Raw genomic sequence first — 54,431 nt, 5'->3', positions numbered from 1 at the left:
GGTCGGCCTGCTGGTTGTCGCGGTCCGTCATCGTCATCACCCTTCCTTCGAACAGGTGTGCCAGTACCCCGATCATCGGTGGTTCATGCCCCCGACCCCGCCGCCTACGATCATCGGATGACGGTGGACCGGTCGGGTGTGGTGGTGGTCGGGGCGGGCATCGCCGGGGTGGCCTGCGCGGTGGAACTGGTTCGCGCGGGGGTGCCGGTCCAGGTCCGGGAGCGGGGGCACGTCTGCGGTGGCCGGATGGCCAGCAAACGCTTCGGCGGGCGGCCCGCCGACATCGGCGCCGCGTACTTCACCGCCAACGACCCGGACTTCACCGCCGTGGTCGAGCAGTGGCGCGCCGCCGGGCTGGTCCGCGAGTGGACCGACACCTTCCAGTCGTACGACCGCGACGGGCGTCGGGACGTGCCCGGGCCGATGCGCTTCGCCGCCCCTCGTGGGCTGCGCTCGTTGGTCGAGGACCTGGCCGGCGCGGTGCCGGTGACCGTCGACCGGCTGGTGCTCACCGTGGAACCCGGACCGGTCGTCGACGGGCAGTCGTGCGCGGCGGTCGCCCTGGCCATGCCCGGCCCGCAGGCCGCCCTGCTGCTCGACCCCGCCCTGGCCGACGCCACCCGGGTCGTGCAGGCGCAACGCTGGTCACCGTCGCTGGCCGCGGTGCTGCGCTTTCCGACCCGGCGCTGGCCGGACTTCCGGGGCGCGTTCGTCAACGACCATCCGGTGCTCAGCCTCGTCTGCGACGACGGCGACCGGCGCGGTGACGGCGCTCCGGTGCTGGTCGCGCACACCGTGCCGGAGTTCGCGGCCGGGCACCTGGCCCGACCCACCGGGGCCGGCCCGTCGATCGAGCAGGCCGTCCGGGATCTGCTCGGGTTGCCCGAGCCGGCCGTCGACGTGCACGTGCACCGCTGGACGTACGCGAAGCCGACCAGCCACGCCGGCGGCGCCACCCACCACCTCGACGCCGACGGGATCGGCCTGGCCGGCGACGCGTTCGGCAAGCCCCGGGTGCAGAGCGCCTGGCGCTCCGGCCGGGACCTCGGCCGCGCGCTGGCCGACCGCCTGGCCTGAGACGCGCGAGCCCGGCTGCGCTGAGACGCGCGCTCAGGCGTGCCCGGCCGCCGCGACGGGCCGGGCGTCGGTGTCCCGCTCGGCCGGGTCGGAGGTCCGCTCGCCCTCCCGGTCCAGCAGTTGCATCACCGGAGTCGCCGTGATGCCGTGCACCACCACGGACACGAGCACCACCAACCCGACGGTCGCCCAGAGCAGCTCGGCCTGCGGGAAGTCGGCCTTCGTGGTGGCGTACGCGAGGTAGTAGAACGAGCCGACGCCACGGATGCCGAACGACGAGATGACCCAGTGCTCGGCCGGCCGTCCCGGTGCCCCGCGCAGCGACAACCAGCCGACCAGCGGCCGGATCAGGAACACCAGCGCCAGCCCGACGGCGGCCGCCGACCAGGTCAGCGGGATCAGCAGGCCACCCACGATCGCGCCGCCGAGCAGCAGCAACAGCACCAGGGTGAGCAGCCGTTCGACCTGCTCGGCGAAGTCGTGCAGCACCGAGTGGAACTCGTGGGTCCGCTCGGCGGCCCGGATCGCGCGGGCGGCCACGAACACCGCCAGGAAGCCGTACCCGCCGACCACCTCCACCAGCCCGTACGCCAGGAACGTGGCGGCCAGTGCCAGGAAACCCTCGGCGTGCCGGGCCAGCCGCAGCGTGCTGGGCGCGCGGAAGAACAACTTGCCCAGCAGCCAGCCGATGAGAAGGCCACCGCCGACCCCGACACCCACCTTCCACAACACGTCCACGGTGAACCACTCGACGAACCACTCGCGCGGGGCGAGGCTGGTCGAGGCGATGGCGATGGCGGCGTAGACGAACGGGAACGCCAACCCGTCGTTGAGTCCGGCCTCGGAGGTCAACGCGAAGCGGACCTCGTCCTCGGAGTCCTCCACGTCGGTCGGCTCGCCGACCTGCACGTCGGCGGCGAGCACCGGATCGGTCGGGGCCAGCGCGGCGCCCAACAACAGGGCGGCGGCCGGCACCAACCCCGCCCACCACCAGCCGAGCAGTGCCACCGCCGCGATACACAGGGGCATCGCGATCGCCAGCAGCCGCCAGGTGGACGACCACCGCCGCCAACTCAACGGCCGGTCGATCTTGAGCCCGGCACCCATCAGCGCGACGATCACCCCGATCTCGGTGAGATGGGTGGCCAGCTCCGGGTGGGCCAGCGGGTCCGGTGTCGGTAGCCCCACCGGGAGCAGGAACACCACCATGCCGAGGGCGAGGAAGGCGATCGGCATGGACAGCGGACGGTGCTCCAGGACCCGCGGCAGGATGCCCGCGAGCAGAGCGCCCACCCCGACCAGCGCGAACGCCACATCTACCGGCTCCACGGCACCACCTTTCCGCCGCACCCGCGAGGCGCGGGCAGGTGGTGACAGACCTTGCCCCGCAGGGCCTCCCGCTATGCGCGAACCGGAGTGAAACTCACCCTCGGGGCCGGGTGAGCGGTGAGTCCGCCAATTCGCCCAGCAGCGCGGCCGGGTCGTCGTACACCGCCACCGCGCCGGCCCCGGCCAACTCGCCTCGGCTGGTGCCGCCGCAGGTCAGCCCCACGCAGGGGATGTCCAACGTGCCGGCCGCGACGACGTCCCACACCGAGTCGCCGACGAAGACCACCCGCTCGGCGGCCAACCCGGACTGCTCCAACGCCGCGACCAGGATGTCCGGGGCCGGCTTGCTCTGCTCCGCGTCCGCCGAGGAGGTGATCGTGTCGATCACGTCGTCGGCGGCCAGCGCCCGGCGCAACGCGCCGACCTCCGGTTCCGACGCGGAGGTGGCGAGCACGACTCGCAACCCTCGCTCGGCGCAGGCGCGCAGCAGGTCGGCCGCCCGGGGCAGCGGCGTGAGCCGTTCCCAGTACTCGGCGTACAGGGTGTCGTGCGCGTCGCGCAGCTTGGAGTCGGCGTCGCGATCCCGTTCGGGGCCGAGCAGGTGGTCCAGGAGCTTGTCCGAACCCATCCCGATCGAGCGGTGCACCACCGCCATCGGCACCGGCTGGTCGCTCTGGCGCAACGCCTCCCACCAGCTCACGGTGTGCAGGTAGGTGGTGTCGACCAGCGTGCCGTCGACGTCGAAGAGGACTCCGGAGGGTTTGTCGGTACGCATGGGCGTCCTCCTACCCGTTCGGGCGGTTTTCAGGCGGCGCTCGGGTTCGGGGTGCGGATCTCGAACCAGACCGTGGAGCCGCGGACCGACGGGTCGGTGCCCCAGGCGTCGCTGAGCTCCTCGATCAGGCCGAGACCGCGCCCGCGACTGCTCAACGTGTCGGTGCGAGCCCGGGTCACGGTGCCCCGGGTGCCGGAATCGGCGACCGAGACCAGCAGCCGCTCGGGGCTGAGGTCGATCTCCACCCGGGCGGCCGTGCCGGCGTGCAGCAACGCGTTGGTCGTCAGCTCGCTGGTGCACAGCACCGCCGCCCCGATCACCGACTCGGCCACCTGCCACTCGGTGAGCTGGCCGGTCATCCAGTGCCGGACCCGGCTCGGCGCGGTCGGCTCCGCGGGCATCTCCATGCTCGCCGACCGGCTCGGCTGGAGGGCGTGCTCGACCGCCAGCACGGCCACGTCGTCCTCGGTGCTGCCCGGTACCGCGGCGGTGGCCACCGCGCACAGTGCGCGCGGGTCACCGCTGCCGGCCTTGGCGACGGCGTCGCCGAGGATGGTCAGCCCGGCGGTGAGGCTGTGCCGGCGACGTTCCACCACCCCGTCGCTGAACAGCAGAAGGGTGTCACCGGGGCGGAACGGGACCGTCGTGGTGCCCGGTCGGCCGCCCAGACCCAGCGGAGGGCCTGCCGGGACGTCGAGGTATTCGGCGTGCGAGCGGCCCTCCGGGTCGCCGCGACGGATCAGCGGCGCGGGGTGCCCGGCGCTGGCCAGGGTCAGCTCCCGCCGCCCCGCGTCGATCACCCCGAACACCACGGTGACGAAGAGTTCGTGTGTGCCGGCCTCCACGCCCAGGCTGGTCACCAACCGGTCCAGCCCGGCCAGCACGGCGTCCGGCGCGGGGTCGGCCAGAGCCAGCGCGCGCAGCGCGGCCCGAACCTGGCCCATCCGTGCGGCGGCCTGCACGTCGTGACCGGCGACGTCGCCCAGCACCACGCCCAGCGCGCCGCTGGGCAACAGGAAGGCGTCGTAGAAGTCGCCGCCGGCGGCGTTGCCGTCGACCCCCGGGTCGTAACGGGCCGCGATCCGCAGCCGGGGCAGGTCCGGCAGGTGCTCCGGCAGCATGCTGCGCTGCAACAACTGGGCGGTGCCGTGCTGGGTCTCGAAGCGGCGGGCCCGCTCGGCGGCCTGACCGATCAGCTCGGCCGAGGCGGCCAGCAGCGCCCGCTCGGCCGGCGACCAGGTGTGCGGAATCTGGTAGCCGACCGCCAGCCCGCCGCGCACCACCGAGGTGCCCAGCGGCAGGGCCGCCATCGAGCGGACCTTCTGGTCGTGGCGGTCCACCGCGGTGTCCCGCAGCGGTTGCCCGTCACTGACGAACGACGGGCCACCGGCGCGGGCCGCCCGCACCACAGGCGTCGACCAGTCCGCTGGCGCGCGCCGCCAGAGCGGGGGGAGTCGCTCGTCGGCCTCGTCCAGCAACTCGCCCCGGACCCGGCGCACCATGCGCCAACCGCCGCCGCCCTCGTCCACGACGAACGAGGCCTGGTCGGGGTCGAACGTGGTGGTCGCGTACCGCAGCGCCACCCGGGCCACGTCGTCCAGGGTGAGCGTGCCGGCGAGCGCCGCGGCCACCTCGCTGAGACTCTGCAACTGCTCGGTGACGTGGGTGGTCTCGGCCGCGACCGTCAGCACGCCGACGATCTGCCCGACGCTGTCGCGCACCGGCGAGTAGGCCCGGGTGAAGACCGCCTGCTCCGCGGTCGGGGAGTGCCCACGGACCAGGGGCAGCGTCGACTCCTTCTCCAGGAACGGCACCCCCTGCCGGTAGCAGCGCTCGATCACCGCACCGACGCCCGGGAGCGCCCAGATCTCCGCGAACACCTCGGCGGCCGGTCGGCCGAGGGCGCCCGGGTGTTTGGTGCCCAGCAACTCGGCGTAGCCGCCGTTGTAGAGCAGCACGAGGTGGTCGCCGTACGCCAGGGCCATCGGCATCGGCGAGGCGAGGATCAGCTCGACCACCGCTCGGACCGCCACGTCCCAGCCCTCCGCTGGGCCCAGCGGGGTGCCGGCCCAGTCGTGGGCGAACCCGGCAGCGACCGCACCGGACCCGGATGACGCGCCCGGGCCGGGAGTTGCTGGCGTGGGGACCCGCCCGACCGTTCCTGGCATGTCCGCAGCCTAGTCGGCCGGTCGGAAAAGGCATCCGATCATGGCCGTGGGCTGTCGCCGATCCCGGGAGCGGTGGACGTTCGGGCAGTTCAGGGCCCCTGTCCGGCGGCTTGTCGCAAAAATGGCGGCGCTCCGCGCGGACTGCCACACCTGTTGCCGGGTATGCGCCCGGCGCAGTCCATGCGACAGGAGGGACATCATGCTGAAAACCCTCGCGGTCCGGCAGGCCGACATCGGCGATGCCATCGCCGACACCTGGAGGTCAGTGCTGCTCTTCATCCCGAAGGCAGTGGCCTTCATCGTCATCCTCGTGGTCGGCTGGCTCATCGCCAGAGCCGTCCTCAAGATCGTGGATACGGTGCTGGAACGGGTGCGCTTCGACCAAGCGGTCGAACGCGGCGGTATCAAACGGGCCCTGGAGAGAACGAAGTACGACGCCAGCGACATCCTGGCCAGACTTGCTTACTACGCCGTACTGCTGTTCACGCTCCAGTTCGCCTTCGGAGTCTGGGGACCCAACGCGATCAGTGACCTGATCAGCGGCGTGGTGGCCTGGCTGCCGCGTGCGTTCATCGCGATCGTCATCGTGGTGGTGGCGGCCGCGATCGCCAACGCCGTCCGAGATCTGGTCACCGGCGCGCTGGGAGGGCTCTCGTACGGCAAGGTCCTGGCCGACCTGACGGCGATCTTCATCATCGCTCTCGGCGTGATCGCCGCGCTGAACCAGGTGGGTATCGCCACCACGGTGACGACCCCGGTGCTGATCGCGGTGCTCGCCACGGTCGCCGGCATCCTGATCGTCGGTGTGGGTGGTGGTCTGGTGAAGCCGATGCAGAACCGTTGGGACGGCTGGCTGCGTCGGGCGGCCGAGGAGGCTCGGGCGGTGCAGCAGCAGCGCCAGGCCACGACGGCCGGGCGGAGCGACGTGGAGCGGCAGATGGCCGACCGCGGTGGCGACCGCACCCAGGCCATGCCTCGGGTGGACGAAGCCCAGCAGTACCGCTCGTAACACGCGGAACAGGCACGGCTGGTGGGGAGGGTGTTCCGCGTCCGACGCGGGACGCCCTCCTCGCGGGTCAGGCCCGGTCGAGCGAGCGGGCCAGCGCGCAGACGGCGAGCAGTCGGGTGAGCAGCCAATCCGGGCGACTCCAGTCGACCGGACCACCCGGTGGACTCCAGCCGTGCTCCAGGGCAGCCGCGCGGACCCCCTCGGCGTAGCCGGCGAGCATCGCCGCGCTCAGCGGTTGGCGGTCCCCGTCGAGGCTGTCCCGGACGGCTGCCGCGTGCTGGTCGACGAGGGCCAGCAGCCCCGGTCGCGCCGCGGCGGCGGCCAGCCCGATGGTGCCGACGGAGACGGTGAGGGCGGCCAGGGTGGACCACGCCGAGTCGACGGCGGTACGGGGGGCGACCCGGGTGAACGGCACACGCATGGTGACCGAGGCTAACCGACCGGTGACCGTGTCGACCTCGGCCGCTCGGCGGATGTCGGCTGCGCCACTGGGCGACCAGTGCTGACCGCAGGGGTTGATCCGGCACAGACGGCAGCAGGAGAACCACCCGCGGATGGCGGCACACGGCACGGAGGCACGGATGGGACAGCAGGCGGACGGACCGGACGAGCAGCACCGGCGGCCCGCCGGCGTGAGCGACGCGACGGTCGCCGCGCTCGGCAAGCTCAGCGAGGCGTTGGAGTGTGTGGAGCGGGCGCGGGGGCACCTGTACTCGATGCACCAGCTGATCGGGCACGCCGACCTGATGCTCGACGACGCGGTGGAGCAGTTCCGCGCCGCCGGGCAGCCGCGGCTCGCCGAGCGGATCGCCACCGAGTTGCGGGGCCGCAACGTCATCGCCGGGCGGTGGACGTTCCAGATCGTCGAGGACTTCGACGACGGTTACCACGCGCTGTTCCGGGAGGTGGACCAGCAGGCCCGGGACGAGTTGGTGGGCGGGCGACGCCACCTCTACGAGGCGGAGATGAAGGAACGTCGCCGCAGTCGGGGCCGGCCGGGGCACGAAGCCCGGCCGGGCAACGAGGGCTAGTCGCCTGTGGCGTTCGCGGGGCGTCGCCGCGCCGCGTCGTCGGCGATGATCACGGTGGCCACCATCAGCGCGACACAGAGGCTGAACAGCCACGACTCGTCGGCGACGAGCCAGGCGGACACGGGCGCCTGCAGCGCGGCGAGCAGGAAGCCGAGCCAGGCCAGCCGGCGCTGACGGGTCGAGAGGATCCCAGAGCCTTGATGCATCCCGAAATTCTTGCGCGAACATGCCGGATTGCCGTCCTCCGATCGGCCGATTCTGGATGAGCTGTCCGTTTTCTCAACCGTACGGACACGACTTCTTTGCGCCGCGAGCGATCCGCCGGCGACGACACTAGGGTGCCCCTGCGGCAGGATGGTGCCTCGTGTCCACCACGCCCGCGCGCCCCCGCGCCTCGCTGCTCCTGCTGGCCTACCTCGCGTTCGTCAGTCTCGGCCTGCCCGACGGGCTGCTCGGCGTCAGCTGGCCCTCGACGCGGAGCGACTTCGGCGTGCCGACCGAGGCGGTCGGGTGGGTGCTCACCGCCGGCACCGTCGGTTATCTCGCCTCCAGCGTGCTGGCCGGCTTCACGCTGGCCCGGGTCGGCGTGGGCGCGCTGCTCGCCGGCAGCACCCTGCTGGCCAGCCTGGCGCTGATCGGCTACTCGGTGAGCCCGGTGCTGGCCGTGCTGGTGGGCTGCGCGCTGCTACTCGGGCTCGGCTCCGGCGCGATCGACTCCGGGCTCAACGCGTACGCCGCCGGGGCCTTCGGGCCGCGCGAGATGAACTGGTTGCACGCCTTCTTCGGCCTGGGTGTGGCCATCGGCCCGCTGATCATGACCGGGGTGCTCAGCGCCGGGCTCGCCTGGCGGTGGGGTTACGGCATCGTGGCCGCCGCCCAGCTCGTCCTCGCCGCCGCGTTCGTGCTCACCGTGCGGGCCTGGCATCGGGGCGTCCCGGCCCACACCGCAATCGCCGACGCCGCCGGAACGGAACCCACCGGGACGGCGCCCACCGGAACGGAACCCGCCGGGACGGCGCCCGCCGCGTCGGCGGTCGTGCGGATCCCGGTCCGGGAGACGCTGCTGCTGCCGGCGGTGTGGTCGGGGGCGCTCGCCTTCGCGCTGTACGTGGCCATCGAGGTGTCCGCCGGCCTCTGGGCGTTCCTGCTGCTCACCGAGGGGCGCGGGGTGAGCGCGGCGGTGGCCGGCGGCTGTGTGTCCGCGTACTGGGGCAGCCTCTTCGTCGGTCGGGTCGTGCAGGGGGTGGTCGCCGAGCGGTTGGGGGCCAGCCTGGTGCTGCGGGCCAGCCTGGCCGGAATGGCCGTGGGCGCGGCGCTGATCGCCGTCCCCGGGCCGGCCGCGCTGGCGGTGCTCGGCCTGGTCGTGGTCGGTTTCGCCGCCGCGCCGGTGTTCCCGCTGCTCACACTCACCACCGCCGACCGGGTCGGTACGGCGCACGCGGACCGGGCCATCGGACTGCAGATCGGCGCGTCCGGCGTCGGCGCCGCGCTCGTCCCGGGCGGGCTCGGCGTGCTGATCGGCAACACGTCGGTGCAGGTGCTGGGATCGGCCCTGGTGGTGCTCGCGCTGGGGCTGATCGCGCTGTACGAGTGGGGTGCGCGCCGACCTGCCGCCGGGCCGCCCGCGCCGGTGGTGCCCGCCCAGCCCGACGGGGAGGATCAGACGTCCGGTCCGGTCCGGCCGGTGGTGGACGGGCGGTAGGCGCGCTCCGGGTCGGTGGCTTCCCGCGTGTTGCCCTGAGCCTGCCCCTCGCGGTCCGACGCTGCCGGCCCGTGCCCGAACGTGGCCTCTTCGCCCGCGTCGTTGCCGGTCACGTCGTCGGCCTGCCCGTCGAGGCTGGAGCCCGATACGGCACGTTCCAGCTCTTCCAACGGAAGTCGTTCCTCGTCCCGCCACACCCTGATGTTGTCGTCGGTCATGCCCTCAGCCGTACCCGGGCGCGATGATCGCAAACTGTGTCGCGCGGGCGGGCTCGGACACGGCGATGGCCGCCGGAGAGCCGGCGGCCATCGGTGAAGCTGCGCAGGGTCACGGCTGCGGGCGGTCCACCGACCCGCGCCAGGCACCGGTCTCCTGACCGCGCCGCTCGATGTAGGTCTTGAACCGTTGCAGGTCGCCCTTGGCCCGCCGGTCGACGATGCCGAGCTTGTCGCCGGCCTGCTCGACGACACCGTGCGGCTCGAACTCGAGTTGCAGGGTGACCCGGGTCTTGTCCGCGTCGAGTCGGTGGAAGGTCACCACACCGGCCTGCTGGGTGCCGCCGGTCGAACGCCAGGCGACCCGCTCGTCGGGGAGCTGTTCGGTGATCTCGGCGTCGAACTCGCGCTTCACCCCGGCGATGTCCACCGTCCAGTGGGTCATCGTGTCGGAGAGCTGCCGGACCTCCTGCACACCCTCCATGAACTCGGGGAACTCCTCGAACTGCGTCCACTGGTCGTACGCGGTGCGTACGGGCACGGAAACGTCCACATGTTCGGTAACGCCACTCATCAGAGAACCTCCTTCAGCCGCTGATGGTCGTCGGGTCGGGGGGCGACCCGGTCACCAGCGAGTTGTCTCGTTCTTGTTGCCGAGGGCGGCCCACACCTCGGAGACCGTCTGGTAGACGGTGCCCTCGGGCAGTCGTTCCAGCGCCGCCACGATGTCGTCCGGCGCCTCGTTCTCGCGGGCGCTGGCGATGAGCACCAGGCGGTCGCCCGGCAGCGCGCTCATCGAGATGAACCGGCCGAGCCGGCTGCGCTGCTCGACGTCCGTGGAACTCATGCCCTGCGGGGTGCCGGTGCGCAGATCGCCGGCCGGGGCGGTGGTCGTCTCCGGCTGGTCCTCGCCAGCCGGTTCCGGCACCCGCGACTCGTCGACCCGAGAGCCACCGGTCCCCGGCCCCTGTACGAGGCCGCTGACCTCCTGACTCATCTGTTCGTCGATCCTCGGTCCGTGCTTGCTGTTGCCACGCTCCATGCCTTCTGCGCTACCCGGCACCCCGTCCGATAAACCGGCACCGGGCCACGAACCGGCCCTCGGCCCGGCCACGGACCGGACATCCGAGCCGGAAACGGAGGCTCAGTCGTCGGCGGGCCTGCGCGGCGGCAGCACCGGCTCCTCCGGGTCCGGGTCGCCGGCCTGCAACTGCCGCCCGCGCTGCACCTCGGAGTTGATCTGCACGCCCAGCATCAGCGCCGAGTTGGACAGGTAGAGCCAGACGAGGAACGCGATGGCCGCCCCGAGGCTGCCGTAGGTCGTGTCGTACGAGCCGAAGTTGGCCACGTAGAGGCCGAAGCCGAAGGAGGCCGCGGCCCAGGAGACCAGGGCCACCGCGCCACCGGGGGTGAGCCAGCGGAAGCGGGGCTGGCGTACGTTCGGGGCGATCCAGAACAGCAGCGACAGCAGCACCATCATGATCATGGCGAGGACCGGCCACTTCGCCACGCTCCACACCGTGCGGGCCAGACCACCGGCGTTGATCAGATCCCCGACCGCGTCGGTGACCGGGCCGCTGACGATCAGGCCGAGCGCGACCACCGCCAGCAGCACCAACGTGATCGCCGCCAGGCCGATCTGGAGCGGGCGAAGCTTCCAGACCGGTCGACCCTCGGTCACCCCGTAGACGGCGTTGGAGGCCCGGGTGAACGCGCCGATGAAGCCCGACGCGGACCAGAGCGCGCCGAGCAGGCCGAAGCTCAGCAGCAGCTTCGGGTTGCTCTGGTCGAGCACCACGGTCCGGATCACCCCTACCACGCCGCCCTCGTCGTCGGTCAGCACCGACCCGGCGCCCACCTGGTTGGCCAGGTCGACCACCGTGTCCAGGGTCCGCTCTCCGTCGGAGACCAGACCGACGAGCGCCACCACCACGATCGCGGACGGAAAGAGCGCCAGGACCGCGTAGTAGGTCAGCGCGGCGGCCCAGTCCGAACAGTTGTCGTTGACGAAGTTCCGCACGCTGCGGACCAGCACCCCGCGCCAGGTCCGCCAGCTCAACTGCCGCATCCGTCGGGGAACCCGGGGGTGGTGTGCGCCGTCGAGCGTCGTACCGGGCTCCGTGGTCGTCATGCCCGCTCCCTGCGCCCCGGCCACCGGATGACCGGTCGTCCGGTCGGGCCTGGCCCGCCGGTACCCGCACCGGGAAATCGACAAACCCGACCGTCGTACGCCGGCCGTTTGGGCTGCCACGTCCGGGGAACGTCAGGGGGATCCAACCGACGCGGAGGAGGAACGAGATGCCCGGGCGCGAGGACCTGCCCAGCACGCTGCGACGCTCCTCGGACAAGGCGCAGCGCACCTGGGAGAAGACGCACGACTCGGCGGTCGAGACCTACGGCGAGGGGGAGCGGTCGCACCGGACCGCCTTCGCCGCGGTGAAGCACCAGTTCGAGAAGGTGGGCGACCACTGGGAGCCGAAGGGCCGCAAGGGCCCGAGCGACCAGCAGGCAGCCGGCGGCGGGCCGGAACGGCGCGCACCCACCGCCGGTGGGGTCGACGCCAACGCCACCAAGGACCACCTCATGTCGGTGGCCCGCGAACTGGACGTCCCCGGCCGGTCCAGCATGAACAAACCGGACCTGGTCAAGGCGATCCAGAAGGCCAACGACAGGGCCACCCGCAAGGCTCGCGGAGACTGACCCGCCGGACGACGGTACGGGCGGACGCACCATCCCTGCGTCCGCCCGTACCGCTCACCACTGGCCGCCGCCCGGCGCTTCGATGTGCACCGCCTTGGTGGCGGTGAACTCGTCCAGCAGCTCCGGGCCGTACCCGAAGCCCTGCCCACTGGCGCGGCGTGGGTGCGCGGCGCCACCCGGCGCTCCCCCGAACACCGCGTTGACCTTGACGGTGCCCACCGGCAACTCCCGCCAGGCCCGCTGCGCGTGGCTCATCGACGTGGTCAACACGGTGGCGGCCAGCCCGTACGGGGAGTCCGCCGCGCAGCGCAGCGCCTCGTCGAACGAGTCGACGACCACCACCGGTGCGACCGGCCCGAACGTCTCCTCCCGCACCAGCGGCATGTCGTGCCGGCAGTCGGTGACCACCGTGGCCGGGTAGAACGCCCCCGGCCCGTCCGGCACCTCGCCGCCCACCCGCAGCCGCGCGCCGGCGGCCACCGCCGCCGTCACCTGCCCGTGCACGTGGTCCCGGTGCCGCCGGTCGACCAACGGCCCGAGCTCGGTGCCCGGGTCCCGACCCGGCCCGACCCGCAGCGCCTCGGCGTGCCGGATCAGCGCGGCCACGAAGGCGTCGGCCACCTCCCGGTGCACGTAGATCCGCTCCACCGCCACACAGATCTGCCCGGCGTTGGCGAACGCGCCGAGCGCGGCCTGACCGGCCGCCCACTCCGGGTCGACGCCCACGTCGACGATCAACGGATCACTGCCCCCGTTCTCCAGCAGCACCTTCGCGCCGGTGCGGGCCGCGGCGGCGGCGATCGCCCGCCCGGTCGCGGTCGAACCCACGTGCGCCACCACGTCGACCTCCTGCGCGGCCAGCGCTGCGCCGACCTCCGGCCCGCCGGTGAGCAGGGACAGGACACCGGCCGGCAGCGCCTGGTCCAGCGCCCGGGCCAGCAGCCAACCCGTCGCCGGTGTCCGTTCGCTCGGCTTGTAGAGCACCACGTTGCCGGTCACCAGGGCCGCGCCGAGCAGCCCGCAGGAGACCGCCACCGGGTCGTTCCAGGGGGTGATCGCGGCGACCACACCACGCGGCTCCGGCGCCAGGAAGTCCAGCGCGTCGGCTCCGCCGTTGAGGGTGCGTCCGCCCCGCAGCGGGGCCAGCTCCGCGTACTGTCGCAGGGTGCCGATGCCCGCCTCGACGCCGCCGCGGGCGTCCGCCAACGGCTTGCCCATCTCCGCCGTGACCGCCGCCGCCAGTTCCTCGGTGACCGCCGCCACCGCGTCCGCGGCCCGGTGCACCGCCGCCGCCCGTTCGGCCGGTGCCGTCGCCGCCCACGCCGCCGCCACGTTCCGTGCCGCCTGGGCCGCCTTGCCGACCTCGTCGGCGGTGGCCACCGGCACCGTGCTGACCGGCGCCCCGTCCGCCGGATCACACACCACCAGTTCGCCGCCGTCGCCGCCCGCGCCCCACACCCCACCCACCAGCTGCGCAACCGTGTACATGCGGCGCTGGATGCCCGGGCCTCGGCGAGACAAACGCGTTTCGCCCGGTTGCGCGCCGGGTAGGCGGATCGGATGAGCACCACCGCCGCGCAGAGCGCGGACGCCGTCATCGTCGGGGCCGGCCACAACGGCCTGGTGGCGGCCAACCTGCTGGCCGACGCCGGCTGGGAGGTGGTGGTGCTGGAGGCCACCTCGGCACCCGGCGGCGCGGTCCGCTCCGCCGAGGTCACCGCGCCCGGCTATCTCAGCGACCTCTACAGCTCGTTCTACCCCCTGGGGTACGCGTCACCGGTGCTGGCCGGCCTCGACCTGGGTCGGCACGGGCTGTCCTGGCGGCATGCGCCGGACGTGCTGGCGCACCTGCTGCCGGACGGCCGAGCCGCGGTGATCAACCGGGATCCGGACGTCACGGCGTCCTCGCTGGAGCAGTTCGCCCCCGGTGACGGCAAGCGCTGGCTCAATGCGTACACCGACTGGCTCGACGTGGCCGAGCCGATGCTGGACGCGATCACCTCGCCGTTCCCGCCGGTCCGTGGCGGGGTGGGTCTGCTGCGTCGGCTGCGGGTCGCCGGCGCGCTGCGACTGGCCCGGCGACTGGTGGTGCCGGTGCGCAAACTCGGCGACGAACTCTTCGACGGCCCCGGCGGCCCGGCCCTGCTGGCCGGCTGCGCCCTGCACACCGACCTGTCCCCGGAGGAGGCCGGCTCCGGCGTGTACGGCTGGTTGCTGGCCATGCTCGGTCAGCAGATCGGCTGGCCGGTGCCCGAAGGTGGCGCGCAGCAGATCACCAACGCGCTGGTGGATCGGCTGCAGGAACGCGGTGGCGTGATCCTCTACGGCGCCCACGTCGACCGGGTGCTCACCGCCCGGGGCCGGGCGATGGGAGTCCGCACCGTCGGCGGCGCGCTGTGGCGGGCCCGGCGGGCTGTCCTCGCCGACGTGCCGGCGCCCGCGCTCTACCTCGACCTGGTCGGTGCGGCAGCGCTGCCGTCACGGCTGGTGGAGGACCTGGCGCACTTCCGTTGGGACGGTTCGACGCTGAAGGTCGACTGGGCGCTGTCCGCGCCGATGCCCTGGACGAACGGGGCCCTGGCCGGCGCCGGCACCGTGCACCTGGGCGCGGACCTCAACGGGTTGACCCGGTACGCGAGCGAGCTGGCCCGAGGCGAACTGCCCCGGGATCCGTTCCTGCTGCTCGGGCAGATGTCCGTCGCCGACCCGAGTCACTCCCCGCCGGGCACCGAGTCGCTCTGGTCGTACACCCATCTGCCGTTTCGTCGCGACTGGCGGGCCGAGGACGTCGCCGGTCACGTGCAGCGTATGGAGGACGTGTTGGAGGCGGCGGCGCCGGGTTTCCGGCAGCTCGTCGTCGGCCGGCACGTGGCCGGACCGGGGGACCTGGAGAAGGGCAACCCGAGCCTGGTCGGCGGCACCATCGGCGGTGGCACCGCCGCCGCGTACCAGCAGCTGTTCCTGCGCCCGATCCCTGGCCTGGGCCGGGCGGACACCCCGGTGGACCGGCTCTTCCTGGCCAGTGCGTCGGCGCATCCCGGCGGCGGCGTGCACGGCGCGCCCGGCGCGAACGCGGCCCGTGCGGCGCTGGCCCGCGACCGCGCCCTGACCGGTCGGGCCTACGCCGCGGCCATCGCCACCGCCCACCGCGCTGTCTACCCCGACTGACCCGGGGCCCCGACCCCTGCCCCGACCCCTGCTCCCGGTGATCAAGAGGTTTGCGTCAGATTTCGGGGCGTCGCTGACGCAAACCTCTTGATCACGAGGGTGAGAGCGGGTGGGGGGAGGGGGTGGGTGTTAGTTGGTGATGTTGCGGTGCTTGCTGCGGAGGCGGAAGGGCATCAGGGCGCTCTCCACCTTGGTCGCGGTGGTCATCTTGGAGGTGCCCTCCTGGCGCTCCTCGAAGCGGATCGGCACCTCCAGGATGGTGTGCCCCAGCTTGGTGGCGAGGTAGTGCATCTCCACCTGGAAGCTGTAGCCGTTGGACTGCACCCGGTTCAGGTCGATGTTGCGCAGCGCGTCGGCCCGCCAGATCTTGAAGCCGGCGGTCAGGTCCCGGATGCGCACCCGCAGCAGGGTGTGCACGTAGAGGTTCGCCCAGCCACTGAGGGCCCGGCGGTACAGCGGCCAGTTCTCGTCCAGCTCGCCGCCCGGCACGTAGCGGGAACCGATCACCACGCTGGCCTGCGTGGAGAGCAGCGCGCCGAGCATGCCCGGCAGCGCCTCCGGCGGGTGCGACAGGTCGGCGTCCATCTGCGCCACGTACTCGGCGCCGCCCTCGATCGCCCGGCTCATCCCGTCGACGTACGCCCGACCGAGGCCCTCCTTGCCGGCGCGGTGGACGACCTCGATCCGCTCCGGGTGCTCGACGGCCAGCTTGTCGGCCACGTCACCGGTGCCGTCCGGGGAGTTGTCGTCGGCGACGAGGATGCGCAGGCCGGGCAGCGGCAGTGCGAGTAGCCGCTCCACAAGTGTGGGCAGGTTGCCCGCTTCGTTGTAGGTGGGCACAACGACGGTCAGGCGTACGTCCCGCCACGGCGACGGCAGCTGCACAGGCTCGATCATGCGGACATCCTCGGTTTGCGGACAGGGGGCTTTTGGAAAGGGTATCCAGTTGTCACATTCGGGTTGAAGAGGCACCCCTTCCGCGCGTCGCGGAACCCGGTGGACCGGGGTGCCCGATCATCGATGCGCTGGTCGCGGGGGTTGCCAGGCCAACTCCCACGAAGACCGGTCAGCGCCTGCCGAGGTCGGTCAGCGCCTGAGCCGTGCCGCGGCGGCGAGGGTCAGCGCCGCGACGGTGAGCGCGACACCCGTCAGCGCCGGCTTGTGGGTGCCGATCCAGAGCGCCGCCGAACGGTCACGTGCCCGGTCGGAGAAGATGCCCGCCGTGCCCCGGTCCGTATCCTCGTCGCCGGGATGGTGGAGATTGTCCCGCCAGGTGGTCGGATCGATCTCCTCGTCGGTCTGCTGGCTGTCGTAGCCGTCGCGGGCCAGTTTCCGATCGAGCAGCCCGGGGAACAGGATGTCGGCCAGCCGGGCCTGCCAGGTCGGGCCGCCCACGTTCAGCTCCCTGGTGCCACGCTCGGCGGCCCAGACGATGGCCCGGGCGGCCAACTCCGGCGTGAAGATCGGCGGCACCGGCTGCGGGTGCCGGGGCAGCCGGGTACGGACCCAGGAGAACTGCGGCGTGTTGATGGCGGGCAGCTGCACCATCGACAGTTTCACCCCCGGGCAGTCGTGCAGCAGCTCGGCGCGGAGCGAGTCGTTGAAGCCCTGCACCGCGTGCTTGCTCGCGCAGTACGCCGACTGCAGGGGGATCCCCCGGTAGGCCAACGCGGAGCCCACCTGCACGATCGTGCCCCGCCCGTGCGCCCGCATGTGTCGCAGCGCCGCCAGGGTGCCGTGCACCGTGCCCAGGTAGGTGACCTCGGTGACCCGGCGGAACTCGCGCGCCGGGATCTCCCAGGCGGGCGCGAACACCGACGCCATGGCGTTGTTGATCCACAGGTCGATGCCGCCCCACCGGTGCACCACGTCGTCGGCGGCCTGCTGCACCGCGCCCGCGTCGGCCACGTCGATCCGGTAGGCGCGTACGTCGGTCGCACCCCGCAGCCGGCACTCCCGCTCGGCGGCGGCGAGGCCCGCCTCGCCCCGCGCCAGCAGCGCCAGCCGGGCGCCCCGGTCCGCGTACGCGTGGGCGACGGCCCGACCGACACCGGCGCTCGCCCCGGTCACCACCACGGTCTGCGTCACGGGGACCCCTTCTGCCGGGTGGCGATGTCGGCGAGCCGGTCCAGCGTCTCCCGGTTACGCAGGTGCAGCACCAGGTCGTTGACCTTGTTGCGGACCCAGCGCAGCGGGCCGGCGGCGAAGTCCTCCCCGATGCGGACCCGGGTGGCGCCCTCTCCGACCGGCTCCAGCGTGAAGGCCACGATCGCCTCACCCGCCGGCCAGAGCCCGGCCTTCAGCACCAGTCGGTGCGGCGGTTCGCAGACCAGCACCGTCGACGCGTCCTGCAGCGAGAGCGGCCACGGCCCGGCTCGATGGTGCAGTTGGCTGCCCACCCGGGGCCAGGCGTTGTCGACATCGCGCATGTGTGCCGTGCCGACCACCCAGTCGCTGTACGTCCACCCGTCGGCCAGCACGTCGAACACCTGCTGCGGGGGAGCTTGGATCACTTTCTCCACAATCGCCACTGGGCTCCCATACCCGCGCCAGGGCGGCGCTAACGACCGGCGGGTTAGCTTCTCCGGCCCGACGGGTAAGGCCGACCTGGGGCGCCGCTGGTGGCGCTGGCCCACCCCCTCGGCGACGACGTTTACTCCTCGGGGCGCAGGGAACCCGCCGCCTGTGCGACAGGACCAGGAGGATCCGTATCAGCGCAGGTCAGCCCGGGTGTACGCCGCTGCTGACCGCGCCGGTTCCGCCGGGTTGCGCGGCACCGCCGTGGGAAGCCCCCAACCCGTCCTGTACGACGCGGTGTTGCTGGACCGCGACGGCACCCTGGTCGAGGACGTTCCGTACAACGGCGACCCGGAGAAGGTACGCCCGGTGCCGGGTGCGCGGGCCGCGCTGGACCGGCTGCGGGCGGCCGGGCTGCGGCTGGCGGTCGTCACGAACCAGTCGGGCCTGGCCCGGGGCTACTTCACCGGTGAGCAGATGCGGGCGGTGCACGCCCGTGTCGAGGAGCTGCTGGGTCGGTTCGACGCCTGGCTGGTCTGCCCGCACGACGACGAGGACCGTTGCGACTGCCGCAAGCCGGCACCCGGTCTGGTGCATGCCGCCGCCCGGGAACTGGGCACCACCGCGTCCCGGTGCGTGCTGGTGGGCGACATCGGCCGGGACGTCGCCGCCGCGCTGGCCGCCGGGGCGACGGGGGTCCTGGTCCCCACGCCGGTGACCCGACCGGAGGAGATCGCCGCCGCCGGGTGGACCGCCACCGACCTGCCGGCGGCGGTCGACGAGATCCTGCGCCGTCAACAGGCCGTGCAGCCGGCGACCCCGACCGGCGACCCGGTCCGGACGGCGCTGGTGGTCCGGTCGGACTCGGCGGGGGACGTGCTGGTCACCGGGCCGGCGATCCGTGCCGTCGCGGCCGGGGCGCAGCGGGTGGTGCTGCTGTGCGGGCCACGGGGCCGCGCCGCCGCCGATCTGCTGCCCGGCGTCGACGAGATCATCGAGCACCCGCTGCCGTGGATCGACCCCACGCCGGCACCTGTCGACCCGGAGGACATGCGGAACCTGGTCGCCCGTCTGAGCGCGGTCGGCGCGGACCAGGCGGTGGTGTTCACCTCGTTCCACCAGTCCGCCCTGCCGCTGGCACTGCTGCTGCGGATGGCGGGGATCGGCCGGATCGCGGCGATCAGCGACGACTACCCGGGTTCGCTGCTGGACATCCGGCACCGGGTTCCGGTAGGCGTTCCCGAACCGGAACGCGCCCTCTCCCTCGCCGCCGCCGCCGGCCACCGGCTGCCCGAGGGCGACGAGCCGGTGCTCCGGCTCCGCCGGGACGCCGTGGCGGCGCGCCCGGCCGATCTCGGCGACCCGGGGTACGTGGTGCTGCATCCCGGCTCGGCCGCGTCGAGCCGGGCCTGCCCGCCCGAGGTGGCGACCCGGATCGCCGGGGCGTTGACCGCAGCCGGGCACCGGGTGCTGGTCACCGGCGGCCCCGACGAGCGTTCGGTCACCGCCCGGGTCGCGGCGGCCGGTGGCACCGACCTGGGTGGACGAACCGACCTGGCCGGGCTGGCCGGGATCGTGGCGGACGCCAGCGCGGTCGTGGTCGGCAACACCGGGCCGGCGCACCTGGCCGCCGCCGCCGGTGTGCCCGTGGTGAGCCTCTTCGCACCGACCGTCCCGTTCGGTCAGTGGGGGCCCTACCGGGTGCCCACCGTCCGGCTCGGCGACGCCACCGCGCCGTGCCGGGACACCCGGGCCGCCAGTTGCCCGGTCCCCGGCCACCCCTGCCTCAGCGGCGTCGAACCGGACGAGGTGGTCGACGCGCTGCGAATGCTCGCCGTCGGTGGTGGTGGCGGCCGATGAACATCCTGCTCTGGCACGTGCACGGCTCCTGGACCACGTCGTTCGTGCACGGCGGCCACCGCTATCTGATCCCCACCACACCCGACCGCGGCCCCTACGGCCTCGGCCGGGCCCGCACCTACCCCTGGCCGGACAGCGCGGTCGAGGTCACCCCGGAGGATCTGCCGGGCACCGACGTCGACCTGGTCATCCTGCAACGACCGGAGGAGATCGACCGGGCCGAGACGTGGCTGCGCCGTCGCCCCGGGCGAGACGTCCCCGCGATCTACGTCGAACACAACACCCCCAAGGGCGACGTACCCAACACGCGGCACCCGATGGCCGACCGCGACGACCTGCTCATCGCCCACGTCACCGGGTTCAACCAGATCTTCTGGGACACCGGCGCCACCCGCACCACAGTGGTCGACCACGGCATCGTCGCCCCCACCGTCTCCTACACCGGCGAACTCGACCGGCTCGCCGTGGTGATCAACGAACCGGTCCGACGAGGCCGGGTCACCGGCACCGACCTGCTTCCCCGGTTCGCCGAGATCGCCCCGCTGGACGTCTTCGGCATGGGCGTCGCCGGCCTGGCCGACCACCTCGGGCTGCCCGCCGACCGCCTCACCAGCCACGACGACGTGCCCCAGCACCGGATGCACGCCGAGCTGGCCCGGCGGCGCGCGTACCTGCACCTGTGCCGGTGGACGTCGCTCGGGCTCAGCCTCATCGAGGCGATGGCGATCGGCATGCCGGTCGTCGCGCTCGCCACCACCGAGGCGGTGACGGCGGTGCCGCCGGAGGCGGGGGCCCTCGCCACCCGGACCGACACCCTGCTCGACGCCGCCCGCCGGTTCATCGCCGAACCGGCGACCGCGCGGCAGGCCGGCGCGGTGGCGCGAGTCGCCGCCCGCGACAGGTACGGCCTCGACCGTTTCCTCGCTGACTGGGACCGGCTGCTGGAGGAGGAAGTATGCGGATCGCGATGATCTCGGAGCACGCCAGCCCGCTCGCCGTCCTCGGAGGGGAGGACGCCGGCGGCCAGAACACGCACGTCGCGGAGCTGTCCGCCGCTCTCGCCGCCGCCGGGCACGAGGTGCGGGTCTACACGCGCCGGGACGCGCCCGACCTGCCGGTGACCGTCCGCAGCCCGGACGGGTACGACGTGGTGCACGTGCCCGCCGGCCCGGCCGAGCCGGTGGCCAAGGACGCGTTGCTGCCGCACATGCGGGAGTTCAGTCGGTGGCTGACCGAGCGCTGGCGGGGCGGGGACTGGGTGCCCGAGGTGATCCACGCGCACTTCTGGATGAGTGGCCTGGCGGCGCTGACCGCCGGCCGGCAGACCGGGGTGCCGGTGGTGCAGACGTACCACGCGCTGGGCACGGTGAAGCGCCGCTACCAGGGCGTACAGGACACCAGCCCGGCCCGGCGGGTGTCCTACGAGCGGGAGCTGGGCCGCTCGGTGGACCGGATCGTCGCGCAGTGCCGCGACGAGGTGGGCGAACTCGTCCGGATGGGTGTGCCCCGGTCCCGGATGACCGTCGTGCCCTCCGGGGTCAACCTCGCCACGTTCGCCCCGCTCGGGCCGGCCGCCGACCGGGAGCCGGGTCGGGCCCGGATCCTGACCGTGGGCCGGCTGGTCGAACGCAAGGGCTTCCAGACCGTGATCCGCGCGATGGCGCTGGTCGCGGACGCCGAGTGCGTGGTCGTCGGCGGTCCGCCCGAAGGGCTGCTCGAAACCGACCCGTACGCCCGGCGGCTGCGAGCCCTCGCCGAGTCGTGCGGGGTGGCCGACCGGGTGCACCTGGTCGGCGCGGTGCCCCGGGAGGAGATGGGCCGCTGGTACCGCTCGGCGGACCTGCTGGTCGCCGCACCCTGGTACGAGCCGTTCGGCTTGACGCCGCTGGAGGCGATGGCCTGCGGGGTGCCGGTCGTCGGCACCGCCGTCGGCGGCATCCGGGACACCGTGGTCGACGGGACGACCGGTGACCTCGTGCCGGCGCGGGACCCGCACGCTCTGGCCGCCGCGATCCAGGGGTTGCTCGACGACCGGATCAGGCGCTTCGCGTACGCCACGGCGGCTCGCGAGCGGGCCCGGACGCGGTACTCGTGGGCGGCCACCGCCGAGCGGCTGGTCGAGGTCTACAGCGAGGTGGCCGCCGTGCGCCGGCCGACCCGGGTGGTGGCCTGATGCCGGCGGGCAGCCTGCTCGACACCCACCTGACGAATCTCGCGGCGGCGCTGGTGTCGTACCGGCGGTGTGAGTCGCAACTGGCGCGCTGGGGTGCCGACCTGGCCCACCGGCTGGCCGGCGGGGGTCGTCTGCTGGTCGCCGGCAACGGCGGCAGCGCTGCCGAGGCCCAGCACCTGACGGCCGAGCTGGTCGGCAAGCTCCACGACGATCGGCAGCCGCTGTCGGCCATCGCGCTGCACGCCGAGACGAGCGCGCTCACCGCCATCGCCAACGACTACGGCTACGCCGACGTCTACGCCCGGCAGGTGCGGGCCCACGGTCGTCCCGGTGACGTCCTGCTGCTGCTCAGCACCAGCGGGGCCAGCCCCAACCTGGTCAGCGCCGCGCAGGCTGCCCGCGCCGTGGGCGTGACCAGTTGGGCGCTCACCGGGGCCGTTCCCAATCCGCTCGCCGACGCCTGTGACGACGTGCTGGCCGTCGCGTCCGGAGACACCCAGGTCGTCCAGGAGCTGCACCTCGTGACCAGTCACCTGCTCTGCGAGTACCTGGAGCAGGAGTTGCCCGCCGCGCTGGCCGCGGCGGCGGCCGTCCGCCACGTGCCGGGGGAGCCCGGGTCGGTGCGCGCCGGGGTCGACGTGGTGCTCGACGGTGGGGCCGCACAGCAGATCGACGCGTGAGGATGAGGAGGCAAGCGTGAGGGGACCCGTGGTGGTGCTCGGCGACACCCTGCTCGACCGGGACGTGGAGGGGGTGGTGAACCGGCTCTGCCCGGACTCCCCGGTGCCGGTGCTCGACGAGACCTCGGCCGTCGACCGGCCCGGTGGCGCCGGTCTGGCCGCGGTGTTCGCCGCCGCGCAGGGCGCCGAGGTGGTGCTGGTGACCGCGCTCGCCGACGACGCCGGCGGCGCCCGACTGAGCGCGCTGCTCGCCGCCGCCGGAGTGCAGGTGTACCCGCTGGCCCTGCCCGGTGCGACGCCGGAGAAGATCCGGCTGCGGGCTCGGGGTCGGGTGCTGCTGCGCCACGACCGAGGTGGCGCGTCCGGGGAGCCGGGCCAGCCCTCCGACGAGGTGCTGCGGGTGATCGGCTCGGCGTCGGCGGTGCTGGTCAGCGACTACGGCCGGGGGGTGGCCCGGCAGCCCGCGCTGCGCGACGCGTTGGCCGCGACCCGCGCACCGGTGGTGTGGGACCCACACCCGCGTGGCCCGGCCGCCGTGCCCGGTGTCCACCTGGCCACCCCGAACGAGTCGGAGGTGCGCGAGTTGGTCCCGGCGGTGCCCGGCGCGTCCCGGCTGGCCACCGCGTCGCGCGGTGCGCAGGGTCTACGGCGTCGTTGGCGGGCGGGTGCGGTCGCGGTGACGTTGGGCGGTGACGGCGCGCTGCTCTGCCACGCCGGGTCGACGCCGCTCGTGGTGCCGACCCCGGGCAGTGCCGAGGGGGACACCTGCGGGGCCGGCGACCGGTTCGCGGCCGCCGCCAGCCTCGCGTTGGCCGAGGGCGCGCTGGTCTCCGAGGCGGTGCAGGCGGCGGTCGCCGAGGCGTCCAGGTTCGTGGCCGGCGGGGGAGTGGCCGCGGCGCTACCGTCCGACCTGGCGCCCGCGAGGAGCGCGCCCGGCCGGGGCGCCCCCCGGTCGTTGCCGAGAGGTGTCGCGGTGAGGCCGGCCGGTGACCGGGTGGGAGTCGCCGCGGTCGCCACGCTCCTGCAGGAGGTACGCGCCGCCGGCGGCACGGTGGTGGCGACCGGCGGCTGCTTCGACCTTCTGCACGCCGGTCACGTGGCCACCCTGCAGGCCGCCCGGCAGCTCGGCGACTGCCTGATCGTCTGCCTGAACTCGGACGCCAGCGTGGCCGGGTTGAAGGGTCCGGAGCGCCCGGTGATGTCCGAGGGTGACCGCAGTCGGGTGCTCAGCGCACTGAGCTGCGTCGACGCGGTACTCGTCTTCGACGAGCCGACCCCGGACGCGGCGCTGTCCTGGGTACGCCCCGACGTCTGGGTGAAGGGCGGCGACTACGCCACCGGCGGCGGGGACGACGCCACCACCCTGCCGGAGGCGGAGGTCCTGCGCCGGTGGGGCGGGAGCACTGTGGTGGTGCCCTACCTGGACGGTAGGTCCACCACCGACATGATCGTCCGTACGCTCGCGGGGCGGACCCGATGACCGCCACCCGGCCCGGAGCCGGGCCGACGGTCCTGGTCACCGGTGGTGCCAGCGGGCTCGGCGCGGCGGTGGTCGCGGCGGTGGCCGCGTCCGGCGGTCGACCGGTGGTGCTGGACCGGCAGCCGCCTGCCGACGGGGTGTCCTGGACCGAGTGCGACCTGGCCGACACGAGGGCCGCCGAGGTGGCCACCCAGCACCTCGCCGAGCAGGCCGGCGGCCTGGACGCGGTGGTCACCGCCGCCGGCACGGACGTGCCGGGTCGACTCGCCGACGTGCCGGGCGAGACCTGGGACCGCATCGTCGCGGTCGACCTGTTGGCCACCGCGGCGGTGATCCGGGCCGCGTTGCCGTTCCTGCTGACGTCTCGGGGCCGCATCGTCACGGTGGCCTCCACGCTGGGTGTCAAGGCGGTCGGCGACGCCACCGCGTACTGCGCGGCGAAGTTCGGGGTAGTGGGCTTCACCCGTGCGCTCGCCGCCGAGCTCGCCGGTCAGGTCGGCGTCACCCTGCTCATCCCGGGCGGGATGCGCACGGCGTTCTTCGACGAGCGTGACCCGCAGTACAAACCCGGACCGGACGCGATCCTCAACGATCCCGCCGACACCGCCGCCGCGATCATGTTCGCGCTGAACCAGCCGCCCGGCTGCGCGGTGCGCGAGCTGGTGGTCTGCGCCGAGCAGGAGACGTCGTACCCGTGATCCTCGTGCTGCGCGCCCTCGGCGTCGGCGACCTGGTGACCGCGGTGCCCGCGTTGCGGGCGCTGCGGGCCGCCTACCCCGCACGGGAGCTGGCGCTCGCCGCGCCCGCCGGGCTGGCCCCGCTCGTCGACCTGGTCGGCGGCGTCGACCGGCTGGTGGACACCTCCGGACTGGACCGGCCCATCCGGGTCGGATCGGCCCCGCAGGTCGCGGTCAACCTGCACGGGCGCGGCCCGCAGTCGCACCGGTTGCTCGCCGCCACCCGGCCCGACCGGCTGCTCGCCTTCGCTAACCCGGACGCCGGCCGCGCCGAGGGTCCGCAGTGGTCCGACGACGAGCACGAGGTGGACCGGTGGTGCCGGCTGCTGTCCTGGTACGACATTCCGGCCGACCGCACCGACCTCGGCCTGCGCCGGCCCGGGTCGGGCGGTCTGCCGACAGGTGTGACAGTGCTGCATCCCGGCAGCAAGGTGCCCGCCAAGCGGTGGCCGGCCGAGCGGTTCGCCGCGCTGGCCCGGGCGTTGACCGACCAGGGCCACCGGGTGCTGCTCACCGGATCGGCCGACGAGCGGGCCCTGGCGGCGCGGGTGGCCGAGGCGGCCGGCCTGGGGTCCGACGCCGTGCTGGCCGGCCGGACCGACCTCGGCACGCTCGCCGCGCTGGTGGCCGACGCCCGGCTGGTGGTCAGCGGGGACACCGGGGTGGCTCATCTGGCGACCGGGTACGGCACCGCGTCGGTGGTTCTCTTCGGGCCGGTCCCACCGGCGCGCTGGGGACCGCCACCGGACCGGCCCCGACACCGGGTGCTCTGGGCCGGCGAGGGAGATTGGCCCAGCTGGGACGGGGTAGGGAGCCACCCGACGATGGCGGCCCTGCGTCTCGACGAGGTGCTGGCCGCCGTGGCCGAGGTGGAGAGGGTGGTGCGGGTCTCCGGTGCGGTTGCGGCGTAGCGACCCGGGTCGACCGGGGTACGGACGGCGTCGGCGCGGCCGGGGCTGGCATTTCGTCGACCCGACCGGCGCTCCGGTCCGGGACACGGATGTCCTGGGCCGGCTACGGGAGTTGGTCATCCCTCCGGCCTGGCGGGACGTCTGGATCTCGCCGTACCCGAACGGCCACATCCAGGCGATCGGGATCGACGCGGCCGGACGCAAGCAGTACGTCTACCACCCACGGTGGCGGGAGAAGCAGGACGAGGCGAAGTTCGACCACATGTTGGAGGTGGCCCGCCGACTGCCGGCGTTGCGGGAGCGGGTGGGGCGCGACCTGGACGGCCGGGGGCTGAACCGGGACCGGGTGCTCGCCACGGTGGCCCGCCTGCTGGACATGGGAATGTTCCGGGTCGGCAGTGACCAGTACGCGGTCGGCGACGACCCGACGTACGGGGTGTCCACCCTGCGTCCCGAGCATGCCCGGTCCCGGGGCGGCTGCGTGGTCCTGGTGTTTCCGGCGAAGGGTGGCATCGAGCAGGTGCGCCGGATCGAGGACCCGGAGTTGTGCCAGGTGCTGGTCGATCTGCGCCGTCGGCGGCGGCGGGCGGACCGGCTGTTCGGCTACTGGGACGGCCGGGACTGGCGGGACGTGCGCAGCGACGAGGTGAACGGTTACCTGCGCGATGCCAGTGGTGGGGCGATGACCGCCAAGGACTTCCGCACCTGGCACGCGACCGTGCTCGCCGCCACCGAACTGGCCACCGCCGGCCCGGCCCGCTCGGTGACCGCCCGGCGCAGGGCGGTGGTCGCCGTGATGCGCGAGGTGGCCGACCTGCTGGGCAACACGCCCACGGTGGCTCGGGCGTCGTACGTGGATCCGCGGCTGGTCGACCTCTACCACGACGGGGTGGTGGCGTCGGTGGACCCGCTGGCGCCCCGCGAGGAGGTCGAGCGGGTCGTCCTGGAGCTGTTGGAGAGGGCCTGACCGGCCCCGCCGACGATCCTGGGGGGAAGTGGCGGGGCCGGAGACTCGGGCGTGGTCGGGATGCCACCGGGCGGCCGCCCGCCGCATTCGCGCGGCGGGCGCCTCGCCACGGCCCCCGTTGGCGGCCCACCGAGGAACGGTCGGCCACGCTGGTGTCAGTCTGCCCGTCCCCTGTTGACCACGGATGCCGCGCGGTTGACGATCCGCGCCGGATGCGAGCTGCCGTCGCGATGTTCCTGTGGGCTCACCCCGTACGCTGTCCGGAACGCCCGGCTGAAGTGGGCTTTGTCGGAGAACCCCCAGCGCGCCGCGACGGTCTGCACCGGCTGGTCGCGCAACGCCGGGTCGGACAGGTCGCGCCGGCACCGGGCCAGTCGCAGATCCCGGATGTACGACGCCACCGTCGTCTCCTCACCCTCGAACAACCGGTGCAGGGACCGCACCGAGATGTGGTGGGCGTCGGCGACGACCCGAGGGCTGAGTGTCGCGTCGCCCAGGCGCCGGTGGACGTACGCCTGCACCTGGGCGAGCAGTGCCCGGCGGCGTACCTCGGTGGGTACGGCGTCCTCGGCGACCAGGTGCCGGCCGAGCATGGTGGTGGCCAGGTCCAGTCCCACCGCGCCGAGCCGGCTCGCGTCGGCGGCATGGTACTGCTCCGGGTGCCTGGTCACCTGCAACAGGAACTGCGCCAGCAGCGCCCCGATCCCCTCGCTGCCGGACATCCGCCCGCCGTAGAGCGCGGCCATCCGCTGCGGCGGCAGCGGCAGCGCGGCGTGCGGGATCAACGTGATGATCGAGGTCGCCTGGTCCCGTTCCGGCTCTGTCGCGTGGTGGCAGACGTCGTGTGGTCGGGAACCGTCGTAGAAGGTGAACTCCCCGGCCAGGATCTCGCTGCGGCGACCGTCCTGGCTGGACGTGCCGATACCGCCGGTGGTGTAGGCGAGGATGTACAGCTCCGGGTCGGACTGGCGGACCAGCTTCTGGGTGCGGGTGGCGTCCAGTGACGGGTACCGGTATTCCACGAGTTGGATCGGGCCGAGCGTGATGAAGTCGGCGCGGGCGGCGAAGTCGTCGGCGTGCGCGGACTGGATGCGCAGTGGCGCCGATGTGCGTGCGACCAGGTCGAGCCACATCCCGAACCGCTCGCCCGGGGGCAGGACGGTGGTGTCGATGGTGTCTCTCGGTAGCATCCGGCGCCTCAGCCCGTTCGACGTTCGATGAGTGCCTCGACGCCGTCGAGGATCCGGTCCAGGCCGAAGGCGAACTCGTCGTCCGGGTCGTCGTCCTGGGTGAGCACGCCCGCGCTCAGCACCCGGTGCAGTGCCGGGAAGCGGGCCGGGTCGATGAGCCGGGACAGCATCCGGCCGTACGCGGGCATCATCTCGTTCGGCGCGACGCCGGACGCCTGGCTGCCCTCGGCGATCTGGGACGTGAGGGTGGCCTCGTTGCGGACGTACCCGGTGATCAGGAGCAGCGTCGACATCTTCTCGCCCTCGGCGAGGGTGGTGCCGTCGAGGCAGCGCAGCCCGTCCTCCAGCCAGCCGAGCTGCTGAGGGGTGATCGGCGGACCGCTGATCGGCACGTGCAGCAGCCAGGACCGGCGTCGCAGCACGTCGTGCTCGGCCCAGGCCCAGCGGGTCAGACCGGCCCGCCAGTTGTCCTCGGGTGCGGGCGGCCCGGGTGAGGGGCCGTAGCCGGTGTCCACCATGAGCATCAGCAGCTCGTCCTTCGACCCGACGTACCGGTAGAGGGCCATGGTGGCGGCCCCCAACTCCTTGGCCACCCGGCTCATCGAGACGGCGGCCAGCCCGTCGGCGTCGGCCACCCGTACGGCGGCGTCCACGATGGTGGGCACGCTCATCCCCGGTCGAGGCCCTTTCGGTGGGCGTTCCCGCAACCCCCAGGCGCTCTCGATAGCTGGCGGGAGCACTGGCCCGCTGTCGTCTGTCTGTGCCGCCACATTTCCTCCTTGCCTCGCCATCCTAGTTCTGCGTATGGTCTACGCATAACAGCGTACGACATACGCAGAAGGAGAATTGATCATGACGACGACGACCGCGCCGACACCACGGGCAGGCCGGCGGGAGTGGATCGGGTTCACGGTGCTGATGCTGCCGCTGCTCCTGGTCTCGATGGACGTCTCGGTTCTCTACTTCGCCGTTCCGTTCATCAGTGAGGAGCTGCGCCCCACCGGCGCACAGCAGCTCTGGATCTTCGACATCTACGGGTTCGTGCTGGCCGGGCTGCTCATCACCATGGGCGCGCTGGGCGACCGCATCGGCCGACGTCGGCTCCTGCTGATCGGCGCCACCGCGTTCGGGGCGGCGTCGCTGCTGGCCGCGTACGCCGACAGCGCCGTGACGTTGATCGCCGCGCGCGCCCTGCTCGGCGTCGGTGGGGCCACCCTGATGCCCTCCACGCTCGCCCTGGTGCGCAACCTGTTCCACGACGCCAGGCAGCGCGGCACCGCCATCGGCATCTGGACCGCCACGCTCACCGGTGGCATCGCGATCGGCCCGGTGCTCAGCGGCATCCTGCTGGAGCACTTCTGGTGGGGTTCGATCTTCCTGATCAACATCCCGGCGATGCTGATGCTGCTCCTGCTCGCCCCGATGCTGGTGCCCGAGTCCCGCAACCCGGCGACCGGGCGGTTCGACCTCGTCAGCGGGGCCCTGTCCCTCGGCGCGCTGCTCCCGGTGATCTACGGCATCAAGGAGATGGCCCGCGACGGCGTCAGCCCGGTGCGGGTGCTCGTCATCGTCGCCGGCCTGCTGGTGGGCGCGCTGTTCCTGCACCGGCAGCGGACCCGCGCGTACCCGATGATCGACCTTGACCTGTTCCGTCGCCGCGGCTTCGCCGGGTCGCTCGCGGTCAACCTGCTGGCGATGTTCGCCCTGGTCGGCTTCGCCATCTTCACCACCCAGCACCTCCAGTTGGTGCTCGGCCTGAGCCCGCTGCGGGCGGCACTGTGGAGCCTGGTGCCGTCCCTCGCCGTGGGCGTGGTCGCGCCGGCCGCCGCCGCGCTGGCCCAGCGCGTCGAGCGGGCGTACCTGATCGGTGCGGGATTCGGGATCGCCGTGCTCGGCTTCGTGGTGCTGACCCGCGTCACGCCGGAGTCGCCGCTCTGGCTGCTCCTCGTCGGCGCCAGCGTCTACGCGGGTGGTCTGGTCATGGTGATGTCACTCGTCACCGAGTTGGTCCTCGGTGCGGCGCCGGCCGAACAGGCCGGTGTCGCGTCGGCGCTCACCGAGTCCAGCAGTGAGCTGGGCGGCGCGCTGGGGATGGCGATCCTCGGCAGTGTCGGCGCGGCGGTCTACCACCGCGAGATCCTCGACGGCCTGCCTGCCGGCCTGCCCGCCGACAGTGGTGACGCTGCCCGGGAGACGCTGGGAGGCGCGCTCGCGGTGGCACAGGCCCTGCCGGCGGACCTGGCCGACGCGGTGCTGCACGCGGCCCGGGTGGCGTTCACCGACGGGTTGCACCTCGCCGCCGTCGCCGCCATGGTGGCGATGCTGGTGGGCGCGGTCACCGCGTTGACGACGCTACGCGGCGTCCGGCCGGCCGACCCCGCGGCGCTGGCCGCCGAGCCGACCGATCCGTCGCTGTCGTCGGTCAGTCGTTGAGCACCTGCGCGAGCCGGTCGCGGAAGCGCCGCTCCGAGTCGCTGACGGATTCGCCGCCGATGCCCAGCAGCCCACCGCTGGACGCGGCACCCACCACCTGCTCGGCGATCTGCACGAGCCAGTGCCTGTACGCGCCGGCCTCGCCCTCGTCGACACGGGTGGCCAGCAGCGCGGCGGCCTCGCCGGCCCGCAGCAGCACGTCGTCGATCAGCGCGCGCGGGTCGTCGGGCGCGATGACCGGCAGCTCGGCGCCGGCCTCCGGGTCACCCACCCGGGTGACGATCTCACCGGCCACGGCGGCGACCAACGGGCTGGCCGACTCCCGGCCGGCGGAGATGGTCTCCAGGCCGGCCGCGGTCTCCGCCATGGTCCGGCGGGTGCCGTCGGACTCGGCGGCGCTCGCCGCGGTCAGGATCGACTGTGGCAGGCCGACCAGCAGCCCCCACTCCCCGTCGGAGAAACCGAAACCTGTGTACGCCGGCTGCTCGATCACGGCAACGCCCCTTCCGCCCTGCTACTTGGTCAATCGGTGCTCTGGTTGGTCGATCCACCGGGCCCGACACGGCGCCCGGGTCAGGCTAGTCCAGGGTCAGCAGGCCCTGTTCGGACACCACGCGCACCGACAACGTCTTGTACCCGACCTCGTCGAAGAGAACCGTCATCTTGTCGTCCTCGTAGGAGAGCACCAGGCCCCGGCCCCACTCCGGGTGACGCACCCGGCCGTGCACCGGGAACGGGCCGACCGCGCCCTGGTCGGCGACGCTGGTGCCGTTGTGGCAGTTGTCGCAGTGGCCGCAGACGTCGGTCATCTGCTCGCCGAAGTACGCCAGCAGGGTCTGCCCCCGGCAGGCGTTGGTCTCGGCGAAGGCCCGCATCATGTCGGTGCGGGACCGGGTCACGGTCTGCTGGCGCTCCGCCTCGGCCAGCGCCGCCGCTGCGGCGTCCACCGGGGTGGGGGAGTAGCGCGGGGCGCCGATGCGCTGCCGGGTACGCGGCTCGGCGGCCCCGACCTGCTCCAGCAGGGCGAGATACTGGCCCAGCTTGCGCGGCCCGAGGCCGGTGGCCTCGCGCAGCTCGGTCTTGGTGGCCGGCTTGCGGCGCAGCAACGCGGCCAGGTCGCGCAGCTCGTCGGCGTCGGGCAGGCCGCCGCTGAAGAACCGTTGCAGGCCCACGTCCTCGGCCCGCCAGAGCAGGAGCACCCGGGCGGGTTGCCCGTCGCGCCCGGCCCGGCCGATCTCCTGGAAGTAGCTGTCCGGCGAGTCGGGCAGCGCCATGTGCACCACCCAGGCGATGTTCGGCTTGTCGATGCCCATCCCGAAGGCCGAGGTCGCGACCATGATGGGGACCTGGTCGGCGAGGAACGCCTCGTGCAGCTCCGCGCGGGCGCCGACCGGCATCCCGCCGTGGTAGGACAGCGCCGGAAAGCCGGCGTCGGTCAGCCGGGCGGCCAACTCCTCGGAGCCGCGGCGGGTCGGCACGTAGATGATCCCCGGCCGCCCCTCGTCGCGCAGCAGCGTCATCAGCCGCCGCCACCGGTAGTCCTCGTCGGGGCAGTGCGCCACTTCCAGGAACAGGTTGGGCCGGTCCAGCCCGGAGATCACCACATCCGGATCGCGCAGACGCAGGCGGGCGATGATGTCGTCGCGTACCGGTGGGGAGGCGGTGGCGGTGAGCGCGACCACCGGCGGCCGGCCGATGCCCTCGATGAGGTGCCCGAGTGCCAGGTAGTCGGGGCGAAAGTCGTGCCCCCACGCGGAGATGCAGTGCGCCTCGTCGATCGCCACCAGCGCCGGCTTCAGCGCGGCGACCTCGGCCATCCGCTCGGGGTTGCTGAGCTGCTCCGGGGTGATGAACAGGAACTCCGCCCGGCCCTCGCGGACCTCGCTGATCGCCTCGGCCTGCTGGGTTGCCGTCTCGTTCGAGCTGATCCGCACCGCCCGCAGCTCCGGGCGTTGCCGCTCGTTGAGGGCGGCGATCTGGTCCTGTTGGAGCGCCAGCAGCGGGGAGATCACCACGGTGGGGCCGGGGATCAGGCTGGCCGGGATCTGGTAGATGGCCGACTTGCCGGCACCGGTGGGCAACACCACCAGGGCGTCACGTCGCTTCATCACCGCGCGCATGGCGGCCAACTGGTTGGGCCGTAGCGCCTTCCAGCCAAACAGGCTCCGGGCCGCGCGGCGCAACGTCATCGAATGCATGGACAGTTTCATCGAGGGCCGGAGGTACCCGAGCCCATGACCGCCGAAACGCGTTCGGACGATCATGGGCAGGGTAGGGCAGGGTCGGTCAGCGCAGCCGGGGCAGGACCTCGCGCTGGTAGAGGTCGAACAGGCCCCGGTGGTGCGGGCCGGTGTTGGCCACGTAGACCTCGTCGAAGCCGGCCTTGGCGTACTGGTCGATCATCTCCAGGTGCGCGTCCGCGCTGTTGCCGCAGACGAACGCCTCCTTCAACATCTCGGGTTTGACCAGCTCGGAGGCCTGCTCGAAGTGTCGTGGTGAGGGCAGCACCTGGGACAGCTCACCCGGCACCCCCGCGTTCGGCCAGCGCTCGTACGCGATGCGCATCCCCTCGTCCTCGCTGTCCGCGTACGCCGCCTTGAAGCCGGCCTGGCAGGGCTTGTCGCCGCCACCGTTCTCGCGGAAGCGCCGGACCATCTCGCCGTCGGGCATCGTGCTCACGTAGCCGTCACCGATGCGTGCGGCGAGGTCGATGGCCTTCGGACCGAAGCCGGAGACGTGGATCGGTGGGGGAGTGTCGGGCAGCGTGTAGATCCGGGCGTGCTCGACGGTGTAGTGCTTACCGTGGTGGTTGACGAAGCCGCCGCCCCACAGCTCGCGCAGCACCTCGACGGCCTCCTCCAGCATCTCCAGGCGGACGTCGGTCTGCGGCCAGGCGTCGCCGAAGATGTGCTCGTTGAGCGCCTCGCCGGTGCCGACGCCGAGCACGAACCGCCCGCCGTGCAGCACCGCGCTGGTCGCCGCCGCCTGCGCGATCACGGCCGGGTGGATCCGCACGGTCGGGCAGGTCACGGCGGTGGTCACCGGCAGCGAACAGACCTGGCTGAGCGCGCCGATCATCGACCAGACGAAGGGGCTCTGGCCCTGCGCGTCCACCCAGGGGTGGTAGTGGTCGGAGATCCACAGCGCCTCGAAGCCGGCCCGTTCGGCACCCTGCGCCTGCTCCAGCAGCTCGGCTGGCGTGAACTCCTCACTGGACAGAAAGTATCCGATCTTCATGGTCTCCCCTTCGGCGCGCGGACCTGCTGTTGGGGAGAGCCGTACCCCGGGCGTGGTCGGCCACACCGGCCGGCCGGGGTCCGTTCGCTCAGCGCCGGCCGAACATCGCCCGGATCGCGGCGAGCAGCAGCAGGGCGCCGACCACCAGGCCGAGCAGGCGTACGCCGGGGATGTCGGCCGGGCTCGTCGCGTCGGCCAGCAGGGCGGGATCCATCCCCGAACTCTCCCGGGGAGCGCGCCCTGAGGCAACTGTAAGGTTTATTGACTATTGAATCGCCCGGTGTGACCATGGCATGACCGCCGGCCGGTGGCGGTGCGCCGATGGCGCGCGAGAGATGGGGTACGGGGGCCGCATGAGCGAGCGCAACCAGCGGGTCGACGGGGGCGCACCGACGCCGGCGATCGAGACCGGTCGTCCTGAGGGGGCGGTGTGACCACGCCCGCCGGCCACCTTCCGGCGCTCGCCGCCGCCGTCCTGCAACCCGGGTTCGTCGGCACCACCCCACCACCGTGGGTGTGCCGCTGGCTCGGTGAGGGCCTCGGCTCGGTGGTGCTCTTTGCCCGCAACGTCGTCGACCCCGGGCAGGTGGCGGCGCTCACCGCGACGCTGCGCGCCGAGCGGCCGGACGTCATCGTGGCGATCGACGAGGAGGCCGGCGACGTCACCCGGCTCGAGTCGGTGCACGGCAGTTCCCGGCCCGGCAACTTCGCCCTCGGCGCGGTCGACGACCCGGCGCTGACCGAGGCGGTCGCCCGGGACCTCGGCGTCGAGCTGGCCGCGGCGGGGGTCACCCTCAACTACGCCCCGGACGCCGACGTCAACTCCAACCCGGACAACCCCGTGATCGGCGTCCGCTCCTTCGGCGCCGACCCGGCGCTGGTGGCACGGCACACCGCCGCCTGGGTGCGTGGGCTCCAGGCCGGCGGCGTGGCCGCCTGCGCCAAACACTTCCCGGGGCACGGCGACACCCGCGTCGACTCCCACCACGACCTGCCCCGGATCACCGCCGACCGGGACCGGCTGGACGCCTGCGAGCTGGCCCCGTTCCGGGCCGCCGTGGCCGCCGGCGTGCAGGCGGTGATGACCGGCCACCTGCTGGTGCCGGCGCTCGACCCGCAGCTGCCGGCCACGCTGAGTCAGCGCATCCTGGGCGGGTTGCTCCGCGACGAGATGGGCTTCTCCGGTGTGGTGGTGACCGACGCGGTGGAGATGCGCGCGGTCGCCGACCGGTACGGTTTCGCCGGGGCGACCGTCCGCGCCCTGGCGGCCGGGGCCGACGCGATCTGCATCGGCGGCGAGCGGGCCGACGAGCAGGCGGCGCGTGAGCTGCGCGACGCCATCGTCGCCGCAGTCGTCTCCGGTGACCTTCCCGAGGAGCGACTCGCCGAGGCGGCCAAGCGGGTCGGGCAGCTCGCCGCCTGGACGATGGCCGCCCGCACCGCGGGGTCGGCCGGGCGCGACGCCGCCGACGTCGGGCTGGTCGCCGCCCGCCGCGCCGTCCGGGTCACCGCCTCCCGGACCGCGACGGACGCGCTGCCGCTGACCCGTCCGGCGTACGTCGTCGAGTTCGAGCCGCTTCGCAACATCGCCATCGGCGCGGAGACCCCGTGGGGGATCGGCGCGCCCCTGGGCGAGCTGCTGCCCGGCACCAGCACGGTCCGCTACGCCGAGCCCGACGTGCCGGCCGATCCGGGAGCCGGGGCGGGCACCCGCCCTCTGGTCCTGGTGGTCCGTGACCTGCACCGGCACGACTGGATGCGGTCCGCCGTGCACCGCGCGTTGGCCGCCCGGCCGGACGCGGTCGTGGTCGAGCTGGGCGTGCCGGAGCTGGTGACCGGGTCGGTGCACCTGGCCACCCACGGTGCCACCCGGGCCAGTGGGTGGGCCGCCGCCGAGGTGCTGACCGGCGCCCGCTGACCGACCCGCGCCCGCTGACCGACCCGCGTTACGGCAGGTCGGCCACCAGGTCGGCGTACTCGGGATGCTTCTCGATGAACGCGGCCATGAAAGGGCACTGCGGCACCACCTTGGTGCCCCGGGCACGGACCTCGTCGAGGGTGCCCCGGATCAGCGCGCCGCCCACGCCCCTGCCCTGGAAGCCCCGGTCCACCTCGGTGTGGGTGAAGACCAGGACCTCCCCACGCATCAGGTACGCGGTGAAGCCGGCCAACGCGTCGTCGACCAGGATCTCGAAGCGGTGCTTCGCCGGGTTGTCCTCGACCAGGGTGCTCATCCGGCCATTGTCCCCGCGGTGCCGGCCAGCGCGTCGAGTTCGGCGAGCAACCAGTCCACCTCGTCGGCCGTGTTGTAGTGGTAGATGCTGGCCCGCACCGCGCCGCCGCTGTCGCGCAGACCCATCATCTGGAAGTACTCGTAGGCGTAGTAGTCGCCGACGGAGAGGCAGAACCCGGCGGCGCCCAACGCCTCCTGGGTGGCCGCCGGCGTCATGCCGGCGACCCGGAACGACACCGTCGGGCAGCGTCGCGCCGGCGAACCGTAGACGGTGACCGCCGGCCGCTGTGCCAGCCCGGCGAGCAGCCGGTCCAGCAGTGCCTCCTCGTGCGCCTGCGCGGCGGCCAGCCCGGCCCGCAGCCGCGCCCGCCGGTCCCCGACCGCGTCCGGGTACAGCCCCGCCAGGTGGTCGACCGCCGCGGTCACACCGGCGAGCAGCGGAAAGCTCGGCGTGCCGTACTCGAACCGGTCCGGCACCGCGTCGGAGGACGGCACCAGCTTCGCCGGGCGTAGCGTCGCCCACCGGGCCGGGTCCGCCACCATCGCGGCCAGGTGCGGGCCGGACCACTTGTACGCGCTGGTCACCAGCACGTCGGCGCCGAGCGAGGCCAGGTCGGTCGGTCCGTGCGGAACCGAGTGCACCCCGTCGACGTAGACCAGCGCGCCGACCGCGTGCGCGGTCTTGGCGATCGCCGGCACGTCCGGCACGGTGCCGATGGCGTTGCTGCCGGCGGTCACCGCGACCAACCGGGTCCGCTCACCGACCAGGTCGTCGTACTGGGCGGCGGGCAGCTCGCCGGTGCTCGGGTCGACCTCGGCCCAGCGCACCGTCGCGCCGGCCGCCTCGGCCGCCTGCACCCACGGCCGGATGTTCGCGTCGTGGTCGAGCCGGGACACCACCACCTCGTCACCCGGGCGCCAGCTCGCGCCGAGCGTGCGGGCCAGGGTGTACGTCAGCGCGGTCGCGCTCGGGCCGAGCACCACCCCGGACGGGTCGGCGCCGAGCAGATCCGCCACCGCCGAGCGGGCCTCGGCCACCAGCTCCAACGACCGGCGACCCGGAACGAACGCGGCGCTGCGGTTGCCGACCGCCGACCGCATGGCGTCGGTGACCGCGTCGATCACACCCGCCGCGGTCTGGGTGCCACCGGCGCCGTCGAAGTGGACGAAGCCCTCGGTCAGGGCGGGGTACGCGGCCCGGGTGCGGGCGATGTCGAACGGCATGTCCCGGACCCTAGCCGGGGTGCCCCCAGCGCCTGCTGTCGCCTGGCGTCGCGTGCGTCTCGTACTCTTGGCGAGGTGACGAACCGATCCGCCACCATGCCCATGCCCCCCGTCCGCCGCGCCGCCGGTCTCTTCGCCGGCCTGGCGCTCGGCCTCGCCGTGCTCGCCGGCTGCAGCTCCCAGGGTGCCTCCACCGACTGCGGACTGGACGCCTGCACTGTCACCTTCGAGCGGGGTGTCGACGCGAGGGCCACCATCTTCGGCGTCGAGGCCAAGCTGGTCGGCGCCGAGGGTGACCAGGTGACCGTCGAGGTCGCCGGTGAGCAGCTCAGCCTCACCATGGGCCAGCAGGCCGCCGAGGCCGGCGGCTTCGCGGTCACCCTGGACAGCGTCACCGACCAGGAGGTCAAGGTCCGCGTCTCCCGCAACCCGGGTAACTGATCCGCCCCGGGCGGCGGTGGCCGACGTTTGGGAATCTCCGAAATCGGAGATTGTGACGCCATGTCACTCACCCGTAGCGCCGAAGCCACCGCCTCCCGAACGGCGGACAGCCGGTGGCTGGAACTCCTCGCCCGGGCCGGCTTCATCGGCTACGGCATCGTCCACCTCCTCTTCGCCTGGTTGGCGTTGCAGATCGCGTTCGGCACGTCGTCCGACGACGGCGACCAGTCCGGCGCGCTGCGTACCCTCTCCGCACAGCCCCTGGGTAAGTTCCTGGTCATCGCCGTCGGCGTCGGCCTGCTCGCGATGGCGATCTGGCAGGCGCTGGAGGCGGCGGTCGGGCACCGTGCCGAGCGGGGCAGGGAGCGGGTCATCGAGCGGCTCGCCTCGGCGGGCCGGACCATCGTCTACCTCTACTTCGCCTGGACCGCGTTCAAGGTCTTCAAGGACGCCGGGTCGAACAGCGCCGACCAGCAGGAGGCGCTGACCGGCAAGCTGATGACCTCCAGCGGAGGCCGTTGGCTGGTCGGCCTGGCCGGTCTGGTGCTCGCCGCGATCGGCATCGGCCTGGTCATCTACGGCATCCGCAAGAAGTTCGAGAAGCACCTGAAGACCGGCGAGATGAGCCCGAAGACCCGTCAGCTGGCCCGTCGCCTCGGCATCGCCGGTTACGCCGCCAAGGGCGTCGCGTACGGCATCGCCGGTCTGCTGATCATCGTGGCGGCGGTCAACTACGACCCGGAGAAGGCCCGTGGCCTGGACGCCGCGCTGCACACGCTGCGCGAGCAGTCGTACGGCATGTTCCTGCTCACCCTGGTCGCCCTGGGCATCGCCGCCTTCGGCGTCTACTGCTTCCTCCAGTCCCGGTACCGCAAGGTCTGAGCTGGTCGATACCACGGACGTCGGGCACTCTTGGGGTTTTGCCCGGAGTGCCCGACATCTGGTCGAAGGGGAGCCACGGAGCTGTGCAGAACTATCTCGAAACGGCCGTCGCCGCGCTCGTCGCGGCGGCGGTCGCACTCTTCCTGGTCGAGGTCGTCCACCGGCTGACCCGCCGGTTCGGCCGCCGGTCGCAGCTGCTGACCGAGCTGACCGACCACGCGCACCGGCCGTTCCAGGTCGCCGGGACGGTCCTCGCCGTGCAGTTCGCCGTCCGCTTCAGCACCGGGTACGCGGTCGGCCAGAGCTGGCGCCGCCTGCTGCTGCACCTGCTCGTCCTCGCCGTCATCGCCACGGTGGCCTGGTTGGTGGCCGCGCTGCTGGTCGTCGTGGAGGACACCGCGCTGGCCCGGTTCCGGGTCGACGTGCCGGACAATCGGCACGCCCGGCGGGTGCGCACGCAGGTGGTGATGCTGCGCCGACTGACCATCGCGGTGATCGTCATCCTGACCGTCGGCGTGATGCTGATGACCTTCCCGAGCGTGCGGGGCATCGGCGCGGGCGTGCTGACCTCGGCCGGTGTGGTCGGTGTGGTGGCCGCGCTCGCCGCACAGAGCCTGCTCGGCAACGTCTTCGCCGGCCTCCAGCTCGCCTTCAGCGACGCCGTCCGGCTCGACGACGTGGTGGTCGTCGAGGGGGAGTGGGGGCGGATCGAGGAGCTGACCCTGAGCTACGTGGTCGTGCAGATCTGGGACGACCGGCGGTTGATCCTGCCCACCTCGTACTTCACCAGCAAGCCGTTCCAGAACTGGACGCGTACCGAGTCGGCGGTGCTCGGCACCGCCGAGTTCGACGTGGACTGGGCGGTGCCGGTGCAGACCATGCGCGAGGAACTACGCCGCCTGGTCGAGGGCACCGAGCTGTGGGACGGGCGGGTGTGCGTCCTGCAGGTCACCGACGCCACCGGCGGGATGGTACGAATCCGCGCGCTGGTCAGCGCCGCCGACGCGGGAAGTCTGTGGGACCTGCGCTGCCTGGTGCGGGAGCACCTGGTGGTCTGGATCCGGGACAATCGCCCCACCGCGATGCCCCGGCTGCGTACCGAGTTGGGTGACTCCACCAGCAACCTGCCCTGGCAGTGGGTGCAGCCGAGGCGGCCGGTACGCCGCCTGTCCGACACCGAGGCGCCCGACGACGCCCGCGTCTTCGGCGGCAGCGACGACGGCGACGCCCGCAGCGAAGCCTTCGTAGGCCCCGAAGAAACCCGCCCCTAACCCCACCCCACCCACCCACCACCCAGGCCGCGCGATCTCGCACGGCAAGCCCCGACGATCATGAGCTTGACGGGTGGGTACGCCTGGTTTGTCCCCGCCAATCTCATGATCACCGCTGTGGGGCCGGGGGTTGGGGTTCGGGGTGGGAGGTTTGGTGGGGGCTGGGTGGGGGATGTGCTGCCGGACGTCTCTGCCTCGATCACGGCATCGGCCGGCGTATTCACGGCGCGGCGTCCGGACAACGCCGACGGTCAGCTGCTCGGCGCGCTTTAGGATTGACGAGCGGCGACTCCGGGCATACAGCGCGGTGATGAGGAAAGGAGGACAGCATGGCTGACGTGGCGAACGCCCGCACATCCCACAACGGGAGCGAGCCCTCCACCGCCGAGTTGGTGCAACGGGCCACCGAACAGGTCTCCCGTCTCGTACGGGACGAACTGGCGCTGGCCCGAGCGGAGTTGACCCAGAAGGGCAAGCACGCCGGCATCGGCATCGGCCTCTTCGGCGGCGGCGGTGCGCTGGCGTTCTTCGGCCTGGGCGCGTTGGTCGCCACGGCGATCCTGCTGCTCGACCTGGTGTTGCCCGCCTGGGCCGCCGCGCTGATCGTGGCAGTGGCCTGTTTCCTGGTGGCCGGCGTTCTCGCCCTGGTGGGCAAGAAACAGGTCAGCCGTGCCGTCCCGCCCGTCCCTGCGGCGACGGTGCGCAGCCTCCGGGCCGACATGGACACCGTCACCGCCGCGGTGAAGGACAGGGGGCGGCAATGACCGGCAACGGGACCGGCGACACGGAGGCGCTCCGCGAGGAGATCCGTCGCACCCGGGTCGAGTTGGGCGAGACGATGGAGGCGTTGGCCGCCAAGGCCGACGTCAAGGCGCGTCTGAAGGAGTCCGCCGGGCAGGCGAAGGAGCGGATGCGCGAGCAGGCGGCGCAGACCGTCGCCCGGGTCCGCGGGCAGGCCATGCGTGGCACCGGGATGGCGCGGGCGCAGGCCCACGAGAAGGGCGAGCTGGTGCGCGCACAGGCGCACGACAGGGGCGAGTTGATGCGCCGCAACCCGGTGCCGTGGGCGGTCATCGCCGCCGGTGCGGTGGCGACCGTGGTGGTGCTGATGATCGTGCGGGGGAGGCGTCGGTGAGCAAGAGCATCAGTCGGGTCGCGTACCGGCCGGTCGGCGTGTTGTTGGGTATCGCCGCGGGCACGGTGGCCGGGGCGATCTTCCGACAGGTCTGGAAGGTCACCGCGGGCGACGGTGAGGCGCCGAACGCCACCGACGAGGATCGTGGCTGGGGCGAGATCCTGGCCGCCGCGGCGTTGCAGGGCGCGATCTTCGCGGTCGTCCGGGCCGCCGTGGACCGGGGCGGCGCGGTCGGCGTCCGCCGGATGACCGGCTCCTGGCCGGACTGACCACAGCGACTTCGGCCCCCTTCCCGCATCGATGGGAAGGGGGCTTTCGCATGGGTTCGGACGCCGCCCAGCGGATCTCGGGCATCCGTCAGGTCACATGTCGGAGAAATTCGTCGGAGAGGTCGTGACAGACTTTTTGCGTACGTGATTTGCTGTTCCACGCTGTTGAGAGATGGCGTGGGTTGAGAGAAGTCTCCTTCGTGGGGCCGCCTCAGGCGCCGCTGCTCGAAAACGGCCAATCGGCCGGACGGCGTGCACGGCCACCAGTTTTTAGAGGGAGATACACATGGCTCAGGGAACCGTGAAGTGGTTCAACGCTGACAAGGGCTTCGGCTTCATCACCGTCGATGGTGGGGGTGCTGACGTGTTCGTCCACTTCTCGGCCATCCAGACCAGCGGCTACCGCTCGCTGGAGGAGAACCAGCGGGTGGAGTTCGAGATCGCTCAGGGTCAGAAGGGCCCGCAGGCCGAGCAGGTTCGTCCCATCTGAGTGAGACGGCCGGCCCTCGCCGGCCAGTGGGACGATCCGGCCAGGGGTCGTTGAAAGCCCTGCACCCCGCCAGGGGTGCAGGGCTTTTCCACGTGTTCCGGGTCGGTAGTGGACGGGCCGTTCAGCGTCGGCGGCGCGAGCGCAGGCCGAGCCAGAGCACCACCAGCCCGGCCAGCGCCAGGAGCGGGCCGAGCACCGCCCAGATCCTCTCGTCGGTCATCACGCTGCCGCTGACGTATCCGAGGCCCTGCACCGTCCACACCGCACCGATCACGACGGCCAACAGGCCGAGGGTGAGCGGAAGCCAGCCCCTCATCACGTCCTCTCTCCGCCGCCCGAGGCAGCGCGCCGTCGTCCAGCATCGCCGACCGCGCGGCGCGACGCGAGCACCCCGGGTGCGCGGGTCACCACCGGTCGTGCACCTGCGGGCGGATCAGCTCGTCGTAGATCTCGCGTACGGCTGCCAACTGCTCGTCGGTCAGCGGCGACAGGGCCGCCGCCGCGGCGTTGCGCCGGGCCTGGTCAGCGTCGCGGGCGCCGGGGATGACCACGGTGACACCCGCCTGGTCCAGCACCCACCGCAGCGCGAACTGTGCCATCGTGCGGTCCGCGTCGACCAGCGGCGCGAGCCGGCGTACGGCGGCGAGCCCCTGCGCGAAGTCGACCCCGGAGAACGTCTCGCCGACGTCGAAGGCGGCGCCGTGCCGGTTGTAGTTGCGGTGGTCGTCGGCGGGGAACTCGGTGTGCTCGTCGTACCGGCCGGAGAGCAGGCCGCTGGCCAGCGGCACCCGGGCGATGATGCCCACACCGGCAGCCGCGGCCGCGGGCAGGACCTGCTCCAGCGGCTTGTGGCGGACCGCGTTCAGGATGATCTGGACGCTCGCCACACCCGGCCGGGCGATCGCGGTGAGGGCCTGGTCACAGGTCTCGACACTGACCCCGTACCCGGCGATGGCCTTCTCGGCGACCAGGGTGTCCAGCCCGTCGAAGACCTCGTCGGAGGAGAAGACGGCGGTGGGCGGGCAGTGCAGCTGGACCAGGTCCAGGGTGTCCATTCCCAGGTTGGCCCGGGAGCGGTCGGTCCACTGCCGGAAGTTGGCCAGGGTGTACGCCTCCGGCCGCTGCTCGACGCGGCGGCCCATCTTGGTGGCGACGGTGAGCCCGGCGTCGGGCCGGGAGCGCAGGAAGCGACCGATCAGTTGCTCGCTGCGGCCGTCTCCGTACACGTCGGCGGTGTCGAGGAAGGTGACTCCGGAGTCCACGGCTGCGGTGAGCACCGCCATCGCGTCTGCCTCGCTGACGGTGCCCCAGTCGGCGCCGAGTTGCCAGGCACCGAGGCCGACCGCGCCGACGGTCCGGCCGAGCCGGGTGAAGCTGCGCTGTTCCATGCCCCGAGCCTAGTGATCGGGTTGCCACCGTGCCACGCGAGCCGTACCGTAAAACAAGACGGACGTACGGTTTGGGAGGCGACATGTGGGATCCGACGGCCTACCTGCGCTACGGCGACGAGCGATCCCGGCCGTTCCACGACCTCGTCGCGCGGATCCCGGCCGCGCGCCCCCGGGCCGTGGTCGACCTCGGCTGCGGCCCCGGCCAGCTCACCGCCACCCTCGCCGAGCGCTGGCCGACGAGCCGGGTCCTCGGCCTCGACTCCTCACCCGAGATGGTCGACCGCGCCGTCGCCCTGGGCGCTCCCGTCGACTTCGCGGTCGCCGACCTGCGCGACTGGCGTCCGACCGGCGACGAGGACGTGGTGGTCAGCAACGCCGCGCTGCAGTGGGTGCCCGGCCACCAGGAACTGCTGCGCCGCTGGGCCGCCGAGCTACCCGCCGGCGCGTGGCTCGCCATGCAGGTCCCCGGCAACTTCGCCGCCGACTCGCATCGCGCCCTGCGGGAGGTCGCCAACCGGCCGACCTGGCGGGCCACGGTCGCCCCGCTGCTGCGCGCGGAGCCGGTCGACGACCCGGCCGACTACGCGGCGCTGCTGACCGCCGCCGGCTGCGCGGTGGACGCCTGGGAGACTACCTACGTGCACCTGCTGCCGGCCCGGCCCGCCGCCGACCATCCGGTGTTGACCTGGATGGAAGGCACCGCGCTGCGCCCGGTCCGGGCCAAGCTGGACGCCGCGGGCTGGTCCGCCTTCCGGGCCGAGCTGGGGGTACGACTCACCGCCGCGTACCCGGTGCGGCAGGGTCAGGTGTACTTCCCGTTCCGCCGCGTCTTCGTCGTCGCCCGCACCGGCGACCATGCCCAGGAGAATCCGTGACCGACCTGCCCACCTTCATCGCCGGCCTGCCCAAGGTGGAGCTGCACGTGCACCACGTCGGCTCCGCCTCGCCCCGGATCGTCGCCGAACTGGCCGCCCGCCACGAGGGACGCACCCCCGTGCCAGCCGACCCGGAGGCGCTCGCCAGCTACTTCGAGTTCCGCGACTTCGCGCACTTCATCGAGGTCTACCTGAGCGTGGTGGACCTCGTCCGCGACCCGGAGGACGTCTGGATCCTCACCCACGAGGTGGCCCGGGAGCTGGCCCGCCAACAGGTCCGGTACGCCGAGCTGACGATCACCCCGTACTCGCACGTCCGACGGGGCATCCCCGCGCCGGCGTTCTGCGAGGCCATCGAGGACGCCCGCAAGCGGGCCCTGGCCGACTTCGGCCTCGAACTGCGCTGGTGCTTCGACATCCCCGGTGAGGCGGGCCTGCCCGCCGCCGAGGAGACGCTGCGCATCGCCCTGGACGAGCGACCCGACGGGCTGGTCAGTTTCGGTCTGGGCGGCCCGGAGATCGGCGTACCCCGCCCGCAGTTCCGGCCCTGGTTCGACCAGGCCCGCGCGGCCGGTCTGCGCTCGGTGCCGCACGCCGGGGAGACCACCGGGCCGCAGACGATCTGGGACGCGCTGAACGAGCTGGGCGCCGAGCGGATCGGGCACGGCATCTCCGCCGCCCAGGACCCGGAGCTGCTGACCTACCTGGCCGAGCGGCAGATCGGGATGGAGGTCTGCCCGACGTCCAACGTGCGGACCCGGGCGGTGGCCAACCTCGACGAGCACCCGCTGCGTCAGCTTGTCGACGCCGGCCTGCTGGTCACCATCAACTCCGACGACCCGCCGATGTTCGGCACCACCCTGAACGACGAGTACGCGGTGGCGGCCCGCCTCCTCGGGGCCGATCGCGAGGGCGTGGCCGGGCTGGCCCGCAACGCGGTGACCGCGTCCTTCCTCGACGCCGCCGGCAAGCAGCGGATCACCGCCGAGATCGACGCGTACCTCGCCACAGCGGTCTGAGTCGCCGGTCGCCCGGAGCGACGCGGCCGGCTCGCTCGGGCAAGCAGGGCGCGCGGCGGGAGCGTGGGTGTGGGGGGACCTGAGACTCCCGCCGCGCGCGCGGCTTCACCGGCCGTGGGTGCGTGGTGCGCTCGACCGGTGAAACTGGTGGGTTCGTGCTCTGATCCTGTCAGCCCGCAGCCGTCCCAGCTCGGTCGTTAACCGCGATCTAAGGAAGACTTGCGCCGGGGCACAACCCGGGCCGGCCCGGTCACTCGTCGGTGGGGCGCTGGCGGGGCCAGCGACGGCCGGTGGTCTTCGTGTCCCGCGCATCGCGTGCCATCCGGCCGACCAGGCCGAAACGGCTGACCTGCCGGGGCGTCGCCTCCGGGTCGGCCAGCAGCATCACCACGCTGGCCCCGCCCAGCCGGGCGCGGTCGATGCTCACCGAGCCGTTGGCCTGCAACGCCACCCGCTTGGCGATGTCCAGGCCGAGCCCGGTCGAACCCTGGTCACTGGTCCCCCGACGCAGCGCCCGGTCCGGGTTGGCGATCCCTGGCCCGGCGTCGTCGACACGGATCGCCACATACCCGTCCCGCCGCGACACGGCCACCTCGAACGCGGCGCCCTGCGGGGTGTAGCGGAAGACGTTCCCGATCACCGCGTCCAGCGCGGCGGCCAGCTCGGCCCGTGGCACCGGGGCGGGGATGCGCAACTGCGCGCCGTTCACCCGGTGTGGCCGATTCTGGTCGCCGGCCAGCGCCGCCCAGAACACCATCCGGTCCCGGACCACCTCGCTGACGTCGCACATCGCCGGCCCGGCCTCGTGCGCCACCGCCTTGCGGGTGGTCTTGATCAGCACGTCGATCTCACCCTCCAGGGTGACGATCGCCTGCCGGATCCGTCGGATGCCGCGGAGTCGGTCCAACTCCGCCGGGCTGAACGAACCCACGCTGGTGTCGTCGGACTCCAACGCCTCCGCGTCCAACCGCAGCACCGTCAACGGGGTACGCAGACGATGCGACAGATCGGCCACCAGTTCCCGCTCGTCGGTGCGGGCCGCGTCGAGCCGGTCGGCCATCCGGTTGAAGGCGTACCCGGCCTCGGCCAGTTCACGGGGACCGGTCGGCTCGACCCGTACCCCCAGGTCGCCGTCGCCGATGGAGAGCGCGGCCTTGACCAGGCCCCGGGTCGAGTCCACCGCGCGGGCGGCGACCCGGTCGACCACCAGCACCGCCGCGCCGGCCATCGCCGCGCCGACCGCGAACAGGAGCAACCAGGTCCCGCCGGCACCCTCGCCCAGCGTCGAATCCGGAAGGAACACCTCGACCACGGCCGTCCGGTCACCGAGCACCACCGGGTCGAGCCGAACCACACCACCGTCGACGTCGACGACCAGCGACCGCCGGTCGGCTCGGGCCCGGTCCAGGTCGCTGCCGCTGGCCCGACCAGCGGACTCGTCAAGCCCCAACCCGTGCACCACGGGCCGGGTCGGGGCGCCCTCGGCGCTGGCCACCACGGCACGCTCGACGACCGCCGGGTCGGTGCTCACTGCCAGCGCGCCGGTCACCAGCGCGCTGCGCCGGGCCGCGTCGGCGATCGCCTCGTCCCGGCTCTGCTCACGCAGGCTGAGCCCGAGGGGGATCAGGAACGCGAGCGCGACGAGACTGCACATGCCGGCCGTGAGCAGGGCCAGCGCCGTCCTCAGTCCGGCGCCACCAGCCGGAACCCGACCCCCCGCACGGTGCGCAGGTAGCGCGGCTTCGCCGCGGACTCGCCCATCTTTCTGCGAAGCCAGTACAGGTGAACGTCGATTGTCTGGTCCTCGCCGACCGATGGCTGCCGCCATACCTCCTCCAAGAGTTCCCGGCGGGACACTACCCGCCCAGGTCGCGCGGCGAGATACGCCAGCAGGTCGAATTCCTTACGGGTCAGCGCCAGTGGCTCCCCGTCGAGTTGGGCGCTTCGCTCGCCCACGTCCACCCGGAGCCCACCGACGCTGTGCACCGCCGGCTGCACCGTCCGGCTGGCCCGTCCGGCCCGGCGCAGCACGGTGGTGATCCGCGCGTCCAGGTGCGCCCCGGTGAACGGCTTGACCATGTAGTCGTCGGCACCGGCGCGCAGCAGTTTGACCACCGACTGCTCGTCGTCGCGGGCGGTGGCGATGATGATCGGGACGTCGGTGATGCCCCGCAGCATCCGCAGCGCGTCCGAGCCGTCCAGGTCGGGCAGGCCCAGGTCGAGCACCACCAGGTCGGGTGTCTCCGCGGCGACCCGACGCAGCGCGTCCAACGCCGTACCCACGGCGTGCACGGCATGCCCCCGGTCGGTGAGGGACCGCAGCATCGCGCCGCGTACGACGTGATCGTCTTCGACCAGGAGCACGGAGGCCACGACAAGACCGTACTTGGCCTGGCAAGTTGATCGCGTTGCGACGTGCCTGGGGAGCGGGCAAGCTGGTACGACGATGTCGTTCACGCTGTTTGTCGATGCCCGCCTGGCGCTCGCCCGGGACAGCCTCGCCGGTCTCTCCACCGGCGACGCGCTCGGCGAGCAGACCGTGTCGTCGGCGTCCGTCGATCTCGCCGAGGGCGCACTGCCACCGGCCCCCTGGGCGTGGACCGACGACACCGAGATGGCCTGCTCGGTCCTCGCCGCCCTGGTCGACGCCGGCAGCATCGACCGGGACCGGCTGGCCCTGGCCTTCGCCGAGCGTTGCGACGGTCGCCGGGGCTACGGCGACGGCGCCAGGTCGATCCTGCGGCTGATCCGGGATGGCACCCCGTGGCCGTTGGCCGCCGCCTCCGCCTTCGACGGCCAGGGCTCCTGCGGCAACGGCGCGGCGATGCGGGTCGGCCCGCTGGGCGCGTACTTCGCCGACTCGACGGCGCGTGCCGCCGCCCAGGCCCGCGCCTCGGCCGAGGTGACGCACGCGCATCCGGAGGGGATCGCGGGAGCGGTCGCGGTCGCCGTCGCCGCCGCGTTGGCCGCCCGGTCCCGCCTGGACGGGCATCGGCCGGCCCCGCAGCGGCTGCTCGCCGGGATCGCCGCCGCGCTCGATCCGGGCACCGAGGTGCACCGGAGCGTGAACCGGGCGGCCGGGCTGCTCGGCCGGCCACTGCCCCGGGTGGTGGCGGCGCTCGGCAACGGCTCCCGGGTGACCGCCCAGGACACCGTCGGGTTCACCCTCTGGGTGGCCGCCACCCACCTCGACGACTATCCGGCGGCGATCCAGACGTGCCTACGCGCCGGCGGCGACGTGGACACCACTGCCGCCATCGCCGGGTCGGTGGTGGCGGCGTACACCGGCGTCGGCACCCCGGGCGGCGTGCCCGAGCCGTGGCTGGCCGCCCGCGAACCGCTACCTACCTGGCTCCCCTGACGCCCCTGACGCACCGGGCGGCCCTGCACGGGCGGCCCTGCGCTGCCCGGCCCACGATCAACTCGGCTTCCTGCAAATCGGGTCGTACGGGCGGCGGGGATGCCACGGATTCCGGGAACCCGAGTGGATCACCGCGATGCTGCGGGAACGGCGGGCTGGGGGTCGGCGGATTGCGGGTTGGCGGGGGTCTGGTCCTCGTCCGTGCGGCCGGTCACCTCGGCGAGCGTCGGGGTCTGGTCCTCGTCCTTGCCGCCGACCACCTCGGCGAGCGCCAGGGGCTCGGCCGGGTCGCGCCGACGCCACCGGCTGACCAGCCAACCGATCGCCGCGCCGCCGCCGAGCCCGGCCAGCAGGCCGGCGGCCAGCATCCCGTCGGCGCTGCCGGACTCCTCGCCGGCACCGCCCGCACGAGCGGCCGGCCCGGCGTCGACACCGTTGCCCGGACCGGCCGGCGCACCGGCGGCCGGGGCACCGTGGCCCCCGCCATGGGCGGCCGGTCCGGCGGCACCGGGGGCCGCCGGCAGCAGGGCGAGCGTCGGGGCCCGGTGCGCGCCGGTGGCGTCCGCCCACCGGACCACGGTGCCATCGGCGTACGTCTGGACCACCTCGAAGGTGAGCCGCTCCGCCTGCGGCATCGGCCCCATGGACAGCGCCAGCCGGGCCGGCCCGGGATCGCCCTCGCCGACCCGGACCCAGGTCACCGAGGTGGTCACCGTGCTCACTCCGGAGGAGTGGATTCCGGCCAGCGGCTTGTCCAGGGTGCGGGAGCTCAACCGGGGCGCCCACCCGTCCACCGACATCGGGTAGACCTCGGCGATCGGCGTGTCGGCCGGCAGCCGGACCTCGATCTGGTTGGTCTTCGTGCCGGCTCGCTCCTCCGGCACGGTGAATTCGAGGCGTACGGCGTCGCCCTGCCGGGCCTCGGTCGGGGTGGTCGTCACGTCCGCCGCGGACGCCGCGCTGGGCCAGAACAGCAGCCCGGCGGCGGTCAACGCGGTCACCGCCACGATCCGCCGTCGGCGCTCGCCACCGTGCGTGCTCGCCATGTCGTGCCCCCATCCGTGTTCGCGCGGCCGGCACCGGTTTCCGGCCACACCCGGTAGTTCGGCTGCGAGGCGCGAAAGGTTCAACGTGGCCGGCAGGAAGGTGCCCTTCCGGACCCGGGGAGGGTGGACCGATAGCATCGGCAGGAGCCGAGGATCGGCACCGTTTCGTACCACTTGGAGGAGTCACCGTGTCCGCACCCCGTACCCCCGCCGTGGCCGACCCCGTCGTCGTCGCCGCCGGGACGACGGCGGCCGACGCGGTGGCCGCGGCCGGACTGCCCGCGAACGGCCCCAAGGCGATCGTCGTGGTTCGCGACCCGCAGGGTCAGCTGCGCGACCTGGACTGGACGCCGGCCGAGGAGACCGTCGTCGAGCCGGTCAGCCTGGATTCGCCGGACGGGCTCAACGTGCTGCGCCACTCCACCGCGCACGTGCTCGCCCAGGCCGTGCAGGACATCTTCCCCGAGGCGAAGCTGGGCATCGGCCCGCCCATCGAGAACGGCTTCTACTACGACTTCGACGTCGACAAGCCGTTCCAGCCCGATGACCTCAGCAAGCTCGAGAAGCGCATGCAGGAGATCATCAAGTCCGGGCAGCGGTTCCGCCGCCGCCGCTTCGGCAGCCTGGACGAGGCGCGCTCCGAGCTGGCCGACGAGCCGTTCAAGCTGGAGTTGATCGAGGTCAAGGGCGAGGGCCTGGACACCGACGAGGTGATGGAGGTGGGCGGCGGCGAGCTGACCATCTACGACAACCTCGACGCCAAGGAGGACAAGGTCTGCTGGTCGGACCTGTGCCGGGGCCCGCACCTGCCGACCACCCGACTGATCGGCGCGTTCAAGCTGATGCGCTCCGCCGCCGCCTACTGGCGCGGGTCGGAGAAGAACCCACAACTACAGCGGGTGTACGGCACCGCGTGGCCGACCCGTGACGAGCTCAAGGCGTACCTGAAGCTGTTGGAGGAGGCCGCCCGGCGCGACCACCGCAAGCTCGGCGCGGACCTCGACCTGTTCAGCTTCCCCGACGAGATCGGCTCCGGGCTGGCGGTCTTCCACCCCAAGGGCGGCATCATCCGCCGCGAGATGGAGCACTACTCGCGGCGGCGGCACGAGGAGGCGGGGTACGAGTTCGTCAACACCCCGCACATCACCAAGGCGCAGCTGTTCCAGACCTCCGGCCACCTGCCGTACTACGCGGACACCATGTTCCCGCCCATGCAGCTGGAGGGCGCGGAGTACTACCTCAAGGCGATGAACTGCCCGATGCACAACCTGATCTTCAGGGCGCGCGGGCGGTCGTACCGGGAGCTGCCGCTGCGGCTGTTCGAGTTCGGCACGGTCTACCGGTACGAGAAGTCCGGCGTCGTGCACGGCCTGACCCGGGTCCGTGGCCTGACCCAGGACGACTCGCACATCTACTGCACCCGTGAGCAGATGGCGGGTGAGCTGTCCACGCTGCTCAGCTTCGTGCTGGACCTGCTGCGTGACTACGGCCTGGACGACTTCTACCTGGAGCTGTCGACCCGGGACGACTCGCCCAAGTTCATCGGGGCCGACGAGGACTGGGCGGAGGCGACCGAGGCGCTGCGGACCGCCGCCGCGACCTCCGGCCTGGACCTGGTGCCCGACCCGGGCGGAGCGGCGTTCTACGGGCCGAAGATCTCCGTGCAGGCGCGGGACGCGATCGGCCGGACCTGGCAGATGTCCACCATCCAGGTCGACTTCAACCAGCCGGAGCGGTTCGGGTTGGAGTACCAGGCCGCCGACGGCAGCCGCCAGCGACCCGTCATGATCCACCGGGCGTTGTTCGGGTCGATCGAGCGGTTCTTCGGGGTGCTCACCGAGCACTACGCGGGCGCGTTCCCGGCCTGGCTGGCGCCGGTGCAGGTGGTGGGCATCCCGATCCGCGAGGACCACACCGACTACCTGCACGGCTTCGTCGCGGCGCTGCGCGCCGAGGGGATCCGGGCCCAGGTGGACGCGGGCGACGACCGGATGCAGAAGAAGATCCGTACGGCGCAGCAGCAGAAGATCCCGTTCATGGTGATCGCCGGTGACGACGACGTGGCAGCCGGCACGGTCTCCTTCCGCTACCGCGACGGTTCCCAGCGCAACGGCGTGCCGGTCGCCGAGGCGGTGACCCACGTGCTCGACGTGGTCAGCTCCCGCACCAACATCGGCCCGTCCGCCGCCGCCGAGTAAACGGGACCGCCGCACGGCCCGGGTGCCGCGGCCGGCGCGCCGCATGATCGTGCTCGAACATGGAAGTAGTGGCCTCCCCGGTGTTGGAGGCCACTACTTCCTGGATCGAGCACGATCTTCGCCGGGAGGCCGGCGCGGGAGGGGACCGGCGCCGGGTTGCCGGCGCGGGAGACGGTGCTGGGGGTCAGACGCCGCAGTTCGGTGCTGACCAGCCGCCGACCGCCGCCACGTGGGTGTGGTCGTTGTGGTCCGGGTAGCCGGGGCCGAGGATCTGCGCGAAGCCGTGGTAGCGGGCCTGTTGGGCCAGTCGGCAGAACGACGGGGAGCCGACCAGGTCGACCCCGTCGCCGTACAGGTGTCGGCTGTTGGACGCGCCGCCCACCGCGCTGTTGCAGGCGTAGCTGCGGAAGCTGCTGCTGATCGAGATCGACACGTCACCGAGGGCGTGCCGCATGGCCTGGAGCTTCCACATCGAGACGAGCGCGTTGAACCGCGCGGTGCTCGCGGCGACCGCGCCACCGGACCAGTCGCTGTTGCACTTGTTCAGCTCGGGGTAGCTGAAGTTGGCCGGTGTGCAGTCGTCGTCCTGGAGGGCGTAGATCCGGTTGAACGTCTGTGGGCCGGCGATCCCGTCCGCGGGCAGCCCGTACGCCTGCTGGAAACGGATCACCGCCGACCGGGTGGCCGGGCCGAACGCGCCGTCGAGGCCGAGAACCGCGCCGTAGCCGGGGTAGCCGGCGACCCGGATCTGGAGTTGCCGGACGTCCTCGCCGGATGCCCCCTGGGACAGGGTGCGACCCCAGGTGTAGCAGCCGTCCGCCTGTGCGGCGCCGGCGGTGAGGGTGATGCCGGCCACTGTGGTGGCGGCAGTCAGGGCGAGTGCCGCGAGGAGCCGGCCGAGCCGTCGGATCATGTAGCCCTCCATCAATGCATGGAAGTTTCTGGATGCACAGAATCTTCAGGTTCCGCTATTGATCCGTCAAGAACTTGCACGGTGAGGTTTTCCCGTCGACAGGTGTCGCGGCACGCCTGCGGGCCTCCGTAGGATCGGCTCGTGACAGGGGCGGAACGGCACACGGACATCGGCGGCATGGCGGACGGCCTCGAGCGGCTCTGGACGCCGCACCGGATGACCTACATCTCCGGCGAGGACCGCCCGGCCGAGGGCTACGAGAAGCCGACCGGCTGCCCGTTCTGCCGCGCCCCCAAGCTGCCGCCGGAGGAGAGCCTGGTGGTGGCCCGCGGTGAGCACGTGTTCGTGGTGCTCAACCTCTATCCGTACAACCCAGGGCACCTGCTGGTCTGCCCCTACCGGCACGTCGCCGACTACACCGACCTGGACGTGCCGGAGACCACCGAGCTGGCGGCGTACACGCAGACGGCGATGCGGGTGATCCGCAAGGTGAGCAACGCGCACGGCTTCAACCTGGGCATGAACCAGGGCGGGGTGGCCGGCGCGGGCATCGCCGCGCACCTGCACCAGCACGTGGTGCCGCGCTGGGGCGGCGACGCGAACTTCATGCCGGTGATCGGCCGCACCAAGGTCCTGCCGCAACTGCTCGGCGACACCCGCGACCTGCTCGCCCGCGCCTGGCCGTCCTGAGCGTCGGCGAAACGCGAGGTCCGCGCCGGTGCCGCTAGTCGGCGCTCAACAGCGGGGTCAGCTCCGGCCAACTCTCCACCCGGTGTACGAGGGGCAGCAGCGCCCTGCGAGCGGCGACCTCCGCCGGACGGGGCCGGAACAGGAAGCGGTGCGCCACCGACTCCAGGTAGCCGAGCACCTCCAGCTTGTCGTCCACGAAGTGGGTCAACCCGAGGCGCTGGGCGATCGGCGCCTTGGCCGGACGGGTACGGCAGAAGTGGACCCGCTCCACGGGGATGCCGGTGCGTGCCGGGAAGTCGTGGTGGGCCAGCCACTCCCGGGTTCGGCGTTCGGTGGTCTCCCCGCACTTGGACACCAGATGCACCTCGTCGAACACCGGGACGAGTGCCGCGAGCGCGTCGAACGCCCCGTCGACCACTGGTGTACGCAGGTAGTACGCGCCGAAGAACGAGGTGTCGGCGTCCTCGTCGGCCGGCTCGATGATCACGCCGCCGATGTCCACGCCCAGCCTCCGCATGCGGCCGATCATGCCGCACGGGCCGGTCGGCTCGCATCCACGATTCCGGCCCCGGGATCTGCTACGCCCCCGGCCTGTGCAGGTGGCACGATCGGCCGATGGCAGTCACGACACGGACGTTGGGACGCAGCGGCATCGAGGTCAGCGCCCTCGGCATGGGGTGCTGGGCGATCGGCGGCCCCTGGGCGGAGGGCAGCCAACCGCTGGGCTGGGGTGCGGTCGACGACGACGAGTCGGTGCGGGCGGTCCGCCGGGCGCTCGACCTGGGCGTCACCCTCTTCGACACCGCCGACACGTACGGCGCTGGGCACAGCGAGCGGGTACTCGGCCGGGCGCTCGCCGGCCGCCGGGACGAGGCCGTGATCGCCACCAAGTGGGGTTACACCTTCGACGAGGCGAGCCGACAGGCCACCGGCGAGGACGCGTCGCCCGCGTACCTGCGCAGGGCCGTGACCGACTCGCTGCGCCGGCTGGGCACCGACCGGATCGACCTCTATCAGCTGCACCTCGCCGACCTGTCGGTGCCGCGGGCGCAGGCACTGATCGGCAGCTGCGAGGACCTGGTCGCCGAGGGCCTGATCCGGGCGTACGGGTGGAGCACCGACCGTCCCGACCGGGCCACCGCGTTCGGGCACGCCGCCACCGGTGCCACCGCCGTGCAGCACACCCTGTCCGTGCTGCGGGACGCCCCGGAGTTGCTCGCGGTCTGCGACAAGTACGACCTGGCCAGCGTCAACCGGGGCCCGCTGGGCATGGGACTGCTCACCGGCAAGTACTCGGCCGGGTCGACCCTGCCGCATGACGACGTACGCGGGTTGGCCCCCGGATGGTTGGAGTGGTTCCGTGGTGGTCGGCCCGCGCCGGAGTGGTTGCGTCGGGTCGGTGTGGTCCGTGCGGCGCTCACCGCCGACGGGCGCACCCTCGCCCAGGGCGCGTTGGGCTGGATCTGGGCCCGCAGCGGTCGCACCATCCCGATCCCCGGCTGTCGTACGGTGGCCCAGGTCGAGGAGAACGCCGCAGCGCTACACCGGGGCCCGCTGCCGGCGGACCAGTTCGTCGAGGTCGAGCGCCAGTTGGCGGCACTGCGGACGGCGGCTCTGCGCGACGCCGACCGCCC

Annotated in this window: 58 protein-coding genes (1 of these 58 running past the window's edge); 29 read left to right on the top strand and 29 right to left on the bottom strand. The window is 72.9% G+C overall.

Translation table 11 applies throughout. From position 1 onward, the window contains the following. Positions 1-31 carry the beginning of a DUF3072 domain-containing protein gene (locus ABGB10_RS27270; RefSeq protein WP_145784032.1) on the bottom strand. 185 nt of this gene lie to the left of the window's left edge, so 31 of the gene's 216 nt are visible here — the first part of the coding sequence; it begins with the start codon at positions 29-31; its stop codon lies off the left edge, out of view. An 86-nt stretch (positions 32-117) separates the two neighbouring features. Here ABGB10_RS27270 and ABGB10_RS27265 point away from each other — a divergent pair, with 86 nt between their 5' ends. Then, on the top strand, positions 118-1,077 hold the full coding sequence (locus ABGB10_RS27265) for an FAD-dependent oxidoreductase (RefSeq protein WP_347663844.1): 960 nt from the start codon (positions 118-120) through the stop codon (positions 1,075-1,077). Positions 1,078-1,110: 33 nt separating this feature from the next. Here the strand turns inward: ABGB10_RS27265 and ABGB10_RS27260 are convergent, their stop codons facing one another. From ABGB10_RS27260 to ABGB10_RS27250, 3 genes are all read right to left on the bottom strand, one after another. Then, positions 1,111-2,406, bottom strand: coding sequence for a cation:proton antiporter (locus ABGB10_RS27260; RefSeq protein WP_347663843.1), 1,296 nt, complete (start codon positions 2,404-2,406; stop codon positions 1,111-1,113). Positions 2,407-2,500: 94 nt separating this feature from the next. Next, positions 2,501-3,181, bottom strand: a complete 681-nt coding sequence (locus ABGB10_RS27255) for an HAD family hydrolase (RefSeq protein WP_347663842.1) — start codon at positions 3,179-3,181, stop codon at positions 2,501-2,503. A gap of 29 nt (positions 3,182-3,210) precedes the next feature. Beyond that, positions 3,211-5,349 carry a SpoIIE family protein phosphatase gene (locus ABGB10_RS27250; RefSeq protein WP_347663840.1) on the bottom strand — a complete coding sequence of 713 codons (2,139 nt, stop codon included), beginning with the start codon at positions 5,347-5,349 and terminating at the stop codon, positions 3,211-3,213. 199 nt (positions 5,350-5,548) lie between these two features. On the opposite strand from ABGB10_RS27250, the gene ABGB10_RS27245 reads away from it, so the two are divergent. Continuing rightward, a complete protein-coding gene (locus ABGB10_RS27245) occupies positions 5,549-6,358 on the top strand; it encodes a hypothetical protein (protein ID WP_347663839.1) in 810 nt (269 codons plus the stop codon). A gap of 67 nt (positions 6,359-6,425) precedes the next feature. Here ABGB10_RS27245 and ABGB10_RS27240 read toward each other — a convergent pair whose 3' ends face one another. Beyond that, positions 6,426-6,779, bottom strand: a complete 354-nt coding sequence (locus ABGB10_RS27240) for a DUF6401 family natural product biosynthesis protein (protein ID WP_347663838.1) — start codon at positions 6,777-6,779, stop codon at positions 6,426-6,428. Positions 6,780-6,939: 160 nt separating this feature from the next. On the opposite strand from ABGB10_RS27240, the gene ABGB10_RS27235 reads away from it, so the two are divergent. Next, positions 6,940-7,389 carry a hypothetical protein gene (locus ABGB10_RS27235; RefSeq protein ID WP_347663837.1) on the top strand — a complete coding sequence of 150 codons (450 nt, stop codon included), beginning with the start codon at positions 6,940-6,942 and terminating at the stop codon, positions 7,387-7,389. Here the strand turns inward: ABGB10_RS27235 and ABGB10_RS27230 are convergent. Beyond that, entirely contained in the window at positions 7,386-7,595 is a 210-nt protein-coding gene (locus ABGB10_RS27230) for a hypothetical protein (protein ID WP_347663836.1), read from the bottom strand. The genes ABGB10_RS27235 and ABGB10_RS27230 overlap by 4 nt on opposite strands. Before the next feature lie 158 nt (positions 7,596-7,753). Here ABGB10_RS27230 and ABGB10_RS27225 point away from each other — a divergent pair, with 158 nt between their 5' ends. Beyond that, entirely contained in the window at positions 7,754-9,091 is a 1,338-nt protein-coding gene (locus ABGB10_RS27225; protein WP_347663835.1) for an MFS transporter, read from the top strand. Here ABGB10_RS27225 and ABGB10_RS27220 read toward each other — a convergent pair. The 4 genes from ABGB10_RS27220 to ABGB10_RS27205 all read right to left on the bottom strand — a co-directional run bounded on the left by ABGB10_RS27220 (position 9,049) and on the right by ABGB10_RS27205 (position 11,437). After that, positions 9,049-9,309 (bottom strand): hypothetical protein, encoded by a 261-nt coding sequence (locus tag ABGB10_RS27220; protein ID WP_347663834.1) that lies wholly within the window; start codon positions 9,307-9,309, stop codon positions 9,049-9,051. The two genes, ABGB10_RS27225 and ABGB10_RS27220, sit on opposite strands and share 43 nt — an antisense overlap. 109 nt (positions 9,310-9,418) lie before the next feature. Next, positions 9,419-9,880 (bottom strand): SRPBCC family protein, encoded by a 462-nt coding sequence (locus ABGB10_RS27215; RefSeq protein ID WP_278138621.1) that lies wholly within the window; start codon positions 9,878-9,880, stop codon positions 9,419-9,421. Between the two features lie 51 nt (positions 9,881-9,931). Beyond that, positions 9,932-10,348, bottom strand: a complete 417-nt coding sequence (locus tag ABGB10_RS27210) for a DUF2795 domain-containing protein (protein ID WP_088947320.1) — start codon at positions 10,346-10,348, stop codon at positions 9,932-9,934. 102 nt (positions 10,349-10,450) lie between these two features. Further along, on the bottom strand, positions 10,451-11,437 hold the full coding sequence (locus ABGB10_RS27205; RefSeq protein ID WP_347663833.1) for a YihY/virulence factor BrkB family protein: 987 nt from the start codon (positions 11,435-11,437) through the stop codon (positions 10,451-10,453). Positions 11,438-11,604: 167 nt separating this feature from the next. Here ABGB10_RS27205 and ABGB10_RS27200 point away from each other — a divergent pair, with 167 nt between their 5' ends. Then, positions 11,605-12,006, top strand: coding sequence for a ChaB family protein (locus tag ABGB10_RS27200; RefSeq protein WP_269680000.1), 402 nt, complete (start codon positions 11,605-11,607; stop codon positions 12,004-12,006). A gap of 54 nt (positions 12,007-12,060) precedes the next feature. Here ABGB10_RS27200 and ABGB10_RS27195 read toward each other — a convergent pair whose 3' ends face one another. Further along, on the bottom strand, positions 12,061-13,494 hold the full coding sequence (locus ABGB10_RS27195; protein ID WP_347663832.1) for an aldehyde dehydrogenase family protein: 1,434 nt from the start codon (positions 13,492-13,494) through the stop codon (positions 12,061-12,063). 72 nt (positions 13,495-13,566) lie between these two features. Between ABGB10_RS27195 and ABGB10_RS27190 the strand changes: the two genes are divergently transcribed. Further along, a complete protein-coding gene (locus tag ABGB10_RS27190; protein ID WP_347663830.1) occupies positions 13,567-15,174 on the top strand; it encodes an NAD(P)/FAD-dependent oxidoreductase in 1,608 nt (535 codons plus the stop codon). A 129-nt stretch (positions 15,175-15,303) separates the two neighbouring features. Here ABGB10_RS27190 and ABGB10_RS27185 read toward each other — a convergent pair whose 3' ends face one another. The 3 genes from ABGB10_RS27185 to ABGB10_RS27175 form a co-directional block, all read right to left on the bottom strand. Beyond that, positions 15,304-16,071 carry a polyprenol monophosphomannose synthase gene (locus ABGB10_RS27185; RefSeq protein WP_347663829.1) on the bottom strand — a complete coding sequence of 256 codons (768 nt, stop codon included), beginning with the start codon at positions 16,069-16,071 and terminating at the stop codon, positions 15,304-15,306. A gap of 189 nt (positions 16,072-16,260) precedes the next feature. Continuing rightward, complete coding sequence (locus ABGB10_RS27180; RefSeq protein WP_347663828.1) at positions 16,261-17,262, bottom strand: SDR family oxidoreductase; 1,002 nt, start codon at positions 17,260-17,262, stop codon at positions 16,261-16,263. Beyond that, a complete protein-coding gene (locus ABGB10_RS27175) occupies positions 17,259-17,687 on the bottom strand; it encodes an SRPBCC family protein (protein ID WP_347663826.1) in 429 nt (142 codons plus the stop codon). The genes ABGB10_RS27180 and ABGB10_RS27175 overlap by 4 nt, the downstream gene beginning before the upstream one ends. 172 nt (positions 17,688-17,859) lie before the next feature. Here ABGB10_RS27175 and ABGB10_RS27170 point away from each other — a divergent pair, with 172 nt between their 5' ends. From ABGB10_RS27170 to ABGB10_RS27135, 8 genes are read left to right on the top strand one after another with little or no spacing between them, the layout of a single operon-like run. Next, positions 17,860-19,551, top strand: a complete 1,692-nt coding sequence (locus ABGB10_RS27170) for an HAD-IIIA family hydrolase (RefSeq protein WP_347663825.1) — start codon at positions 17,860-17,862, stop codon at positions 19,549-19,551. Then, the gene (locus tag ABGB10_RS27165) at positions 19,548-20,522 is read left to right on the top strand and encodes a glycosyltransferase (protein WP_347663823.1); all 975 of its coding nucleotides are present in this window, start codon (positions 19,548-19,550) and stop codon (positions 20,520-20,522) included. The genes ABGB10_RS27170 and ABGB10_RS27165 overlap by 4 nt, the downstream gene beginning before the upstream one ends. Continuing rightward, entirely contained in the window at positions 20,507-21,724 is a 1,218-nt protein-coding gene (locus ABGB10_RS27160; protein ID WP_282261010.1) for a glycosyltransferase, read from the top strand. Before ABGB10_RS27165 ends, ABGB10_RS27160 begins: the two co-directional genes overlap by 16 nt. Further along, the gene (locus tag ABGB10_RS27155) at positions 21,721-22,404 is read left to right on the top strand and encodes an SIS domain-containing protein (protein WP_347663908.1); all 684 of its coding nucleotides are present in this window, start codon (positions 21,721-21,723) and stop codon (positions 22,402-22,404) included. The genes ABGB10_RS27160 and ABGB10_RS27155 overlap by 4 nt, the downstream gene beginning before the upstream one ends. Positions 22,405-22,420: 16 nt before the next feature. After that, positions 22,421-23,884, top strand: coding sequence for a PfkB family carbohydrate kinase (locus tag ABGB10_RS27150; protein WP_347663822.1), 1,464 nt, complete (start codon positions 22,421-22,423; stop codon positions 23,882-23,884). Continuing rightward, a complete protein-coding gene (locus tag ABGB10_RS27145) occupies positions 23,881-24,582 on the top strand; it encodes an SDR family oxidoreductase (RefSeq protein ID WP_347663821.1) in 702 nt (233 codons plus the stop codon). The genes ABGB10_RS27150 and ABGB10_RS27145 overlap by 4 nt, the downstream gene beginning before the upstream one ends. Beyond that, positions 24,579-25,532 (top strand): glycosyltransferase family 9 protein, encoded by a 954-nt coding sequence (locus tag ABGB10_RS27140; protein WP_347663820.1) that lies wholly within the window; start codon positions 24,579-24,581, stop codon positions 25,530-25,532. Before ABGB10_RS27145 ends, ABGB10_RS27140 begins: the two co-directional genes overlap by 4 nt. Next, positions 25,516-26,499, top strand: a complete 984-nt coding sequence (locus ABGB10_RS27135) for a DNA topoisomerase IB (RefSeq protein WP_347663819.1) — start codon at positions 25,516-25,518, stop codon at positions 26,497-26,499. Before ABGB10_RS27140 ends, ABGB10_RS27135 begins: the two co-directional genes overlap by 17 nt. A gap of 155 nt (positions 26,500-26,654) precedes the next feature. Here the strand turns inward: ABGB10_RS27135 and ABGB10_RS27130 are convergent, their stop codons facing one another. Both ABGB10_RS27130 and ABGB10_RS27125 read right to left on the bottom strand, forming a co-directional pair. Further along, positions 26,655-27,689 carry a helix-turn-helix domain-containing protein gene (locus ABGB10_RS27130; protein WP_347663817.1) on the bottom strand — a complete coding sequence of 345 codons (1,035 nt, stop codon included), beginning with the start codon at positions 27,687-27,689 and terminating at the stop codon, positions 26,655-26,657. An 8-nt stretch (positions 27,690-27,697) separates the two neighbouring features. Further along, positions 27,698-28,360, bottom strand: coding sequence for a TetR/AcrR family transcriptional regulator (locus tag ABGB10_RS27125; RefSeq protein WP_347663907.1), 663 nt, complete (start codon positions 28,358-28,360; stop codon positions 27,698-27,700). A gap of 181 nt (positions 28,361-28,541) precedes the next feature. Between ABGB10_RS27125 and ABGB10_RS27120 the strand changes: the two genes are divergently transcribed. Then, complete coding sequence (locus tag ABGB10_RS27120; protein ID WP_347663815.1) at positions 28,542-30,122, top strand: MFS transporter; 1,581 nt, start codon at positions 28,542-28,544, stop codon at positions 30,120-30,122. Here the strand turns inward: ABGB10_RS27120 and ABGB10_RS27115 are convergent. From ABGB10_RS27115 to ABGB10_RS27100, 4 genes are all read right to left on the bottom strand, one after another. Beyond that, the gene (locus ABGB10_RS27115; RefSeq protein ID WP_347663813.1) at positions 30,112-30,615 is read right to left on the bottom strand and encodes a hypothetical protein; all 504 of its coding nucleotides are present in this window, start codon (positions 30,613-30,615) and stop codon (positions 30,112-30,114) included. The genes ABGB10_RS27120 and ABGB10_RS27115 overlap by 11 nt on opposite strands. An 85-nt stretch (positions 30,616-30,700) precedes the next feature. Beyond that, positions 30,701-32,332, bottom strand: coding sequence for a RecQ family ATP-dependent DNA helicase (locus ABGB10_RS27110; RefSeq protein ID WP_347663812.1), 1,632 nt, complete (start codon positions 32,330-32,332; stop codon positions 30,701-30,703). 76 nt (positions 32,333-32,408) lie between these two features. Further along, the gene (locus tag ABGB10_RS27105; protein ID WP_347663811.1) at positions 32,409-33,359 is read right to left on the bottom strand and encodes a TIGR03557 family F420-dependent LLM class oxidoreductase; all 951 of its coding nucleotides are present in this window, start codon (positions 33,357-33,359) and stop codon (positions 32,409-32,411) included. Positions 33,360-33,447: 88 nt separating this feature from the next. Next, positions 33,448-33,573 (bottom strand): hypothetical protein, encoded by a 126-nt coding sequence (locus ABGB10_RS27100; RefSeq protein ID WP_255421242.1) that lies wholly within the window; start codon positions 33,571-33,573, stop codon positions 33,448-33,450. A gap of 216 nt (positions 33,574-33,789) precedes the next feature. On the opposite strand from ABGB10_RS27100, the gene ABGB10_RS27095 reads away from it, so the two are divergent. After that, entirely contained in the window at positions 33,790-35,277 is a 1,488-nt protein-coding gene (locus tag ABGB10_RS27095) for a glycoside hydrolase family 3 N-terminal domain-containing protein (protein WP_347663810.1), read from the top strand. Positions 35,278-35,305: 28 nt separating this feature from the next. Here ABGB10_RS27095 and ABGB10_RS27090 read toward each other — a convergent pair whose 3' ends face one another. Together ABGB10_RS27090 and ABGB10_RS27085 are read right to left on the bottom strand one after the other, a co-directional pair. Continuing rightward, a complete protein-coding gene (locus ABGB10_RS27090; RefSeq protein WP_347663809.1) occupies positions 35,306-35,593 on the bottom strand; it encodes a GNAT family N-acetyltransferase in 288 nt (95 codons plus the stop codon). Next, positions 35,590-36,816, bottom strand: coding sequence for a cysteine desulfurase-like protein (locus tag ABGB10_RS27085; protein WP_347663807.1), 1,227 nt, complete (start codon positions 36,814-36,816; stop codon positions 35,590-35,592). Before ABGB10_RS27085 ends, ABGB10_RS27090 begins: the two co-directional genes overlap by 4 nt. A 96-nt stretch (positions 36,817-36,912) precedes the next feature. Here ABGB10_RS27085 and ABGB10_RS27080 point away from each other — a divergent pair, with 96 nt between their 5' ends. The 7 genes from ABGB10_RS27080 (at position 36,913) to ABGB10_RS27050 (ending at position 41,304) form a co-directional block, all read left to right on the top strand. Then, complete coding sequence (locus tag ABGB10_RS27080; RefSeq protein ID WP_347663906.1) at positions 36,913-37,257, top strand: hypothetical protein; 345 nt, start codon at positions 36,913-36,915, stop codon at positions 37,255-37,257. A gap of 60 nt (positions 37,258-37,317) precedes the next feature. Continuing rightward, positions 37,318-38,139, top strand: coding sequence for a DUF1206 domain-containing protein (locus ABGB10_RS27075; protein WP_347663806.1), 822 nt, complete (start codon positions 37,318-37,320; stop codon positions 38,137-38,139). Positions 38,140-38,222: 83 nt separating this feature from the next. Beyond that, positions 38,223-39,410 (top strand): mechanosensitive ion channel family protein, encoded by a 1,188-nt coding sequence (locus tag ABGB10_RS27070; RefSeq protein ID WP_347663805.1) that lies wholly within the window; start codon positions 38,223-38,225, stop codon positions 39,408-39,410. Between the two features lie 329 nt (positions 39,411-39,739). Then, complete coding sequence (locus tag ABGB10_RS27065; RefSeq protein ID WP_278138647.1) at positions 39,740-40,174, top strand: phage holin family protein; 435 nt, start codon at positions 39,740-39,742, stop codon at positions 40,172-40,174. Further along, positions 40,171-40,545 carry a DUF3618 domain-containing protein gene (locus ABGB10_RS27060; protein ID WP_347663804.1) on the top strand — a complete coding sequence of 125 codons (375 nt, stop codon included), beginning with the start codon at positions 40,171-40,173 and terminating at the stop codon, positions 40,543-40,545. The genes ABGB10_RS27065 and ABGB10_RS27060 overlap by 4 nt, the downstream gene beginning before the upstream one ends. Then, positions 40,542-40,814, top strand: coding sequence for a DUF4235 domain-containing protein (locus ABGB10_RS27055; protein ID WP_088990412.1), 273 nt, complete (start codon positions 40,542-40,544; stop codon positions 40,812-40,814). The genes ABGB10_RS27060 and ABGB10_RS27055 overlap by 4 nt, the downstream gene beginning before the upstream one ends. 286 nt (positions 40,815-41,100) lie before the next feature. Continuing rightward, a complete protein-coding gene (locus ABGB10_RS27050) occupies positions 41,101-41,304 on the top strand; it encodes a cold-shock protein (RefSeq protein WP_030338233.1) in 204 nt (67 codons plus the stop codon). A 121-nt stretch (positions 41,305-41,425) separates the two neighbouring features. Here ABGB10_RS27050 and ABGB10_RS27045 read toward each other — a convergent pair whose 3' ends face one another. Then, on the bottom strand, positions 41,426-41,620 hold the full coding sequence (locus tag ABGB10_RS27045) for a hypothetical protein (protein ID WP_347663802.1): 195 nt from the start codon (positions 41,618-41,620) through the stop codon (positions 41,426-41,428). Positions 41,621-41,708: 88 nt separating this feature from the next. Further along, complete coding sequence (locus ABGB10_RS27040) at positions 41,709-42,692, bottom strand: aldo/keto reductase (RefSeq protein WP_347663800.1); 984 nt, start codon at positions 42,690-42,692, stop codon at positions 41,709-41,711. A gap of 83 nt (positions 42,693-42,775) precedes the next feature. Here ABGB10_RS27040 and ABGB10_RS27035 point away from each other — a divergent pair, with 83 nt between their 5' ends. Continuing rightward, on the top strand, positions 42,776-43,570 hold the full coding sequence (locus ABGB10_RS27035; RefSeq protein ID WP_347663799.1) for a trans-aconitate 2-methyltransferase: 795 nt from the start codon (positions 42,776-42,778) through the stop codon (positions 43,568-43,570). Further along, complete coding sequence (locus ABGB10_RS27030) at positions 43,567-44,589, top strand: adenosine deaminase (RefSeq protein WP_347663797.1); 1,023 nt, start codon at positions 43,567-43,569, stop codon at positions 44,587-44,589. Before ABGB10_RS27035 ends, ABGB10_RS27030 begins: the two co-directional genes overlap by 4 nt. A 250-nt stretch (positions 44,590-44,839) precedes the next feature. Here ABGB10_RS27030 and ABGB10_RS27025 read toward each other — a convergent pair whose 3' ends face one another. Both ABGB10_RS27025 and ABGB10_RS27020 read right to left on the bottom strand, forming a co-directional pair. Continuing rightward, positions 44,840-46,243 (bottom strand): HAMP domain-containing sensor histidine kinase, encoded by a 1,404-nt coding sequence (locus ABGB10_RS27025; protein WP_347663796.1) that lies wholly within the window; start codon positions 46,241-46,243, stop codon positions 44,840-44,842. A gap of 29 nt (positions 46,244-46,272) precedes the next feature. After that, entirely contained in the window at positions 46,273-46,962 is a 690-nt protein-coding gene (locus ABGB10_RS27020) for a response regulator transcription factor (RefSeq protein WP_030489108.1), read from the bottom strand. A gap of 73 nt (positions 46,963-47,035) precedes the next feature. Between ABGB10_RS27020 and ABGB10_RS27015 the strand changes: the two genes are divergently transcribed. Further along, the gene (locus ABGB10_RS27015) at positions 47,036-47,950 is read left to right on the top strand and encodes an ADP-ribosylglycohydrolase family protein (RefSeq protein ID WP_347663795.1); all 915 of its coding nucleotides are present in this window, start codon (positions 47,036-47,038) and stop codon (positions 47,948-47,950) included. Between the two features lie 128 nt (positions 47,951-48,078). On the opposite strand, the gene ABGB10_RS27010 is transcribed toward ABGB10_RS27015, so the two are convergent. Continuing rightward, on the bottom strand, positions 48,079-48,996 hold the full coding sequence (locus ABGB10_RS27010; protein WP_347663794.1) for a DUF1775 domain-containing protein: 918 nt from the start codon (positions 48,994-48,996) through the stop codon (positions 48,079-48,081). A gap of 188 nt (positions 48,997-49,184) precedes the next feature. Here ABGB10_RS27010 and thrS point away from each other — a divergent pair, with 188 nt between their 5' ends. Then, a complete protein-coding gene (gene thrS / locus ABGB10_RS27005; protein WP_347663793.1) occupies positions 49,185-51,194 on the top strand; it encodes a threonine--tRNA ligase in 2,010 nt (669 codons plus the stop codon). A gap of 184 nt (positions 51,195-51,378) precedes the next feature. Here thrS and ABGB10_RS27000 read toward each other — a convergent pair whose 3' ends face one another. Then, complete coding sequence (locus ABGB10_RS27000; protein ID WP_347663792.1) at positions 51,379-52,107, bottom strand: D-Ala-D-Ala carboxypeptidase family metallohydrolase; 729 nt, start codon at positions 52,105-52,107, stop codon at positions 51,379-51,381. Positions 52,108-52,284: 177 nt separating this feature from the next. Here ABGB10_RS27000 and ABGB10_RS26995 point away from each other — a divergent pair, with 177 nt between their 5' ends. Next, a complete protein-coding gene (locus tag ABGB10_RS26995; RefSeq protein ID WP_347663905.1) occupies positions 52,285-52,797 on the top strand; it encodes an HIT domain-containing protein in 513 nt (170 codons plus the stop codon). 34 nt (positions 52,798-52,831) lie between these two features. On the opposite strand, the gene ABGB10_RS26990 is transcribed toward ABGB10_RS26995, so the two are convergent. Further along, complete coding sequence (locus ABGB10_RS26990; RefSeq protein WP_347663791.1) at positions 52,832-53,314, bottom strand: hypothetical protein; 483 nt, start codon at positions 53,312-53,314, stop codon at positions 52,832-52,834. A gap of 98 nt (positions 53,315-53,412) precedes the next feature. Between ABGB10_RS26990 and ABGB10_RS26985 the strand changes: the two genes are divergently transcribed. Next, positions 53,413-54,431, top strand: a 1,019-nt coding sequence (locus ABGB10_RS26985; protein ID WP_347663790.1) for an aldo/keto reductase, incomplete at its 3' end; no start/stop codon positions are given.

This window comes from Micromonospora sp. B9E7, from assembly GCF_039871815.1.
Lineage (GTDB): Bacteria > Actinomycetota > Actinomycetes > Mycobacteriales > Micromonosporaceae > Micromonospora.
Note: the sequence above shows the minus strand (reverse complement) of the source record. Positions and strands in the feature narration are given on the sequence as shown.

What these genes read in the sequence shown, in the direction of transcription:
- ABGB10_RS27120 (WP_347663815.1), top strand. Translation starts at nt 28,542, where the DNA reads ATGACGACGACGACCGCGCCGACACCACGGGCAGGCCGGCGGGAGTGG.
- ABGB10_RS27060 (WP_347663804.1), top strand. Translation starts at nt 40,171, where the DNA reads ATGACCGGCAACGGGACCGGCGACACGGAGGCGCTCCGCGAGGAGATC.
- ABGB10_RS27110 (WP_347663812.1), bottom strand. Translation starts at nt 32,332, where the DNA reads ATGAAACTGTCCATGCATTCGATGACGTTGCGCCGCGCGGCCCGGAGC.
- ABGB10_RS27195 (WP_347663832.1), bottom strand. Translation starts at nt 13,494, where the DNA reads ATGTACACGGTTGCGCAGCTGGTGGGTGGGGTGTGGGGCGCGGGCGGC.
- ABGB10_RS27210 (WP_088947320.1), bottom strand. Translation starts at nt 10,348, where the DNA reads ATGGAGCGTGGCAACAGCAAGCACGGACCGAGGATCGACGAACAGATG.
- ABGB10_RS27250 (WP_347663840.1), bottom strand. Translation starts at nt 5,349, where the DNA reads ATGCCAGGAACGGTCGGGCGGGTCCCCACGCCAGCAACTCCCGGCCCG.
- ABGB10_RS27010 (WP_347663794.1), bottom strand. Translation starts at nt 48,996, where the DNA reads ATGGCGAGCACGCACGGTGGCGAGCGCCGACGGCGGATCGTGGCGGTG.
- ABGB10_RS27035 (WP_347663799.1), top strand. Translation starts at nt 42,776, where the DNA reads ATGTGGGATCCGACGGCCTACCTGCGCTACGGCGACGAGCGATCCCGG.
- ABGB10_RS27145 (WP_347663821.1), top strand. Translation starts at nt 23,881, where the DNA reads ATGACCGCCACCCGGCCCGGAGCCGGGCCGACGGTCCTGGTCACCGGT.
- ABGB10_RS27200 (WP_269680000.1), top strand. Translation starts at nt 11,605, where the DNA reads ATGCCCGGGCGCGAGGACCTGCCCAGCACGCTGCGACGCTCCTCGGAC.
- ABGB10_RS27040 (WP_347663800.1), bottom strand. Translation starts at nt 42,692, where the DNA reads ATGGAACAGCGCAGCTTCACCCGGCTCGGCCGGACCGTCGGCGCGGTC.
- ABGB10_RS27100 (WP_255421242.1), bottom strand. Translation starts at nt 33,573, where the DNA reads ATGGATCCCGCCCTGCTGGCCGACGCGACGAGCCCGGCCGACATCCCC.
- ABGB10_RS27245 (WP_347663839.1), top strand. Translation starts at nt 5,549, where the DNA reads ATGCTGAAAACCCTCGCGGTCCGGCAGGCCGACATCGGCGATGCCATC.
- ABGB10_RS27190 (WP_347663830.1), top strand. Translation starts at nt 13,567, where the DNA reads ATGAGCACCACCGCCGCGCAGAGCGCGGACGCCGTCATCGTCGGGGCC.
- ABGB10_RS27090 (WP_347663809.1), bottom strand. Translation starts at nt 35,593, where the DNA reads ATGAGCACCCTGGTCGAGGACAACCCGGCGAAGCACCGCTTCGAGATC.
- ABGB10_RS27050 (WP_030338233.1), top strand. Translation starts at nt 41,101, where the DNA reads ATGGCTCAGGGAACCGTGAAGTGGTTCAACGCTGACAAGGGCTTCGGC.
- ABGB10_RS27265 (WP_347663844.1), top strand. Translation starts at nt 118, where the DNA reads ATGACGGTGGACCGGTCGGGTGTGGTGGTGGTCGGGGCGGGCATCGCC.
- ABGB10_RS27015 (WP_347663795.1), top strand. Translation starts at nt 47,036, where the DNA reads ATGTCGTTCACGCTGTTTGTCGATGCCCGCCTGGCGCTCGCCCGGGAC.
- ABGB10_RS27075 (WP_347663806.1), top strand. Translation starts at nt 37,318, where the DNA reads ATGTCACTCACCCGTAGCGCCGAAGCCACCGCCTCCCGAACGGCGGAC.
- ABGB10_RS27000 (WP_347663792.1), bottom strand. Translation starts at nt 52,107, where the DNA reads ATGATCCGACGGCTCGGCCGGCTCCTCGCGGCACTCGCCCTGACTGCC.
- ABGB10_RS27085 (WP_347663807.1), bottom strand. Translation starts at nt 36,816, where the DNA reads ATGCCGTTCGACATCGCCCGCACCCGGGCCGCGTACCCCGCCCTGACC.
- ABGB10_RS27045 (WP_347663802.1), bottom strand. Translation starts at nt 41,620, where the DNA reads ATGAGGGGCTGGCTTCCGCTCACCCTCGGCCTGTTGGCCGTCGTGATC.
- ABGB10_RS27240 (WP_347663838.1), bottom strand. Translation starts at nt 6,779, where the DNA reads ATGCGTGTGCCGTTCACCCGGGTCGCCCCCCGTACCGCCGTCGACTCG.
- ABGB10_RS27105 (WP_347663811.1), bottom strand. Translation starts at nt 33,359, where the DNA reads ATGAAGATCGGATACTTTCTGTCCAGTGAGGAGTTCACGCCAGCCGAG.
- ABGB10_RS27255 (WP_347663842.1), bottom strand. Translation starts at nt 3,181, where the DNA reads ATGCGTACCGACAAACCCTCCGGAGTCCTCTTCGACGTCGACGGCACG.
- ABGB10_RS27235 (WP_347663837.1), top strand. Translation starts at nt 6,940, where the DNA reads ATGGGACAGCAGGCGGACGGACCGGACGAGCAGCACCGGCGGCCCGCC.
- ABGB10_RS27080 (WP_347663906.1), top strand. Translation starts at nt 36,913, where the DNA reads ATGCCCATGCCCCCCGTCCGCCGCGCCGCCGGTCTCTTCGCCGGCCTG.
- ABGB10_RS26995 (WP_347663905.1), top strand. Translation starts at nt 52,285, where the DNA reads ATGGCGGACGGCCTCGAGCGGCTCTGGACGCCGCACCGGATGACCTAC.
- ABGB10_RS27230 (WP_347663836.1), bottom strand. Translation starts at nt 7,595, where the DNA reads ATGCATCAAGGCTCTGGGATCCTCTCGACCCGTCAGCGCCGGCTGGCC.
- ABGB10_RS27160 (WP_282261010.1), top strand. Translation starts at nt 20,507, where the DNA reads ATGCGGATCGCGATGATCTCGGAGCACGCCAGCCCGCTCGCCGTCCTC.
- ABGB10_RS27185 (WP_347663829.1), bottom strand. Translation starts at nt 16,071, where the DNA reads ATGATCGAGCCTGTGCAGCTGCCGTCGCCGTGGCGGGACGTACGCCTG.
- ABGB10_RS26990 (WP_347663791.1), bottom strand. Translation starts at nt 53,314, where the DNA reads ATGCGGAGGCTGGGCGTGGACATCGGCGGCGTGATCATCGAGCCGGCC.
- ABGB10_RS27215 (WP_278138621.1), bottom strand. Translation starts at nt 9,880, where the DNA reads ATGAGTGGCGTTACCGAACATGTGGACGTTTCCGTGCCCGTACGCACC.
- ABGB10_RS27130 (WP_347663817.1), bottom strand. Translation starts at nt 27,689, where the DNA reads ATGCTACCGAGAGACACCATCGACACCACCGTCCTGCCCCCGGGCGAG.
- ABGB10_RS27065 (WP_278138647.1), top strand. Translation starts at nt 39,740, where the DNA reads ATGGCTGACGTGGCGAACGCCCGCACATCCCACAACGGGAGCGAGCCC.
- ABGB10_RS27025 (WP_347663796.1), bottom strand. Translation starts at nt 46,243, where the DNA reads ATGTGCAGTCTCGTCGCGCTCGCGTTCCTGATCCCCCTCGGGCTCAGC.
- ABGB10_RS27125 (WP_347663907.1), bottom strand. Translation starts at nt 28,360, where the DNA reads ATGAGCGTGCCCACCATCGTGGACGCCGCCGTACGGGTGGCCGACGCC.
- ABGB10_RS27205 (WP_347663833.1), bottom strand. Translation starts at nt 11,437, where the DNA reads ATGACGACCACGGAGCCCGGTACGACGCTCGACGGCGCACACCACCCC.
- ABGB10_RS27165 (WP_347663823.1), top strand. Translation starts at nt 19,548, where the DNA reads ATGAACATCCTGCTCTGGCACGTGCACGGCTCCTGGACCACGTCGTTC.
- ABGB10_RS27220 (WP_347663834.1), bottom strand. Translation starts at nt 9,309, where the DNA reads ATGACCGACGACAACATCAGGGTGTGGCGGGACGAGGAACGACTTCCG.